47 protein-coding genes and 1 tRNA gene (1 of these 48 only partly in view) are annotated in these 57671 nt (G+C 63.7%); 19 read left to right on the top strand and 29 right to left on the bottom strand.

The window, feature by feature from the left end; all coding sequences use genetic code 11:
- The first annotated feature begins 154 nt into the window (after window positions 1–154).
- On the top strand, window positions 155–1231 hold the full coding sequence (locus tag ACFY68_RS20710; RefSeq protein ID WP_387531104.1) for an autotransporter domain-containing protein: 1077 nt from the start codon (window positions 155–157) through the stop codon (window positions 1229–1231).
- Window positions 1232–1348: 117 nt separating this feature from the next.
- On the opposite strand, the gene glgB is transcribed toward ACFY68_RS20710, so the two are convergent.
- The 3 genes from glgB to ACFY68_RS20695 form a co-directional block, all read right to left on the bottom strand.
- A complete protein-coding gene (gene glgB / locus ACFY68_RS20705) occupies window positions 1349–3559 on the bottom strand; it encodes a 1,4-alpha-glucan branching protein GlgB (protein ID WP_387531101.1) in 2211 nt (736 codons plus the stop codon).
- The gene (gene treS / locus ACFY68_RS20700; protein ID WP_387531098.1) at window positions 3560–6877 is read right to left on the bottom strand and encodes a maltose alpha-D-glucosyltransferase; all 3318 of its coding nucleotides are present in this window, start codon (window positions 6875–6877) and stop codon (window positions 3560–3562) included.
- A 143-nt stretch (window positions 6878–7020) separates the two neighbouring features.
- Complete coding sequence (locus tag ACFY68_RS20695) at window positions 7021–9039, bottom strand: alpha-1,4-glucan--maltose-1-phosphate maltosyltransferase (protein ID WP_387531095.1); 2019 nt, start codon at window positions 9037–9039, stop codon at window positions 7021–7023.
- Window positions 9040–9181: 142 nt separating this feature from the next.
- Between ACFY68_RS20695 and ACFY68_RS20690 the strand changes: the two genes are divergently transcribed.
- Window positions 9182–9343, top strand: coding sequence for a hypothetical protein (locus tag ACFY68_RS20690; protein ID WP_004576087.1), 162 nt, complete (start codon window positions 9182–9184; stop codon window positions 9341–9343).
- A gap of 145 nt (window positions 9344–9488) precedes the next feature.
- Here ACFY68_RS20690 and ACFY68_RS20685 read toward each other — a convergent pair whose 3' ends face one another.
- A complete protein-coding gene (locus tag ACFY68_RS20685) occupies window positions 9489–11171 on the bottom strand; it encodes an AMP-binding protein (protein ID WP_387531092.1) in 1683 nt (560 codons plus the stop codon).
- Window positions 11172–11408: 237 nt separating this feature from the next.
- Here ACFY68_RS20685 and ACFY68_RS20680 point away from each other — a divergent pair, with 237 nt between their 5' ends.
- The 4 genes from ACFY68_RS20680 to ACFY68_RS20665 are packed head-to-tail and all read left to right on the top strand — an operon-like array spanning window position 11409 to window position 16965.
- Complete coding sequence (locus ACFY68_RS20680) at window positions 11409–12572, top strand: isovaleryl-CoA dehydrogenase (protein ID WP_387531089.1); 1164 nt, start codon at window positions 11409–11411, stop codon at window positions 12570–12572.
- Window positions 12573–12590: 18 nt separating this feature from the next.
- Entirely contained in the window at window positions 12591–14198 is a 1608-nt protein-coding gene (locus ACFY68_RS20675; protein ID WP_387531086.1) for a carboxyl transferase domain-containing protein, read from the top strand.
- A 2-nt stretch (window positions 14199–14200) separates the two neighbouring features.
- Window positions 14201–15016, top strand: a complete 816-nt coding sequence (locus ACFY68_RS20670) for a gamma-carboxygeranoyl-CoA hydratase (RefSeq protein WP_387531083.1) — start codon at window positions 14201–14203, stop codon at window positions 15014–15016.
- Entirely contained in the window at window positions 15013–16965 is a 1953-nt protein-coding gene (locus ACFY68_RS20665) for an acetyl/propionyl/methylcrotonyl-CoA carboxylase subunit alpha (RefSeq protein ID WP_387531080.1), read from the top strand. The genes ACFY68_RS20670 and ACFY68_RS20665 overlap by 4 nt, the downstream gene beginning before the upstream one ends.
- A 168-nt stretch (window positions 16966–17133) precedes the next feature.
- Here ACFY68_RS20665 and ACFY68_RS20660 read toward each other — a convergent pair whose 3' ends face one another.
- A complete protein-coding gene (locus tag ACFY68_RS20660) occupies window positions 17134–17799 on the bottom strand; it encodes a S24 family peptidase (RefSeq protein WP_387531077.1) in 666 nt (221 codons plus the stop codon).
- Window positions 17800–17929: 130 nt separating this feature from the next.
- On the opposite strand from ACFY68_RS20660, the gene ACFY68_RS20655 reads away from it, so the two are divergent.
- Both ACFY68_RS20655 and ACFY68_RS20650 read left to right on the top strand, forming a co-directional pair.
- Complete coding sequence (locus ACFY68_RS20655) at window positions 17930–18241, top strand: DUF6124 family protein (protein ID WP_387531074.1); 312 nt, start codon at window positions 17930–17932, stop codon at window positions 18239–18241.
- A gap of 436 nt (window positions 18242–18677) precedes the next feature.
- The gene (locus ACFY68_RS20650) at window positions 18678–19193 is read left to right on the top strand and encodes a DUF4880 domain-containing protein (RefSeq protein ID WP_387531072.1); all 516 of its coding nucleotides are present in this window, start codon (window positions 18678–18680) and stop codon (window positions 19191–19193) included.
- A 90-nt stretch (window positions 19194–19283) separates the two neighbouring features.
- Here the strand turns inward: ACFY68_RS20650 and ACFY68_RS20645 are convergent, their stop codons facing one another.
- Complete coding sequence (locus ACFY68_RS20645) at window positions 19284–20009, bottom strand: MFS transporter (RefSeq protein WP_387531069.1); 726 nt, start codon at window positions 20007–20009, stop codon at window positions 19284–19286.
- Complete coding sequence (locus ACFY68_RS20640; RefSeq protein WP_387531067.1) at window positions 19915–20427, bottom strand: MFS transporter; 513 nt, start codon at window positions 20425–20427, stop codon at window positions 19915–19917. Before ACFY68_RS20640 ends, ACFY68_RS20645 begins: the two co-directional genes overlap by 95 nt.
- 383 nt (window positions 20428–20810) lie before the next feature.
- On the opposite strand from ACFY68_RS20640, the gene ACFY68_RS20635 reads away from it, so the two are divergent.
- Entirely contained in the window at window positions 20811–21959 is a 1149-nt protein-coding gene (locus ACFY68_RS20635) for a M14-type cytosolic carboxypeptidase (RefSeq protein WP_387531065.1), read from the top strand.
- Window positions 21960–22060: 101 nt separating this feature from the next.
- On the opposite strand, the gene ACFY68_RS20630 is transcribed toward ACFY68_RS20635, so the two are convergent.
- From ACFY68_RS20630 to ACFY68_RS20600, 7 genes are read right to left on the bottom strand one after another with little or no spacing between them, the layout of a single operon-like run.
- A complete protein-coding gene (locus tag ACFY68_RS20630; protein ID WP_387531063.1) occupies window positions 22061–23032 on the bottom strand; it encodes a spore coat protein U domain-containing protein in 972 nt (323 codons plus the stop codon).
- Complete coding sequence (locus ACFY68_RS20625; RefSeq protein ID WP_387531060.1) at window positions 23029–25374, bottom strand: fimbria/pilus outer membrane usher protein; 2346 nt, start codon at window positions 25372–25374, stop codon at window positions 23029–23031. Before ACFY68_RS20625 ends, ACFY68_RS20630 begins: the two co-directional genes overlap by 4 nt.
- Before the next feature lie 60 nt (window positions 25375–25434).
- Window positions 25435–26211 carry a molecular chaperone gene (locus tag ACFY68_RS20620; protein WP_387531057.1) on the bottom strand — a complete coding sequence of 259 codons (777 nt, stop codon included), beginning with the start codon at window positions 26209–26211 and terminating at the stop codon, window positions 25435–25437.
- 38 nt (window positions 26212–26249) lie between these two features.
- Window positions 26250–26753, bottom strand: a complete 504-nt coding sequence (locus tag ACFY68_RS20615; protein ID WP_387531054.1) for a spore coat U domain-containing protein — start codon at window positions 26751–26753, stop codon at window positions 26250–26252.
- Window positions 26754–26762: 9 nt separating this feature from the next.
- Window positions 26763–27296, bottom strand: coding sequence for a spore coat protein U domain-containing protein (locus ACFY68_RS20610; protein ID WP_346615481.1), 534 nt, complete (start codon window positions 27294–27296; stop codon window positions 26763–26765).
- 19 nt (window positions 27297–27315) lie between these two features.
- A complete protein-coding gene (locus ACFY68_RS20605; protein ID WP_346615480.1) occupies window positions 27316–27852 on the bottom strand; it encodes a spore coat U domain-containing protein in 537 nt (178 codons plus the stop codon).
- A gap of 30 nt (window positions 27853–27882) precedes the next feature.
- Entirely contained in the window at window positions 27883–28425 is a 543-nt protein-coding gene (locus ACFY68_RS20600; protein ID WP_387531049.1) for a spore coat U domain-containing protein, read from the bottom strand.
- Window positions 28426–28690: 265 nt separating this feature from the next.
- On the opposite strand from ACFY68_RS20600, the gene ACFY68_RS20595 reads away from it, so the two are divergent.
- Genes ACFY68_RS20595 through ACFY68_RS20585 form a run of 3 tightly spaced genes read left to right on the top strand, consistent with a single transcriptional unit; the run spans window position 28691 to window position 33840 of the window.
- Entirely contained in the window at window positions 28691–30961 is a 2271-nt protein-coding gene (locus ACFY68_RS20595; RefSeq protein ID WP_387531046.1) for an ATP-binding protein, read from the top strand.
- 15 nt (window positions 30962–30976) lie between these two features.
- Window positions 30977–31438, top strand: a complete 462-nt coding sequence (locus tag ACFY68_RS20590) for a response regulator (protein ID WP_387531043.1) — start codon at window positions 30977–30979, stop codon at window positions 31436–31438.
- Window positions 31439–31452: 14 nt separating this feature from the next.
- Window positions 31453–33840, top strand: coding sequence for a response regulator (locus ACFY68_RS20585; protein WP_387531040.1), 2388 nt, complete (start codon window positions 31453–31455; stop codon window positions 33838–33840).
- 291 nt (window positions 33841–34131) lie between these two features.
- Here ACFY68_RS20585 and ACFY68_RS20580 read toward each other — a convergent pair.
- Window positions 34132–34206, bottom strand: a tRNA-Gln gene (locus ACFY68_RS20580).
- A 269-nt stretch (window positions 34207–34475) separates the two neighbouring features.
- On the opposite strand from ACFY68_RS20580, the gene ACFY68_RS20575 reads away from it, so the two are divergent.
- Together ACFY68_RS20575 and zapE are read left to right on the top strand one after the other, a co-directional pair.
- Window positions 34476–34718, top strand: a complete 243-nt coding sequence (locus tag ACFY68_RS20575; protein WP_387531037.1) for a hypothetical protein — start codon at window positions 34476–34478, stop codon at window positions 34716–34718.
- A 105-nt stretch (window positions 34719–34823) separates the two neighbouring features.
- Entirely contained in the window at window positions 34824–35909 is a 1086-nt protein-coding gene (zapE, locus tag ACFY68_RS20570; RefSeq protein WP_387531034.1) for a cell division protein ZapE, read from the top strand.
- 93 nt (window positions 35910–36002) lie between these two features.
- Here zapE and ACFY68_RS20565 read toward each other — a convergent pair whose 3' ends face one another.
- Window positions 36003–37892 carry a propionyl-CoA synthetase gene (locus ACFY68_RS20565; RefSeq protein ID WP_387531161.1) on the bottom strand — a complete coding sequence of 630 codons (1890 nt, stop codon included), beginning with the start codon at window positions 37890–37892 and terminating at the stop codon, window positions 36003–36005.
- Between the two features lie 180 nt (window positions 37893–38072).
- Between ACFY68_RS20565 and ACFY68_RS20560 the strand changes: the two genes are divergently transcribed.
- Window positions 38073–38939, top strand: coding sequence for a LysR family transcriptional regulator (locus tag ACFY68_RS20560; protein WP_387531031.1), 867 nt, complete (start codon window positions 38073–38075; stop codon window positions 38937–38939).
- Here the strand turns inward: ACFY68_RS20560 and ACFY68_RS20555 are convergent.
- The 5 genes from ACFY68_RS20555 to ACFY68_RS20535 all read right to left on the bottom strand — a co-directional run bounded on the left by ACFY68_RS20555 (window position 38913) and on the right by ACFY68_RS20535 (window position 42884).
- Complete coding sequence (locus ACFY68_RS20555; protein ID WP_387531028.1) at window positions 38913–40070, bottom strand: HPP family protein; 1158 nt, start codon at window positions 40068–40070, stop codon at window positions 38913–38915. The two genes, ACFY68_RS20560 and ACFY68_RS20555, sit on opposite strands and share 27 nt — an antisense overlap.
- A 206-nt stretch (window positions 40071–40276) precedes the next feature.
- Window positions 40277–41596 (bottom strand): sensor histidine kinase, encoded by a 1320-nt coding sequence (locus ACFY68_RS20550; RefSeq protein WP_387531025.1) that lies wholly within the window; start codon window positions 41594–41596, stop codon window positions 40277–40279.
- Window positions 41593–42261, bottom strand: coding sequence for a response regulator transcription factor (locus tag ACFY68_RS20545; protein ID WP_387531023.1), 669 nt, complete (start codon window positions 42259–42261; stop codon window positions 41593–41595). Before ACFY68_RS20545 ends, ACFY68_RS20550 begins: the two co-directional genes overlap by 4 nt.
- Entirely contained in the window at window positions 42262–42576 is a 315-nt protein-coding gene (locus tag ACFY68_RS20540) for a PepSY domain-containing protein (protein ID WP_387531020.1), read from the bottom strand. It abuts the gene before it with no gap.
- On the bottom strand, window positions 42576–42884 hold the full coding sequence (locus ACFY68_RS20535; RefSeq protein WP_387531017.1) for a PepSY domain-containing protein: 309 nt from the start codon (window positions 42882–42884) through the stop codon (window positions 42576–42578). The genes ACFY68_RS20540 and ACFY68_RS20535 overlap by 1 nt, the downstream gene beginning before the upstream one ends.
- 156 nt (window positions 42885–43040) lie before the next feature.
- On the opposite strand from ACFY68_RS20535, the gene ACFY68_RS20530 reads away from it, so the two are divergent.
- Window positions 43041–44120 carry a patatin-like phospholipase family protein gene (locus tag ACFY68_RS20530; protein WP_387531014.1) on the top strand — a complete coding sequence of 360 codons (1080 nt, stop codon included), beginning with the start codon at window positions 43041–43043 and terminating at the stop codon, window positions 44118–44120.
- Between the two features lie 51 nt (window positions 44121–44171).
- Window positions 44172–44528 (top strand): 6-carboxytetrahydropterin synthase QueD, encoded by a 357-nt coding sequence (gene queD, locus ACFY68_RS20525; protein WP_056800268.1) that lies wholly within the window; start codon window positions 44172–44174, stop codon window positions 44526–44528.
- A gap of 8 nt (window positions 44529–44536) precedes the next feature.
- Here the strand turns inward: queD and ACFY68_RS20520 are convergent, their stop codons facing one another.
- Window positions 44537–45169, bottom strand: coding sequence for a hypothetical protein (locus tag ACFY68_RS20520; RefSeq protein WP_387531010.1), 633 nt, complete (start codon window positions 45167–45169; stop codon window positions 44537–44539).
- A 70-nt stretch (window positions 45170–45239) separates the two neighbouring features.
- On the bottom strand, window positions 45240–45707 hold the full coding sequence (locus ACFY68_RS20515; RefSeq protein WP_387531007.1) for a DUF1289 domain-containing protein: 468 nt from the start codon (window positions 45705–45707) through the stop codon (window positions 45240–45242).
- A 405-nt stretch (window positions 45708–46112) separates the two neighbouring features.
- On the opposite strand from ACFY68_RS20515, the gene acnB reads away from it, so the two are divergent.
- Window positions 46113–48722, top strand: coding sequence for a bifunctional aconitate hydratase 2/2-methylisocitrate dehydratase (gene acnB / locus ACFY68_RS20510; RefSeq protein ID WP_387531158.1), 2610 nt, complete (start codon window positions 46113–46115; stop codon window positions 48720–48722).
- A gap of 143 nt (window positions 48723–48865) precedes the next feature.
- On the opposite strand, the gene prpD is transcribed toward acnB, so the two are convergent.
- The 6 genes from prpD to ACFY68_RS20480 all read right to left on the bottom strand — a co-directional run bounded on the left by prpD (window position 48866) and on the right by ACFY68_RS20480 (window position 57362).
- Complete coding sequence (gene prpD, locus ACFY68_RS20505) at window positions 48866–50350, bottom strand: 2-methylcitrate dehydratase (RefSeq protein WP_387531004.1); 1485 nt, start codon at window positions 50348–50350, stop codon at window positions 48866–48868.
- Between the two features lie 67 nt (window positions 50351–50417).
- Entirely contained in the window at window positions 50418–51608 is a 1191-nt protein-coding gene (gene prpF / locus ACFY68_RS20500; protein WP_387531001.1) for a 2-methylaconitate cis-trans isomerase PrpF, read from the bottom strand.
- Window positions 51609–51767: 159 nt separating this feature from the next.
- The gene (gene acnD, locus ACFY68_RS20495) at window positions 51768–54356 is read right to left on the bottom strand and encodes a Fe/S-dependent 2-methylisocitrate dehydratase AcnD (protein ID WP_387530998.1); all 2589 of its coding nucleotides are present in this window, start codon (window positions 54354–54356) and stop codon (window positions 51768–51770) included.
- 123 nt (window positions 54357–54479) lie between these two features.
- Window positions 54480–55607, bottom strand: a complete 1128-nt coding sequence (gene prpC / locus ACFY68_RS20490; protein ID WP_346615461.1) for a 2-methylcitrate synthase — start codon at window positions 55605–55607, stop codon at window positions 54480–54482.
- A gap of 151 nt (window positions 55608–55758) precedes the next feature.
- Window positions 55759–56649, bottom strand: coding sequence for a methylisocitrate lyase (gene prpB / locus ACFY68_RS20485; RefSeq protein WP_346615460.1), 891 nt, complete (start codon window positions 56647–56649; stop codon window positions 55759–55761).
- The gene (locus ACFY68_RS20480; protein ID WP_387530994.1) at window positions 56646–57362 is read right to left on the bottom strand and encodes a GntR family transcriptional regulator; all 717 of its coding nucleotides are present in this window, start codon (window positions 57360–57362) and stop codon (window positions 56646–56648) included. Before ACFY68_RS20480 ends, prpB begins: the two co-directional genes overlap by 4 nt.
- 294 nt (window positions 57363–57656) lie before the next feature.
- On the opposite strand from ACFY68_RS20480, the gene ACFY68_RS20475 reads away from it, so the two are divergent.
- Window positions 57657–57671, top strand: the 5' portion of a protein-coding gene (locus tag ACFY68_RS20475) for an ATP-dependent zinc protease (RefSeq protein WP_387530991.1). 522 nt of this gene lie beyond the right edge of the window; 15 of the gene's 537 nt are visible here — the first part of the coding sequence; the start codon lies at window positions 57657–57659; the stop codon falls past the right edge of the window.

Raw genomic sequence — 57671 nt, 5'->3', positions numbered from 1 at the left:
AGTAAAACGTAGCGCCGGGCCTCTAGCCCGCGCCTTCGTGCGCGCTTGCGAAAGCTGGCGTGCCGGTTCTGGTCGCCCACTGTTTTTGCCGTACAGCTCGTGACGACAGGCCAGTTACTTGGGCTGTACAACAAAAAAACACAGGAGATCCGCCATGAAAAGAGCCTCGAATCCGTTGCGCTTCGACCGTATTTTCTACGCGGTTTCCACGTCGATGCTTCTGGCAACCCCGGTGGAAACCTTCGCCTTCGAACTGCAGGATGACCCCAGCTCGCCCCTGTTCTTGCAGCAACCGGCGATGCCGCAGCTGTCGCTCGACCCTGTCAGCGCCAGCGGCGTGAGCCTGGGCACGCTGGCTGCGTTCAGCGACAAGATGGGCGATCGCCATGGCCAGGCCGCACCCGACCTGATGGCCAGCCAATGGACGCAATTTTTCCCAGGCACCGCCCGGCCTGGGGCTCAGGCACCCGACCAGCTCGAAGCGCCCAGCCAGCAACTGATGATCGGCCCTGACCTGTTCGTGCGTGAAACCGGCGGCGGCAATGTGCACCGCGCAGGCATCTTCGTCGGCCATAACAACCTGCAAAGCAGCTTGAACGGCAGCCGCCCGCTGCTTGGCGACAAGCAGCGCAACGCCGTCAACCTCAGCGGTGAGAGCCTGGGGGTGTACTGGAGCATGACCCATGAGCAGGGTTGGCACCTGGATGCCGTGGCCATGGGTTCGCGCATCGATGTGCTGGGCCGTGGCGAGAGCGGTCAACGGCTGGACGACAGCGGCCACGCGATGACCTTTTCGGTGGAGGGTGGTTACCCGATCCGCCTGGGTGGCAGCTGGGTGATCGAGCCGCAGGCCCAGTTGATCAACCAACAGTTCTTCCCCGGCAACCAGGTGCAGGAAGAGACGCTGCAGGCGTTCGATAGCCAGCCCACCTGGAGCGGCCGGGTCGGTGCCAAGTTGTCCGGGCGCTACGAGGTGCGAGGGATGCCGATCGAGCCCTATGTGCGGACCAACGTCTGGTATGACTTCAGCAACGCTGACGAGGTGAAGCTGGACCAGGTCGACAAGATTTCCGGCTCGCGGTATTCGACCACGGTGGAACTGGGCTTGGGCCTGGTGGCGCGGGTGACGCCGTCGGTGGCGCTGTTTGTCAGTGCCGATTACAGCAGTGATGTGGATGACAATGATTTGAATGGGTTGATTGGTAGCCTGGGGGTGCGGATGCGGTGGTAGACAGGCACGGCCCTATCGCGGGCAAGCCCGCTCCTACAGGTAAACCATTGGGCCTGAGGGCAGCGGGGTATCTGTAGGAGCGGGCTTGCCCGCGATAGGGCCGGTACAGGCAACCGATCAGGCTGGCTTCATCACCAACACCCCCAGCGGCGGCAGGTTCAAGGCCAGCGACAGCGGCTGCCCATGGCTGGCAATGTCATCGCTCTCCACCGCACCCAGGTTGCCCACGTTCGACCCGGCATACAGCTCGGCATCACTGTTGAGCAACTCTTGCCAACGCTCACCGAACGGCACACCAATGCGATACCCCTCACGCGGCACCGGCGTGAAGTTGGCCACCACCAGCAGCGGCTCGCCGTTGCTGCTCCAGCGCAGCCAGGCAAACACGCTGTTGTGCGCATCATCGCCAATCAGCCACTGGAAGCCCTGCGGCTGGCAGTCCTGCTCGTGCAAGGCCGGCAGGTCGCGGTACAAGCGGTTGAGGTCGCCCACCAGGCGTTGCACGCCTTGGTGCTCGGGGTACTGCAGCAGGTACCAGTCCAGTTGGTGATCATGGTTCCACTCACGCCACTGGCCGAACTCGCAGCCCATGAACAGCAGTTTCTTGCCCGGGTGTGTCCACATGAACGTCAGGTAGGCGCGCAGGTTGGCAAATTTCTGCCAGCGGTCACCCGGCATCTTGTCGATCAATGAATGCTTGCCGTGCACCACTTCGTCGTGGGAAATCGGCAGGATGAAATGCTCGGAATACGCATAGATCAGGCCGAAGCTCATTTCGTTGTGGTGGTGGGCACGGTGCACCGGGTCGTTCTGGATGTAGTGCAGGGTGTCGTGCATCCAGCCCATGTTCCATTTGTAGGCAAAGCCCAGGCCGCCCTGCTGGGTCGGCTGGCTGACGCCCGGCCAGGCCGTGGATTCCTCGGCGATGATCAGCGCGCCCGGTGCTTCGTGGGCGGCCACGCCGTTGAGGTGGCGGATGAAGTCGATGGCCTCGAGGTTCTCGCGCCCGCCGTGGCGGTTTGGCACCCATTCGCCGGCCTTGCGCGAGTAATCGCGGTATAACATCGAGGCCACCGCATCGACGCGCAGGCCGTCGATGTGGAAGTGCTTGAGCCAGTGCAGCGCCGAAGCCAGCATGAAGCCGCGTACCTCGTTGCGGCCCAGGTTGTAGATCAGCGTGTTCCAGTCCTGGTGGAAGCCTTCCAGGGGGTTGTCGTATTCGTACAGGGCCGTGCCGTCAAAGCGTGCCAGGCCATGTTCGTCGGTGGGGAAATGCGCCGGCACCCAGTCGAGGATCACACCGATGCCGCCCTGGTGGCAGGCGTCGATGAACGCGGCGAAATCTTCCGGCGTGCCATAGCGTGAAGTCGGCGCGAACATCGACAACGGCTGGTAACCCCAGGAGCCGCCGAAGGGGTGCTCCATGATCGGCAGCAGCTCGATGTGGGTGAAGTTAAGCTGCTGCACGTAAGGCACCACGCGTTCGGCCAGCTCACGCCAGTTGTAGAAACGCGACACTTCGCCCAGGTCGTCCAGCTCGCACTGCCATGAGCCCGGGTGCAGCTCGTAGATCGACAAGGGTGCGCTGTAGGCATGCCGCTGTGCGCGGTGCTCCATCCAGTCATGGTCTTGCCATTGATGGCTCAATGCACCCGCTACCTTCGACGCCGTGCTGGGCGGCAACTCGGTGGCGCGCGCCAACGGGTCGGCCTTCAGTGGCAGGATGCCGTCCTTGCCCAGCACCTCGTACTTGTAGGTTTCACCCACAGCCAGGCGGGGGATGAACAGCTCCCACACCCCGGCGCCGTGGCGCAGGCGCATCGGGTGGCGGCGGCCGTCCCAGTTGTTGAAGTCGCCCACCACCGACACCCGCCGCGCATTCGGCGCCCACACCGAGAAGCACACGCCATCGACCCCGTCGACCTGGGTTGGCTGCGCGCCAAAGCGCCCAGAGAGGTCGCGGTGGTTGCCCTCGGCAAACAGGTGCAAGTCCATGTCGCCCAGTTGCGGGCCGAAGCTGTAAGGGTCTTCGGTTACCTGCTCGCCACCGGCCCAGCCGATCTGCAGCAGGTACGGCTGTGCATCATCCAGGTGCGCGGTAAACAGGCCCGGCAGGCTACCCTGCTCCATTTCGGCCAGCACACGCCCATCTTGCCGGGCGAGCACGCGCGCATTCAGGGCAGCCGGCAAGAAGGCGCGAACCCAGAAGCCACCCGCACCATCGCCGTGGGGGCCAAGTACTGCGAAAGGATCGGCGTGCTCGGCGCGGGCAAGGGCATCGAGCTCCCGCTGCCGAAGGCCACCGTTGTCACGCGTAGTTGCATTCATTTATGACTCTCCCCAGGTACTGATCAATCCATGCAGGCCATGCAAAGGCACGGCCAGCCAACTCGGCCGGTTTTCGGCTTCATACGTGATTTCGTAGGCGGCCTTCTCCAGGCAGAACAGTTCCAGTGCGGCGCGCTCGCCCTCGGCCTGTTGCCAGGCATGAGGCATGGCGGCGGTGGCCAGGCCGTAGGCTTCGACGAAGGCATGACGCGACTGGTGCAGGTACTGCCGGGCGACCCGCTGACGAGCCTGCCGTGCTGCCTCGGAAAGGTCTACCGCCGAGGCGCTGCGCAGGATCATCGCAGCAGCATAGTCGAAGGAACGCAACACGCCGCTGACATCCTTGTATGGGCTGTGCTTGGCGCGGCGCTCGTCCAGCGGCCGTGAGGGTTCGCCCTCGAAATCGATAAGGTAGGCATCGCCCTGCACCACCAGCACCTGGCCCAGGTGCAGGTCGCCGTGCACGCGCATCAGCAGGCCGCCCTGGGCCTGGCTGGCGAGGTTGGCGATGTGCTGGGTCAGGCCGTCGCGTTGCTGCTGCAGGTCGTCGACCAGGGCCTGGCTGTCGCTGTCCAGGCTGTCGCGATGCTGGGCCAGCAAGTCGAGGGCATGGTTGAGCTCGGCACTGATCTGGCGGGCCCAGCGCTCGCTGTCTTCGCCCTCGCTGGCCCGTGGCTGGAAGGCAGGGTCTTTACTCGGCGCGGCCAGCAGCAGGTGCATCTCGCCCAGGCGCTGGCCCAGCAAGGCGGCAAAACCGTTGAGCTCGGCCAAGGCGTCGGTGTGCGCTTCAGGGTCGTTGCTGGCCGGCTCCATCTCGTCGCGGATGGCCCGCTCCAGGGTGTTCTGGGTCCAGGCCCAGGCATCGCCCTGGTTGCTCAAGTAGCCTTGGGCGATCATCAGCAGGTGCGGGGCATCCGCTTCATCCACGCGGCTGACCCAGGCCAGCAACGGCGATATGTTGGTAAAGCCGCCAGCGGTCAGGTAGGCGCTCATTTCCAGTTCCGGGTGAATACCTGGGTTGACCCGGCGGATCAGCTTGAGCACCACGCGATCACCCACCACCACCGAGCTGTTCGACTGCTCGGCGCTCAGGTAGCGCACTGCGCTGTCCTCATCGAGCCCAAGGCCGGCCAGCTGATCGGTGCATTGGAAGCGCAACTCGCCCTGGCCGTTGCCGCACGGCAATCGCACGCCCTCCTGACAGGCTCGCAACACGGCGCGGATGAATGGCTCGAGCACGAAGGCGTCGGTGATCAGGCCAACCTGGCGGCCACGCCGCACACGGGACAGCGCCAGCTGCTGCGGCAAGGCGGTATTGATCTGCTCTTCGGGGAGGAACCCGAACGGCAACTGGTACTGGTTGGCCACGCCATCGCCAAGCACCTCGATTTCGCTGAGCAGCACGGGCGTCGTGGCCGTGCCGAAGCGCACGCCGTAGCGCAGGCGCACCTGGTCGATGGGCCCTTCCTTGCCGGCGAACCAGCGGCGCTTTGGCAGGTATTGCGGCAGGATCGCGTCTTGCAGAATGTCACTGGAAGGCGCTTCAAGCAGCTCTTCCATGCGTTTGCGCAGCACTAAAGTGGTCAATTCCGGCAACCCCTCGGTAGGTTGAACGTGCCAGCTGGGCATGCGGTCGTGCGCTGCCAGCAGGAACCAGTAGAAGGCGTAGGGCGGCAAGGTCAGCAGGAACGGCAACTGCCCGATCGGTGGGAAGGCGCTGCCGCCGAGCATCTCGACCGGCACCTTGTCGGCATATTGCGACAGTTCCAGTTCCGCCGCCTGGGCGGCGCGGGAGACGTTCGCAACACACAGGATGACTTCATTGTTGCCAGCGTCATCGGTGTATTCGCGGATGTACGCCAGGATGCGCCGGTTGCTCGGCGTCAGCGTGCGCAAGGTGCCGCGGCCAAACGCCTTCTGCTGGTTGCGTACCGCCAGCAGGCGGCGGTTCCAGTTGAGCAGCGAATGCGGGTCGTGGGACTGCGCCTCGACGTTGACCGTCTGGTAGCCGTACAGCGGGTCCATGATCGGCGGCAGCACCAGGCGCTGCGGGTCGGCCTTGGAGAATCCGCCGTTGCGGTCGGGCGACCACTGCATGGGGGTGCGCACACCGTCGCGGTCGCCCAGGTAGATGTTGTCGCCCATGCCCAGTTCGTCACCGTAGTACAGGGTGGGCGTGCCTGGCATCGACAACAGCAGGCTGGTGAGCAGCTCGATACGCCGGCGGTCACGCTGCAGCAGCGGTGCCAGGCGGCGGCGGATGCCGAGGTTGATGCGCGCACGGCGGTCCTCGGCGTAGTAGTTCCACAGGTAGTCACGCTCGCGGTCGGTGACCATTTCCAGGGTCAGCTCATCGTGGTTGCGCAGGAAGATCGCCCACTGGCAATTGGCAGGGATTTCCGGGGTCTGGCGCAGGATATCGGTGATCGGGAAGCGGTCTTCCATGGCCAGGGCCATGTACATGCGCGGCATCAGCGGGAAGTGGAAGGCCATGTGGCATTCGTCGCCATCGCCTTCGCCGAAGTACGGGCGGGTGTCCTCGGGCCACTGATTGGCCTCGGCCAGCAACATGCGGTCGGGGTAATTGGCGTCGATCTCGGCGCGGATCGCCTTGAGCACGCGGTGGGTTTCCGGGAGGTTCTCGTTGTTGGTGCCGTCGCGCTCGATCAGGTAGGGGATGGCATCCAGGCGCAAGCCGTCGACGCCCAGGTCGAGCCAGAAGCGCATCACCCCGATGACGGCCTTGAGTACCTGCGGGTTATCGAAGTTGAGGTCGGGCTGGTGCGAATAGAAGCGGTGCCAGAAGTACTGGCCGGCAACCGGGTCCCAGGTCCAGTTGGACTTCTCGGTGTCGAGGAAGATGATCCGCGTGCCGTCGTATTTCTGATCGTCATCCGACCACACATAGAAGTCGCGGGCCTTGCTGCCGCGCTTGGCCAAGCGGGCGCGCTGGAACCACGGGTGCTGGTCGGAGGTGTGGTTGATGACCAGCTCGGTGATCACCCGCAGGCCGCGCTTGTGGGCTTCGGCAATGAAGCGCCGGGCGTCGGCCATGCTGCCGTAATCGGGGTGCACGGCTTTGTATTCGGCGATGTCATAACCGTCGTCGCGCCGTGGCGAAGGGTAGAACGGCAGCAGCCAGAGGGTGTTGACGCCCAGTTCGGCGATGTAGTCGAGCTTGCTGATCAGGCCTGCGAAATCACCGATGCCGTCGTTGTTGGCATCGAAGAACGACTTGATGTGTAGCTGGTAGATCACCGCGTCCTTGTACCACAGCGGGTCGTCGATGAAGGCTGCCGGGCGTGAACGCTTGGCCATGGGTGACTCCTTTCAATTCTGCAACACCGTGTGATTAGCTGGGGGCGCTGTGCGCCCCATTCGCGGGGCAAGCCCGCTCCCACAGGATTAGCGCTGGCCTTGTGGGAGCGGGCTTGCCCCGCGAATGGGCGCGCAGCGGCCCGCTATCTGGCCTTCTCGATGCGCCAGATGCCAAACGGCTGATGCCAGGGCTCGATGCGCATCCACTGAGTCTTGCCGTGCCAGGTCCAGCGGTGGCCGTTCATCAAGTCTTCGCCCAGGGTGTCGGCATCGTCATCCAGGCCCAGCTCCCACAGCGGCAGCTCGAAATTGGCCTCCTGGGCGTTGTGCGGGTCGAGGCTGATCGCTACCAGAATGTAATTGTCACGCTCGGGGGTGCGCTTGGCGAAGTACAGGATGTTGTCGTTCCAGCAGTTGAAGAATGCCACGCCAAGGTGTGTTTGCAGGGCGCGGTTCTGCCGGCGAATACGGTTGAGCTGGGCGATCTCGGCGATGATGTTGCCGGGCTGGGTGAAGTCGCGCGGGCGGATCTGGTACTTCTCCGAATCCAGGTATTCCTCTTTGCCCGGCAACGGCGCGCTCTCGCAAAGCTCGAAACCGGAATACATGCCCCACAGCCCCGAACCCATGGTCGCCAAAGCGGCACGGATCAAAAAGCCCGCGCGCCCCGAGGTGTGCAGGAAGAACGGGTTGATGTCCGGCGTATTGACGAAGAAGTTGGGGCGGTAGCACTGGCTCCACGGCGGCTGGTTGAGTTCTTCGAAATACTCGCGCAGCTCCTTTTTGGTGTTGCGCCAGGTGAAGTACGTGTAGCTCTGCGCATAGCCGACCTTGCCCAGGCGCGCCATCATCGCAGGCTTGGTGAACGCTTCGGCGAGGAAGAGCACATCGGGGTACTGGCTGCGCACATTGGCGATCAGCCATTGCCAGAACGGCAGCGGCTTGGTGTGCGGGTTGTCGACGCGGAAGGTCTTCACGCCCTCCTCGACCCAGCCCACCACCACATCGCGCAGGGCCAGCCACAACGAAGGCACGGCCTCGGCGGCGTAAAAATCGACGTTGACGATGTCCTGGTATTTTTTCGGTGGGTTCTCGGCATAGCGGATAGTGCCGTCGGGGCGCCAGCTGAACCAGCCGGGGTGCTCTTGCAGCCAAGGGTGGTCCTGGGAGCACTGGATGGCGAAATCCAGGGCGATTTCCAGGCCGTGTTCAGCGGCGGCTGCCACCAGGCGACGGAAGTCTTCACGGGTGCCCAGTTCCGGGTGAATGGCATCGTGGCCGCCTTCGGGGCTGCCAATGGCATAGGGGCTGCCCGGGTCGTTGGGCTCGGCCTGCAAGGCATTGTTACGGCCCTTGCGGTGCTTCTTGCCGATCGGGTGAATGGGCGGGAAGTACAGCACGTCAAAGCCCATGTCGCGGATCATCGGCAGGCGCGCGTGCACATCATTGAAGGTGCCATGGCGCTCGGCACTGTCAGTGATCGAGCGCGGGAACAGCTCGTACCAACTGGCGAACTGCGCGGCCGGGCGGTCGACGTCGAGGGGGAATTCGATGCTGCGCGTAAGGTAACTGCGGTGCTCGGCTTCGCTCATCAGCCGGCTTGCTTCAGGGCCCAGCAGCAATGCCACCTGGTCATCCTGGGAAAGCTCGGGCAGCTGCGCCTGTAACCCCACGATCTGTTCGCGCAAGGCACCTTCGCTGCGTTCTGCGCCTTTGCCCAGGAGCAAGCGGCCTTCTTCCAGCTCCAGTTTCACCTCCACGCCCGCGTGGTACTTGCGCTCCAGGTCATGGCAATAGGTGGCGAACGGGTCGATCCAGGCCTCGATGCTGAACAGGTGCGGGCCCAGCTCGGTCGGGGTGAATTCGGCCAGCCACAGGTCATTGCCGGGCGACTGCATCGGCACGCAATGCCAGCGCCGGCTGTTGGCCTGGCGCCAGTTGAGCATCACGGCCAGGCGGTCATGGCCGTCGCTGTAGACCTTGCTGCTGACCGCCACCGGCTGGCCGCTGATGGCCTTGGCGGCGAAGGTGCCGCCGTCGAGGGCGGGGCTGCAGTCTTCGATCACGATGCGCGGCGCCAGCAGCGCCTGGGCCAGGCTAATGGCCTGGTCGGGGTGATCGTTCGCCATCGGTACGCTTTCGAAGGGCTCGTTACGCGACATCGGTCCTGGCTCCCTGGTGGCATTGGCGGTAAGGGTTCAGAGCCATCGTCTGCACGGGGGGTTCAAAAAAATTGAGCGAACGGCGCAGCCACGAATCAAAGCCTGCACCACTCTCTCATTTACCAACCCGCGAGGTGAGGCAATGAACATTCCCATTCCACCGGAGACACCCGACCCGAACATCGACGACCCCAGCCTGCCGCCGCCCGTGCCGGAAGAAGACCCGGACGAGCTGCCGATCAAGCCGACGGTGCCGCCGACGGTGGGTGACCCGCCCAGCCAGGATCCACCGGTGAAGGCTTAAGGATAGACGAGGCAACTGGTATTTCTGCCAGTACAAGCATCAGTTGGTTATGCTGACGGCCCTTCGCGGGCAAGCCCGCTCCTACAGGCCTACGGCGTACGTGTAGGAGCAGGCTTGCCCGCGAAGGGCCGGCAGATTCAATGCATCAACCGACCGTTTCAATGGCCAGCTCCGCCACACTGATCTCCCTCATCCTGAACTTCTGCACCTTCCCGGTCACCGTCATCGGGAATTCTTCGACGAAGCGGAAATGCCGCGGCACCTTGTAATGCGCGATGCGCGCCTTGCACCAGCCGTGCAGCTCATCGGCCGTGGCGCTGTGCCCTGGGTGCAGCTTGATCCAGGCCACCACCTCCTCACCATATTTGCTGCACGGGACCCCGATCACCTGCGCATCGGCCACAGCCGGATGCGTGTAGAAGAACTCCTCCAGTTCACGCGGGTAGATGTTCTCCCCGCCGCGAATGATCATGTCCTTGTTGCGCCCGACGATGCGCACATGGCCGTGCTCATCCATCACCGCCAGGTCCCCCGAGTGCATCCAGCCAGCCGGGTCGATTGCATCCGCCGTGGCCTGGGGGTTGTTCCAGTAACCGAGCATCACGCTGTAACCCCGGGTGCACAGTTCGCCCATTTCGCCGCGCGCGACGATGCAGCCCTCGGCGTCCACCAGCTTGGTTTCCAGCTGCGGCTGAGTACGCCCGACTGTGGTCACGCGCAGCTCCAGCGCGTCGTCGGGGCCGGTCTGCAACGACACCGGGCTGGTTTCGGTCATGCCATAGGCGATTTGCACCTGGGCCATGTGCAGCTGGTCGATGACCCGGCGCATCACCTCGATCGGGCAGGTGGCACCGGCCATGATGCCGCTGCGCAGGGTGGAAAGGTCCAACTGCTGACGTGCTGGGTGGTCGAGCATGGCGATGAACATGGTCGGCACGCCATACAGAATACTGGCGCGCTCTTCGGCAACGGTACGCAACGTGAGCTCGGCGTCGAAGGCGTCATTGGGGTAGATCATGGTGCTGCCGTGGGTGATGCAGCCGAGGTTGGCCATGACCATGCCGAAGCAGTGGTACAGCGGCACCGGGATCACCATGCGGTCGGCACTGGTCAGGCCCAGGCTCTGGCCAACCATGAAACCGTTGTTGAGGATGTTGTAGTGGCTGAGCGTCGCCCCTTTCGGCGCGCCGGTGGTGCCGGAGGTGTACTGGATGTTCACCGGCTGGTCGAACTGCAGGCTCTGCTGGCGGGCCGCGTAGGCATCGGGTGTGGTTTGCCCCGCCCAGTGGGCAAGCGCCTGCCAGGGCAGGAAGCCGAGCGGCGGCTGGGCAGCGAGGCTGATCACACCGCGCAGTTCGGGCAGGCTTTCACTGGTCAAGCCACCTGCAGCTGCCGTGGCCAACTCCGGCACCAGCGCCTGCACCATGGCGTGGTAATCGGACGTCTTGAACGCATCGGCGCAAACCAGCCAACGGCACCCCGACTGACGCAGCACGTACTCCAGTTCACTAACCCGATAAGCCGGGTTGATGTTGACCAGGATCGCGCCGACCTTGGCGCTGGCCAGTTGCAGGATGCACCACTGGGCGCAGTTGGGCGCCCAAATGCCGACGCGCTCGCCAACGTTCACACCTAACGCCATCAGTGCGCGGGCATGTAGATCGACCTGTTCGGCCAATTGCTGCCAGGTGTAACGCACGCCCTGGTGGCGCACCACCAGCGCTTCGCGGTCGGGGTGGCGGGCCACGGTGCTGTCGAGGGCCTGGCCGATGGTCAGGGTCAGCAAGGGTTGGTCCTGACGACCTCGGGTGTAACTGGGTTGACTCATGGGTGTCCCTTCTTGTGGTTGTTCTGGGCACGGCTGAAGCAAGCGACAAATACTCTGGCGCAGATTTACGTTTACGTAAAGGTGATGAGGTGATTGACAGCGATTCAGGACAGGCTTACGTTAACGTAAAGGTGAAAACGACACCGCTTTTGGCGCTCGGCCCGCTCCCACAGGGGTGGGTGGTGAGCCTTTGAGCTACGGTGTTAGCCAATTTCAAGAACAATAAGGTGCCCGCACATGCATTACCCCTCCCTGAACTTCGCCCTGGGCGAAACCATCGACATGCTCCGTGACCAGGTGCGCACCTTCGTCGCCGCCGAACTGGCGCCGCGCGCCGCGCAGATCGACCATGACAACCTGTTCCCCGCCGACATGTGGCGCAAGTTTGGCGACATGGGCCTGCTGGGCATCACCGTGCCGGAAGAATACGGCGGTGCAGGCCTGGGCTATTTGGCCCACGTGGTGTCGATGGAAGAAATCAGCCGCGCTTCGGCGTCGGTAGCCCTCTCCTACGGCGCGCATTCCAACCTGTGCGTCAACCAGATCAACCGCAACGGTAGCCACGAGCAGAAGCTGAAGTATTTGCCCAAGCTGATCAGCGGCGAGCACATCGGCGCCCTGGCCATGAGCGAGCCCAATGCCGGGTCCGACGTGGTGTCGATGAAGCTGCGCGCCGAAAAGCGCGGCGACCGCTACGTGCTCAACGGCAGCAAGACCTGGATCACCAACGGCCCCGACGCCAACACCTACGTGATCTACGCCAAGACCGACCTGGAAAAGGCCGCGCACGGCATTAGCGCATTCATCGTCGAGCGCGACTGGAAAGGCTTCAGCCGCAGCAACAAGTTCGACAAGCTGGGCATGCGTGGCTCCAACACCTGCGAGCTGTTCTTCGATGACGTCGAAGTGCCGGAAGAAAATATCCTCGGCCAGCTCAACGGTGGCGTACGCGTGCTGATGAGCGGCCTGGACTACGAGCGCGTGGTGCTCTCCGGCGGCCCCACCGGCATCATGCAAAGCTGCATGGACCTGGTCGTACCGTACATTCACGACCGCAAGCAATTCGGCCAGAGCATCGGCGAGTTCCAGCTGATCCAGGGCAAGATCGCCGACATGTACACCCAGCTCAACGCCAGCCGTGCCTACCTGTACGCCGTGGCACAGGCCTGCGACCGTGGCGAGACCACCCGCAAGGACGCCGCCGGGGTGATCCTGTACACCGCCGAACGCGCCACGCAAATGGCCCTTGAAGCGATCCAGATTCTTGGCGGCAACGGCTACATCAACGAGTTCCCGGCTGGCCGCCTGCTGCGCGACGCCAAGCTGTACGAAATCGGCGCCGGCACCAGCGAAATCCGCCGGATGCTGATTGGCCGCGAACTGTTCAACGAAACCCGCTGAGCACAGGGACGGGCGCACATGGCTACCTTGCACACCCAGATCAACCCGCGTTCGGCAGAGTTCGCCGGCAACAGCGCGGCCATGCTCGAACAGGTCCAGGCCCTGCGCGGCCTGCTCGGCCACATCGCACAGGGCGGCGGGCCGAAGGCCCAGGAGCGGCACACCTCGCGCGGCAAACTGCTGCCGCGTGAACGCATCGACCGCCTGCTCGACCCTGGCTCACCCTTCCTTGAGATCGGCCAGTTGGCCGCCCACGAGGTGTACGGCGAAGACGTGCCTGCTGCTGGGGTGATTGCTGGCATCGGCCGCGTCGAAGGCGTGGAATGCATGATCGTGGCCAACGACGCCACGGTCAAAGGCGGCTCGTACTACCCGCTGACGGTGAAGAAACACCTGCGCGCGCAGACCATCGCCCTGCAGAACCGCCTGCCGTGCATTTACCTGGTGGACTCCGGCGGCGCCAACCTGCCACGCCAGGACGAAGTGTTCCCCGACCGCGAGCACTTCGGGCGGATCTTCTTCAACCAGGCCAACATGAGCGCGCTGGGCATCCCGCAGATCGCCGTGGTGATGGGGTCGTGCACTGCAGGGGGCGCCTATGTGCCAGCCATGGCCGACGAAGCGATCATGGTGCGCCAGCAGGCGACCATCTTCCTGGCCGGCCCACCGCTGGTGAAAGCCGCCACCGGTGAAGTGGTGAGCGCCGAAGACCTCGGCGGCGCCGATGTGCACTGCCGCACCAGCGGCGTGGCTGACCATTATGCCGACAACGACGAGCATGCCCTGGCCCTGGCCCGGCGCAGTGTGGCCAACCTCAACTGGCACAAGCTGGGCAAGCTGCAGTGCCTGGCCCCGGTGGCGCCGCTGTATGGCGCCGAGGAGCTGTACGGCGTGGTGCCGGCCGACGCCAAGCAACCCTTCGATGTACGCGAGGTGATCGCGCGCCTGGTCGACGGCTCGGTGTTCGATGAGTTCAAGGCGCTGTTCGGTACCACGCTGGTGTGCGGCTTCGCCCACCTGCACGGCTACCCGGTGGCGATCCTGGCCAACAACGGCATCCTCTTCGCCGAAGCCGCGCAAAAAGGCGCGCACTTCATCGAACTGGCCTGCCAGCGTGGCATCCCGCTGCTGTTCCTGCAGAACATCACCGGCTTCATGGTCGGCAAAAAGTACGAAGAAGGCGGCATCGCCAAGCACGGCGCCAAGCTGGTCACCGCCGTGGCGTGCGCCCAGGTGCCGAAATTCACGGTGATCATCGGCGGCAGCTTCGGTGCCGGCAACTACGGCATGTGCGGCCGCGCTTACGACCCACGCTTCTTGTGGATGTGGCCCAACGCGCGGATTGGCGTGATGGGTGCCGAACAGGCGGCCGGGGTGCTGGCGCAGGTCAAGCGCGAGCAGAGCGAACGCAGCGGCCAGGCCTTCAGCGCCGAGGATGAAGCGCGGCTCAAGCAGCCGATCCTCGACCAGTACGAGCGCCAGGGCCACCCTTATTACTCCAGCGCCCGGCTGTGGGACGACGGTGTCATCGACCCGGCGCAGACCCGTGACGTGCTGGGCCTGGCGTTGTCCGCCGCGTTGAACGCGCCGATCGAACAGAGCCGCTTCGGCATTTTCCGGATGTGACCATGAGCGATTTCAGCACCTTAGAAGTGACCCGCGACCCGCGCGGCTTCGCCACCCTGTGGCTGAGCCGCGAGGACAAGAATAACGCCTTCAACGCCCTGATGATCCGCGAGCTGATCGTCGCCCTCGATCAACTGGCCGACGACGCGAACCTGCGGTTTCTGTTGCTGCGCGGCCGTGGCCGGCATTTCAGTGCCGGCGCCGACCTGGCCTGGATGCAGCAATCGGCGCAGCTGGACTTCAACACCAACCTGGACGACGCCCGTGAGCTGGGCGAGCTGATGTACGCCCTGCACCGGCTCAAGGCGCCGACCTTGGCCGTGGTACAAGGTGCGGCCTTTGGCGGTGCGCTGGGGCTGATCAGCTGCTGCGACATGGCCATCGGCGCCGAGGACGCGCAGCTTTGCCTGTCGGAGGTACGCATTGGCCTGGCCCCGGCGGTGATTAGCCCATTCGTGGTCAAGGCCATCGGTGAGCGGGCCGCGCGCCGCTACGCCCTCACAGCAGAGCGCTTCAGCGGCGTACGTGCCCGTGAATTGGGTTTGCTGGCCGAAGTGTACCCGGCCGCCGAACTGGAGGCGCAGGTCGAGGCCTGGGTCGACAACCTGCTGCAGAACAGCCCGCAAGCGCTGCGCGCCACCAAAGACCTGCTGCGTGAAGTCGACGACGGTGAGCTCAGCCCGGCACTGCGCCGCTACTGCGAAAACACCATCGCCCGTATTCGTGTCAGCGCCGAAGGCCAGGAGGGCCTGCGCGCCTTCCTTGAAAAGCGCCAACCCGCCTGGCAAACCGTACACAAGAAGGAGCCGCGCCCATGAGCCGCCCCACACTGACCACCCTACTGGTCGCCAACCGCGGTGAAATCGCCTGCCGGGTGATGCGTACGGCCAAAGCCATGGGCCTGACCACCGTGGCCGTGCACAGCGCCACCGACCGTGACGCGCGCCACAGCCGTGAAGCGGACATTCGTGTCGACCTGGGCGGCAGCAAGGCCGCCGACAGTTACCTGGTGGTCGACAAACTGCTCGCCGCCGCCAAGGCCAGCGGCGCCCAGGCCATCCACCCGGGTTATGGCTTTCTTTCCGAAAACGCAGGCTTTGCCCGCGCCATCGAGGACGCCGGCCTGATCTTCCTCGGCCCACCGGCCAGCGCCATCGACGCCATGGGTAGCAAATCGGCAGCCAAGGCGCTGATGGAAGCCGCCGGCGTACCGCTGGTGCCGGGTTATCACGGCGAAGCCCAAGACCTGGAAACGTTCCGCGGCGCCGCCGAGCGCATTGGCTACCCGGTGCTGCTCAAGGCCAGCGCCGGTGGCGGTGGCAAGGGCATGAAAGTGGTCGAGGACGAAAGCCAGCTGGCCGACGCCCTCGCCTCGGCCCAGCGCGAGGCGCAGTCGTCGTTCGGCGATGCGCGCATGCTGGTGGAAAAATACGTGCTCAAGCCACGCCACGTGGAAATCCAGGTGTTCGCCGACCAGCACGGCAACTGCCTGTACCTCAACGAACGTGACTGCTCGATCCAGCGTCGGCACCAGAAGGTGGTGGAGGAAGCACCTGCGCCCGGGCTTTCAGCCGAACAACGCCAGGCCATGGGCCAGGCGGCAGTGCGCGCCGCCCAGGCCATCGGCTATGTCGGCGCCGGCACCGTGGAATTTCTGCTCGACGCCCGCGGCGAGTTCTTCTTCATGGAGATGAACACCCGCCTGCAGGTGGAGCACCCGGTCACCGAAGCCATTACCGGCCTGGACCTCGTGGCCTGGCAGATTCGTGTGGCCTGCGGCGAGCCACTGCCGATCAGCCAGGCGCAGGTGCCGCTGATCGGCCATGCCATCGAGGTGCGCTTGTATGCCGAAGACCCGGCCAACGAATTTCTGCCGGCCACGGGCACCCTGGCGCTGTACCGCGAATCGCCGCCCGGCGACGGCCGCCGAGTGGACAGCGGGGTCAGCGAAGGTGACGAGGTGTCGCCGTTCTATGACCCGATGCTCGGCAAGCTGATCGCCTGGGGCGAAAACCGCGAACAGGCGCGCCTGCGCTTGCTGGCGATGCTCGACGAATTCGCCATCGGCGGCCTGAAGACCAATATCGCCTTCCTGCGGCGCATTATCGCCCACCCGGCCTTCGCAGCAGCCGAGCTGGACACAGGCTTTATCCCGCGTCACCAGGAGGTACTGTTGCCGGCGCCGCAACCGTTGCCCGCAGGCTTCTGGCAAGCCGCAGGTGAGGCCTGGTTACAGGGCCAGGCCGCGCAGCAGCGTGACGACGACAGCCGCTCGCCATGGGCCCAGCGCTCTGGCTTGCGCCTGGGCCTGCCGGCGCGCAGCAGCCTGCACTTGCGCAGTGGTGGTGAAAGCCAGGCGGTTGCCCTGGAGCACTACGCCGCCTCGAACTGGCAGCTGGACGGCGACCGCCTGGGCCATGACGATGGTGGCGTGCGCCGGCGTTACCTGGCGGTGCGCCGGGGTGGCACGCTGTTTCTGCGCTGGGACGGCGAAATGCACGCCATCGAGGCGTTCGACCCGATCGCCGAAGCCGAGGCCAGCCACAGCCACCAGGGCGGCCTGGGTGCCCCGATGAACGGCAGCATCGTGCGCGTGCTGGTCGAGCCGGGCCAGGTGGTGCAAGCCGGTACCGCGCTGGTGGTGCTCGAAGCCATGAAGATGGAACACAGCATACGCGCGCCCCATGGCGGGACGGTGAAGGCATTGTTCTGCCAGGAAGGGGACATGGTCAGCGAAGGGACGGTACTGGTCGAATTGGCCGAATGACGTGAACCGGGGCTGCTGTGCAGCCCTTTCGCCGGCAAGCCGGCTCCCACAGGTAGATCGCCGCCTTTGAATTTGGCGAGCAACGGCCTGGATCAAAAGCTTGAATCGCTCACAATCCCTGTGGGAGCCTGCTTGCCGGCGAATGGGCTGCACAGCAGCCCCGGCAATCTAGAAGGTGCCGTGCGCCCGCACGACCACACCCAGAAACTCACACCCGTCTTCACACACCAACGCCGGGTAGCTGCTATTGAGCGCCTTCAGGTAGCGCTCCCCGCCCTCCTCGGCCAGCTCACGCAGAATCGCCGTCTTGCCGGGCTGGCGCGCAATCACCAGCCGCCCAGGCTCTGCGTCCAGCCCTGGGTCAACCAGAATGCGCATCCCCTGTGGCACGCTGCGGCCGCTGGCCGTGCTCATGGCATCGTTTTCCACGGTCAGCCAGAACGCCTTGCCTTGCGCCAGGTATTCGGTCTGCTCGTAAACGGCCGGCTCCGTGGCTTCGCTGGCACCCAGCTGGTCCCAGCCCAGCACCGGGTAACGAAAACACACGATGTATTGCATCAGGTCAACCGCATCGTCTGCGCCGTCCACTTCGTAGCGGGCGCTTTCCTCCCCCAGCTGGCCGAGCACACGCAATTGAAGGCTGACATGGTAGTGCGGCATGCCAAGCTCGACGAACACTCGGTTCATCGAATCGACCTTGGGCTGACGCCGCTTGTTCACCCAATGGCCCACGCTGCCCTGGGAAACCCCAACGCGTTCGGCGAGCTGCTCCTGGGAGATATCGAGCTCCTCCATCCGGTCACGGACGAGGGCAATCCATTTATCCATATTCATCGCTGGCACGATACGGACTGCCTTCTAGCGCTCAATAAACATTCAGTATTATTTATTTCCAAGCACATAAATACATCAGGTATTAATATCAACCAGGACCTTTTCCCTATTGGCATGCGCAGGTATCAGGATGAAACCACCGAAAAACGACGAAACAGAACTCGACAGCGAAGCGGCCCGCCGCGCCCTCGACTATTACCTCAACCCAAACCCCAACCGCCCCAGCGGGCACAACCGGATATGGACCCTTCACGAAGGTGTCACCAGTGAACAGGCCCAGGAGCACGCCATCGCCCTGCTCCGCTGCGCCGCCGCCACCGCCCACGAAACGGCCAGCCATCAGGAAGGCAGCCAACGCGAACTGACCTTTGCGTTGATGCACATGATGGACATGGCCAGGGCGCTGCTGGAGCACAAGGGCGCCGCACAGGCCGGGCTGTAAGCACAAAACGTTAGGGAGAGACGTGATGGCCTGGAACGGCCGAGGCCCCGAATGCCGGGACAAGGAAGCGCACCGGTAAAAGTTTTTTACCGAATAAGAGAAAAATCATTTGACTGGCAAATGATAACGATTATTATTGCACTCAGCTGATCGCGAGATCTGCTGGATAACCTGGAGCTTAGGTCGCTCTCAGATTATCTCCTCATCAGGCTAATCACGGTTTTTGACCCGGCTTTTTGCCGGGTCTTTTTTTTTGGCTCTTCAGGCTAATGAAGATCGTTGATGGCGGCGATGATAGCAAAAGTGTGTCAGGGCGTGAATGCTCATTACAAAACTTTGCGGAATCAGCACTTGAGAATCAATCTCGTTTCTCCTACTCTGGTTCCGCATCACGGACGATGCCCCCATTTCTCCCCTCTCGAGCAAGGAGCTGACCATGAGCCGCCTGCTGCTGCCCCTTGAGCACCCTACGCCTTCAACCGGCCATGCAGCCGAGGATGCCCTGCTGCATGGGCTTAAACGCCTGCCTCGCCGTGTTCAGCAAGTATTCCTGCTCAACCGCCTCGACCAACTGGACTTCGCCACTATTGCCAGCCGCCTCGGCCTGCCTTTATTGAGCATCGAGCGCAATATGAACCAGGCCCTGCAAACGGCAAGCCCCGCTGGCGATCCCTTGGCCAGTATTGCTGGCCAGTGGTATGTGCGGCTGCAAAGCCCCGACGCAACCGCCTGTGAGCGCATCGATTTCCGCCGCTGGCTCGATGCCGACCCAGCCCACCTGCAGGCCTTCCATGACACCGAACTGCGCTGGCGCAGCCTGCTGGCACCGGCACGCGAGCTGGGCCAGGATGGCTGGTACCGGCAAGGGCGCGCGGCGCTTTCGCTGGGTGGGTGCTCGATTGCGGTTGGGTTGGGTGTTGCTGCGCTATTGCTGATGGGTTATTGGGCGTAGGCCTGTCGCAAGGTCCTCAGCGTCGACCAGATCGAGCGCCGCGCGGGCGGCGCTCGATTTGCGCACCACCGCAAAAGGCAAGACAGGCATCTAAGCGCCACCCCCTCGTCGCTCGTTGCTCTTCAAAAAATACAACAGCCACACCCCAACCAAGCTGCTCGCCATGAATACCGACGCCAAGACGCTTGGCAATCCATTTTCAATCGACGCGATCAACGTGCTGACAACGCCTCCAGAAGCGAACAGGAGTACATTGATGGTCGACGTTGCGACCCCTGCGCGTTCACAATGCTTTCTCAATGCATAACTTGTCGCCGATGGGCGGATTATCGCCACCCCGATTGTCCCAATCGCCACAGGCACCATCAGGCTTGATACTGACAACTCCTCGACAAGCTGCCAAACGAACAGTACCAGCCCCGCGAAGCCAATCATGGCCAGGCCAAAGCCTATTTGCGTATACAGAGGTAAAACACCTGTCAACTTCCTAGCCACAAGCCCTCCGATCACATAGGCCGCCCCGTAGCCGACAAACACGACCCCAAACATGAACTCATCCAACCCAAGCACACCGATCAAGAGCAAAGGCGAAACAACAACAAATACAAAGTGACAGCTAAAGGCCAACGAACACAGCGCACAGCCGACAACAAACTCGCGATCAGCCACCAGCTTTCCAAGGTTAACCAGCATGCCACCCCGCACAGGCTGCACAGGCTTGTCAGGTAGCACCAGAAGGGACAGGAGAAGTACCACCACCGCCAAGACACTGAAGATATAGAAGCTTCCCTCCCACCCTAGATAGTGCTGCAACACAGCCCCCCGCCAGGGGTGATAGCGAAATAAGCAAGCCACTCAACGTAAGCATTAGTATACGTAATACATGTTGCTGCTTTTCAGGGAAAATATCTTGCACTAACACCTGACTCAAGACGAAGCTGCCGCACCCAACGGCTTGGATCAGACGAAAAATCATGAAGCCTTCGTAACCCTTGGAAAACAGGCAACCGAGCGAGCCTATTACCGAAACCGCAAGCCCTCCAATCAACAATGGCTTCCTACCGACCACATCCGACAGCGGACCAATGATTGCCTGCGAGATGACTACGCCTATAGCAAAGATACTGACCGAGAAAGCGATGGTCTTGAGGCTGACATCAAAACTTGCTGCAAGGTCAGGAAAGGAAGGCAGGATGACATCTAAAGGAAAGACCCCGAGCAAACTGATCATCATAAGCAACACGACAAGATTATGCCCGAACGAGTCACAAGGCTTAGCCACAGCAGCATTCCAGCCGCGTTGTACCTTCTAGCTTACGAGATACAATTATTATTTTTTTTCATCCCAACCCTTGAAATGATCCGTACTTTTGCGACCTCATCGTAGATTATTTGACAAGAGACACAAGCAGAACCATCGAAGGAAAAGTCAAAGCTACGCGTAGGAATTCTCTTAACAACTATTACATTTAACGATTCTTCCCACATAATATAGTTGCGCTCAACTTGCGAGGCCTTACCACGCAACCAAACAGCAAGCCCCCCGCACAAGAACGTTCTTCCAGGCCATCAAGGGGTGTACAGTACCCCCACAACAAAGCCCAAGGAGCCTCGCCAATGACCGTGACGCTGTCCCCCCTGCAGATCGACTGCGCTTTTGATTCCGGCAACATCCAGGTACTGGATGCCAGCAACCCGGCGCAGGTCCACCTGGCCATCCGCCCGGACACTCACAGCGGCCACTTCCAGTGGTTCCACTTCAAGGTCAGCGGCCTCACACCCGGTCAGGTTCATCGCTTCAGCCTGGACAACGCCAGCGAGTCCTCCTACAAGAACGCTTGGGCCGGCTATAACGCCGTGGCCTCCTACGACCAGCACACCTGGTTCCGCGTGCCCAGCCAGTTCGACGGCAAGGCACTGGCCTTTGAGGTGAAGGCCGAGCAGGAGCAGATCTGGTTCGCCTACTTCGAGCCCTACCCACGCGCGCGCCACAACCAGTTGATCGAACGTGCCCAGCAAATCGAAGGGGTAGAGCTGTTGGCCCATGGCCGCAGCGTGCAAGGCCGCGACATCCCCCTGCTGCGCGCCGGCAACGGTGGCGCGGGCAAGCGCAAGCTGTGGCTGATTGCCCAGCAGCACCCGGGCGAGCATATGGCCGAGTGGTTCATGGAGGGTGTGATCGATCGGCTGCAAGCGAACGATGACGTCGTCAAGCAACTGCTGGCCAAAGCCGACTTGTACCTGATCCCCAACATGAACCCCGATGGCGCATTCCTTGGCCACCTGCGCACCAACTTCAAGGGCAAGGACCTCAACCGAGCCTGGCAGGATGCCAGTGTCGAGCTGAGCCCTGAGGTGTTCTTTGCCCAGGCGCAGATGAAGCAATATGGGGTGGACGCGTTTATCGACGTGCATGGGGATGAGGAAATCCCGCATGTGTTCACGGCGGCCTGCGAAGGTAACCCTGGCTATACGCCGCGGCTGGCCAAGCTGGAGGAGCAGTTCCGCAGTACGTTGTGCAGCGTTACGCCGGACTTCCAGACGAAGTATGGCTACACACGTGATGAGCCAGGGCAGGCCAACACCACGCTGGCGTGCAATGCGGTGGGGATGGCGTATGACTGCTTGTCGCTGACCCTGGAAATGCCGTTCAAGGACCATGACGATGCGCCCAACCCGGTGAGCGGCTGGTCGGGTAAGCGGTCGAAGGCGTTGGCGGGGGCGGTGCTGGAAACCTTGCTGAAGATGGCAGACGATTTGCGCTGACAATTCCTGCCTCTCGCGGGCAAGCCCGCTCCTACAGGTTCACCGCCGTGCTCGCTGTAGAAGCGAGCTTGCCCGCGAAGAGCCGGCCCAGGCGCGCATAGTCAAAACTGCACATCGAGAATCACGTTATCGGTATAAGTCGTGGCCGGCGGTGTGGCCTGGTCGGTATAGACCTTGGCGTTGTAATTGAATACCTGGCTGCCGGTCCCGGTGCCCGCGCCTGGGTTCACATCGGCATCGCTGCTCGACCTTCTCGCACTCGTCAGCGAACCCCAGCGCACCGCACCTGCGCTCTTGAAGATGTCGTAAGCCAGGTAGTTGTTGGCCGCAGATTTCATCCGCCGGCGCCCGCCAGCCGCATTCTGGCCGTCATCCAGCCCCACCGTATAGCTGCTGCCCTTGGTGCACGACAAGCTGATGCCCTGGCTGACCGTACCGAAGCCCGCCACCACCGGGGCACTGCCAAAGTTGATGCTGGGCGTGGTGATCTGGCAGTCGTTACTGACGGTCAGGGTCACCGTGAGGGTCTGGTTTCCTGAACCTCTGTCACGCCCCAGGCAGATATTGCCCAGGCCGATGCCCGAACAGTAATCCCACACCCAGGCGAGGTTCAGCGTCTCGGTGTACACACCCGCCGCGACATTGGCGCCAACCACCGTCTTCAGATACAGCGGCACAGTTTTGGGCGAGTTGCCATTAAGCAGCCCCAACGCGTCGATAAGGCCGTTGCGGGCGAAGTCGAACTGCGTGCCACGGGCGATGGGGTAGCTGGTGGTGTTATTGGCGTAGATCGTATACGGGATGACATCCCCGGTCGGCCCCCGCAGCCCGGTTCCGGCAGACGTGATGGTGAGGTAGAAGTGATCGCTGTTCACCAGCAGTGACAACAGCGAGCCCGTGCATTGCAGCCCGGCATTGGTCGTCGAGGCATTTTGCACGGCGTTGCGCACCAGCGTCGAGTTGACGGTGCCGAACGCTGCAGGGGCGGTCGCCGGCGACGAGCATAACGCCCAGGCCGAGCTTGCCGGCAGCAGCAGCGTGGCCAGCAACAGGCGACATCGCGCCCTGTTCATCGGCACACCAACGGGCCAATCAATGGGATCGAGCCCTCCACCTGCGGCAAATCGAATTCGACCTGGCACTGCCCTCCTCCTTCCAGCTGCACCTGCAGGCGGTTGTGCGGCGACAGGTTCTCCAGGTACACCAACCCATCCCAGCCCACCACCGCCTGGCTCCCGCTTTGCTGGTGAATGACCGTGCTGCCCAGCTTGAGCGGCTGCTGGTTGCCATCGACCAGTTCGAGGCTGGCGGCCAGTACCCGCTTGAGTGGGAATTCCAGCAGGTAGCCGCTGCCACGGCGCACCGCAACCCGCTGCTCCACATTCGGCGCGAGCACGTCGGGCGGCAGGTCCATGGGGTCGATTTCGTATTTGCCGCGGTAATAACCACTGCTGTACGGCACCAGCAAATGGCCGCCTTTGTCGGTGCGGCCGATCTCTTGGTTCTCGTAGCGCACCGGCACATCGGCGTAACCATTGGTGCTGACCACCACGAAGGCATCATCGATGCGGTTGGCGGCGAACACCCCGGCATCCATCCACACCAGCGAGCCGCTGGCGTCGGCCCAGCGGGTCATCTCGCCGCTGTTGCCGTAGACGCCAGCCTGCAGCTGTACCGACTGCAGGCGCCAGGTGACATCGGCCTGGCGGTAGGCGTCGCGGTCGCCACCGGTGGCATAGCCCAGGTTGTAACCCACGCCGCCGCCCACCGGCACTGCACGGCTGTAGTTGACCCGCTGCAGGTCTTCGCCTTCCTTGCTGCGCTCCAGGCTCAGGGCCAGGGTGCCGCTGAAGTCAATGGGGATCACCAATTGCGCCTGCACCGCCCACTGGCTGTCGCCGACCTCACGGTTGGCCGACAGGTAGAGGCTGCTGTTGCCCCACAGCGGCTTGCTCCAGCTCAGGTTGATCAGCCGGGTGCGCGTGCCGTCACCGGCGCGCACATCGAAGTAGCCGGCGCCCAGGCTGCCGAAGCGGTCAAGGTTGAGGCTCAGGGTGACCTGCTCGCTGCGCTGGCTCAGTTGCATGTCGGGGCTGCCTACCCGGCTCAGGTCGGCATAGTCGCCATGGCGTTGCAGGCGCTGGTAACTGAAGCCCATACGCTGGCTGTTGTACTGGTAGCCGAGGGCGACCTGATGGCCTTTTTCACCGTCGAACTGGCTCTGCGCCAAGGCCGCGTTGAGCACACCGAAATTGCCCAGACGCATGTTGCCGCCCAGGCCGCCGAGAACCAGCGACTCGGCGGTTTCGACGTGGCTTTCCAGGGTGAAGAAGTCACTGACGCCATGGCGCAGGCTGGCCGAAGCCACGCCGGGGCCGTAGCTGAAATCGCGCACGGCATAGTCCCGGCGCAGGCTACCGGCAGCCACCGTGAAGTCAGAAAGACCTTTTTGCAGCAGGCTGCTGGTGACATAGAACGGCAACGTGGTGGACACCTGCCGACCCAGGGCGTCGGTGGTCACCACCACCGCCTCGCCCGCACCGTTGATGAACGGCACGTTGGTCAGCGTGTAAGGCCCAGGTTGCAACTCGGTGGTGCTGGACTTGTAGCCGTTGATGAACAGGTCCAGCGAGGTTGGCACGGCCGCCTCGCCAGCGAACGCCGGCAAGGGGTAGGTGACCAGGTCCGGGCGCGCGGCAAAATCGCGCGACAGCTGCAGGCCACCGACACGCACCGAGCTGGTCCAGGGCAAGGCACCGGTAACGAAGTCGCCGGCCTCGTAGGTCAGCAAGCGTTGCTCGTCGGTGAAGCGCCAGGTGGTGTCATAACGCAGGAAGCCCTGGCGGCCGTCGTCGGTTACCGCGCCGTTGAACGACTGGCGCCACTGGCCGGTGGTGGCGAAGGTGCCCCAGCTGTCGAACAGGCGCAGCTCGTTCCAGGCGGCCAGGTAGGTGCCGCCGTCGTCGGTGTCGTTCAGGTACAGGTCATAGTTGAACAGCGCGCCGAAACTGCTGCGCGCATCGCTGGCCGGGTACAGGTTGCGGTCGCCTACCTGCTGGTCCGGCAGCCACGCGGGCGGTACTTGCAGCAGCAACCGCTGGTTCTGGCTATCGTAGTCGGTGTGCAGGCCCGCCACGCCGTCCAGCGCCACTTCACCTTCCGGCGCACCCGGCAGCGCGATGCCGGCCGCACGCAGCACTTCACTGTCGAGGAACAGCCGGCCAGCCCGCTGCTGGACGGGCACCAGCTCAGCCCTGGGCACCTGGTTCACCAACAGGTCGAGGTACAGCGTGGCATCGGCGGTGGCGGCGGCTTCGGTGGGCGGCGGCGGCAGGTCGTCGGCCACAGCCAGGCTGGGGCCCAATACGGCCAACCCCAGGTACCAGCGGCGCGTTGCCCGCGACAGCCATTTCACACACGGATTCCGACCATTGCCGGGTCCTCCCTGGCCCCAGAACATCAATCAGTAACGGGCTCATTGCCCCTGGCGGATCGCTTCGGCAGCCTCCTGGCCGTTCACCCTCCCTTTCAGTACGCCACTGCTGTTGGGTACCACCGGCGCTGGCCAGCGCATGCTGGCGCCGGGCAGCACATAGCCGAGCAGGCCTTCGGCCAAGGGTTTGGCCTGGCTGCCCTGCTGCACCACCACGTCCGTGAGGCGGGCGTGCACCGGGCCGGTGTTGCGCAATTCGACATAGGGTTTGCCCTGCACCGTCACCGGCCGCCAGCTCAACTGCGGCTTGCCGACGCCACTGGCGCTGCGTTTGCCTTCCGGGTCCGGCTTGCCCCACAGGCCTTCGCCGTAGACGAACAGCGGCACCGAATAACGCATCTGCAGGCGAATAGCCGCCGTGGCGCCCTGGTTGGCGTTGTCCGTTGGCAGTGGCGAAGGGATTTCGTCGATGATGATGCGGTAGGCTTGCTCCTGGCCGGCCGGCGAGCTGCCGGTGCGGGTCAGGCGGATCAACTGCTTTTGCCCCGGGGCGATGGTGGCCACCGGCGGGCTGCCGATGATCTCGCGCTGTGCCTGGAATTGTTCTTCATAATTGCCCTGGCGCCAGGCGAACACCCGCACCTGCAGGCTGGCCGGGGCCGAGCCGCGGTTTTCCAGCCACAGCGCACCGGCCTTCTGGTCCGCTTCCAGTACCGGATCGATCGGCCAGATAAGCACTGAAGTCGCCGCCCCCGCTGGCAAGCTCGCCAGCAGCAATAACCCGATCAAACCCTGCGCCCACTTCGCGCCTGCCCGCATGCCGCTCTCCTTGGTCTAATGTCTGGGGCCCGGTTGTCTCACCAGGTCACCGTCACTTGCACTACATCGGTATAGGTGCCTGCGGGAAGCGTCCCGGTCAGTTGGGTACGCCCATAGACGGGCAGCTTGATCGCGGTTGGATCGCTGTAGCTCACCACCGCGCTCTGGCCGATGCCCAGGCTCTGGCTGTAGCCCGCATCCTGATAAAGCTGATAGGCCAGCACCTGGGTGCCGCCGCTGCGTTTGAGGAAGCGCGTGCCGCTGGCGGCGTTCTGCCCGCCATCCAGGCTCATGCTCAGGCTGACCCCCGGCGTGCATTGGAAGGTCACGGTGGTACCCCCCAACGAGGTACTGAGAATGCCGGTCGACAGCGCCGATTGCGTGCCGTAATTGAGCACGCCATAGCTGGTGACACCGCCCACCACCAAGCACCCTGCGGTGATCGTCGCCGAAACCTGGAACGTGCTGCTGGTCGCAGCGTTCACTGGCGTTGCCAGCAACAGCCCAACCCCCGTGACACAGCCGCCAAGCCAACGGCGCATGGCCGCGGCTCAGAACGACAGCTCGACAGCCACCGTGTCGGTGTAGACCCCGGCCGGCAGGCCGGCCTTGCCGCGTGCCTGGCCGTAGAGGTTGACGGTCTGGGCCACGCCGGTGCTGGTCGGCAGGGTGATGGTGCCGTCGATGGCCAGCAGTTGGGTACGCCCGGTGTCGGTATAGAAGTCGTACGGTACGAAGTTGCCGGCGCCGTCGGCCAGCGCCCGGGTGCCACCGCTCGATGCGCCATCATGGGCGCCCGCGCGCACGCGTATCGCTGGCACCGTGCCTGCCGAGCAGAGGATGCTCATGGCGCCGCCACCACCGCCCAGCACCTGGCCGTTGGCCGTGGTGAACAGCGCCTCCTGGGTGCCGAAACTGAGGGTACCGAAGTTCAGCCCGGAGGTACCTGTGGTGCCATTGACCTGGCAGGCCGATATAAGCGTCAGGGTCGAGCTGATGGTCCCGGTCACCGTGGCGGCCTGGGCGTGGGATGCCAACGCCAGGCCAAGGCCAGCGAGGATGCAGTGGGTGAGGTTCGTTCGCATCGGAGTCTCCTTGCGTTGTTTACCAGTCCAGGGTCACTCTCAGGGTGTCGCGGTACAGCCCGGCCGGCAGTGCGCGCGGCTGCGCCACCACCACGCCGTAAATCGGAATCGGGACTTGCTCGGTACTGCTGATGGTGAAGGCGCGGGCCTGGCCGATGCCGTAACGGCTGTTGCCGCCCGGGTCGACCGCCAGTTGGTAAGGGATCAGTTCGCGGCCGTTGCTCAGCCTGCGCACGCCGTCGTTGCCATTGAGGCCGCCATTGATGCGCACGTTGAAAGCCCTGACCTGGGGCGTGCAGCTGATCTGCAAACTGCCCTCGCCGCCGGCTTCGTCCACTCGGCTGCGCAGCGGCTGGTCCCAGTTTGGGCCGCGCTCGCCAAAGTCCATCAACCCGGGGTTACCGAGGGTCGCGGGCGGCTGATCGCCGCTGCTGATCTGGCAGGCAGCGCTGATTACCAGGCGCGCCTGGATGAAGCCGGTAGTGGTGCCATGGGCGGTGCCAGCAGGCAACAGCAGAGGGCCAAGGCTGAGCAGCAGGATCGAAGTGCGGTTCATGGCGTGACGTCCTTGTGCATGGTGGCCTCGCTACCAGGTGACCGTGACTTTGAGCAGGTCGGCGTACTGGCCCGCGCGGGGTACCCAGGCCAGCTTGTCGATGCGGGCGTAGAGCGGGAGTTCGACCGTGCCGCTGTCGGGCACGCGTGCGGCGTGCGGTTCGCCCACGGCCACCGGCTCGCGCCAGGCGGCGTCGCGGTACAGGCGGTAAGGAATGGGCCGGGCCTGGGTGTCTTCACTGGCCAGGAAGCGTAGCTCACCAGCGCCGCCGTGCTGGCCGCCGTCAACGCGCACCTGGTATTGCGTGTCGGGGTTGCATTCCAGCCGTGGCGGGCGCTGGTTCAGCAGCACGCCGCTCAGCGGGGCGCCAGGGCCATCCAGACGTGCGGCAGCGCCCAGGTCGATCCGACCCAGGGCCTGTGCGCCCGCATCGCGCTGCTGATTGATCAGCATGCAGCCCCGCTGCACCTGGACCCGCACCTCGACGAGGAAGTCCGCCGCTACGGCACTGCCGCTCAACAAACTGCCGCTCAACAACAGGCCCAACAGCACGGCCAGAAAGCGTTCCGTCACTTCACGTTCCTTGTTACATGTGTTCTGATTTTGAGCGTAGCAGCCGGGGACGAAGGCGTGATCGCCGGGCGCCATTCTTTGGGAGTAATAACAAAGGCTTAACGGGCTGAAGCAACAACCCTCAAGATTTTTCTCAAGCACACCGAACCCACGCACGTTCAATGCCTCCAATGGCCATAGGCCGGCAAAGCCGTGCACATTCTGGTACGGTGCACAGCGACCAACCGGTCGGCATCACACGCATGCGCGCCATGCATGGACGAACATGACAGGAGCGTATTCATTGACGACCGCAGACATCGCACTCGCCGAAGCCGTGGAACGCTGTGCCCAGGAGCCGATCCAGGTACCGGGCAGCATCCAGCCCCACGGTTTCATGCTGGTGCTCGACGAACAGGACCTGCGCATTCTCCAGGCCAGCGAAAATGTCGAGCGCTGGCTGGGCGTGCCCGCCCAGGCGCTGATGGGTTGTGCCTTCGCCGAGGTGGTCAGCGAGAATTTCGACCTGCGTACCCACCTTGAGCGCCTGCCCAACGACGATGTGTTCCCGTTCCACATCGGCGATGTACGCCTGCGCCATGGCGCGCTCGATACCGACAAGCTGCGCCTGCTCGCCCACCGCCATGACCAGGTGCTGATCGCCGAGTTCGAACCCTTGCGCCAGGCCGCTGGCATCAACGACCAGGGCGACTATTACCCGCTGGTGCGCGGCTTCGTCAGCAGCCTGAACAACGCGAGCAATCTGCAAGAACTCCTGCAGCAGACCGTGCTGCAGATAAAGCGCATCACCGGCTTTGGCCGGGTCAAAGCCTACCGCTTCGATGCCGAAGGCAACGGCGAGGTGCTTGCCGAGGTGGCTGACGACGGCTACCCCCAGTATCTCGGCCTGTGCTTCCCAGCGTCCGACATCCCCCGCCAGGCCCGCGAGCTGTACCGGGTAAACCGCATCCGCGTGATCGAGGATGCCGACTACCAGCCCTCACCGCTGGTACCGGCCGCCAACCCACGTACCGGCAAGCCGCTGGACATGACGTTCGCCGCATTGCGCAGTGTTTCGCCGGTGCACCTGCAGTACATGCGCAACATGGGCACCCTGGCCTCGATGTCACTGTCGATCGTGGTCGACGGCCAGCTGTGGGGGCTGGTCTCGTGCCACCACCAACGGCCCCGCCCGGTCGACCTGCGCACCCGCACCGCGTGCGAGCTGCTGGCCAGCGTGTTGTCGTTGCAGATCGAGTCGCGCGAGTCGCATGCCAATACGCGAAAACTGCTCGACCTGCGCCAGCACATCGTGCGGATGATCTCCTCCATGGCTGACCATGACAGCGTCAGCGACGGCCTGCGGGCGTTGCCCGAGGTACTGTTGGCGTTCGCCGGGGCCAGCGGCGCGGCGGTGATTTCCGCCGAGCGTTGTGACCTGTTCGGCCACACGCCCCCTGAAGCTCAGGTGAACGCCCTGGTGCACTGGCTGGGCCAGCGCGATGGCGAAACGGTGTTCCATAGCGACAATGTGTGCCGTGACATCGACGAGTTGCCGGAACTGGCCGAGCATGCCGGTGGAGTGCTGGCGGTGGCCATTTCGCAGATCCATTCCCACTACCTGCTGTGGTTCCGCCCCGAGCAGGTGCGCACGGTCAACTGGGCCGGCCGCCCCGAAAAGCAGCTCAGCCCGCAGGGCGCGCTCAACCCGCGGCACAGCTTCGAGCATTGGCAGGAACAGCTCAGCGGCTACTGCGAACCCTGGGACCCGCTAACCCTTGAGGGTGTGGTGGAGCTACGCACTGCCGTGCTCGGTATCGTGCTGCGCAAGGCCGAAGAGCTGGCGCAACTGGCCAACGAACTGCGCCGCTCGAACAAGGAGCTCGAAGCGTTTTCCTACAGCGTGTCCCACGACCTGCGCGCGCCGTTGCGGCATATCGCCGGCTACACCGAACTGCTCGGTGAAATCGAAGGCCAAGGCCTGAGCGAACGGGGCAGGCGCTTCCTCACGCACATCTCCGAAGCCGCGCAGTTCGCCGGTAGCCTGGTGGACAACCTGCTCAACTTCTCGCAGATGGGCCGTTCGGCGCTGCGCCTGTCGGATGTCGACCTCAATGCCCTGGTCGAGGCCATCCGCCAGGAGCTGTCACCGGACTACGAGGGCCGCGAGATTGTCTGGGATGTCGCGCCGCTGCCCAAGGTGATCGGCGACCCGGCCTTCATCAACCTGGCGCTGCACAACCTGGTGGCCAACGCCATCAAATACACCCGTGGGCGTGAGCCGGCGCGCATCGAGATCGGCGCGCGGCAACACGCCGATGAAACCGAGGTCTATATTCGCGATAATGGTGTCGGTTTCGACATGGCCTACGCCAACAAGCTGTTTGGCGTGTTCCAGCGCCTGCACCGCATGGAAGACTTCGAGGGCACCGGGATCGGCCTGGCCAGCGTGCGCCGGATCATCGAGCGCCACGACGGCCGGGTGTGGGCCGAAGGCCAGGTCGACCAAGGCGCCAGTTTCCATTTCACCCTACCCCGTCATCCAGAGAACACCTGAGGCACCCGAAAGATCATGCTCAAACCTATCCTGCTGGTCGAAGATAACCCCAGGGACCTGGAGCTTACCCTCCTGGCCCTGGAACGCAGCCAGTTGGCCAATGAGGTCATCGTTTTGCGCGACGGCGCCGACGCCCTCGACTACCTGCTGCGCCGCAATGCCTATGCCGACCGCGACGACGGCAACCCGGCGGTCTTGCTGCTGGACCTGAAGCTGCCCAAGGTCGATGGCCTTGAGGTGCTCAAGGAAGTACGCGCCACGGCGGAACTACGGAGCATCCCGACGGTGATGCTGACCTCCTCGCGCGAGGAACCCGACCTGCTGCGCGCCTATGAGCTTGGGGTCAACGCCTACGTGGTCAAGCCCGTGGAGTTCAAGGAGTTCGTCGCGGCGATCTCCGACCTTGGCATATTCTGGGCGGTGCTCAACGAACCCCCACCCGGCTCCCTGCGCCTGAACCGGCGTGGCAGCAACTGAGGCCCGCCGCGAAGATGCAGCCAACGCCGCTCAAACTACTGATGGTCGAAGACAGCTCGATGGATGCCGAGCTGACCCTGCTGAGCCTTGAGCGCAGCGGGTTGCTGGTGCAATCGCGGCTGGTGTTCGACCACATCGCCGCCGAGCACGCCCTGCGCGAAACCAGCTATGACCTGATCCTCTGTGACTGCGTGCTGCCCGGCTCGTCCGGCACCGAAGTGCTGGCCATCGCTCAGCGCCTGGCGCCCGATACGCCGTTCATCTACCTGTCCGGCATCTACGGTGAAGAGCATGCGGTGGAGATGATCCGCCTGGGTGCCACCGACTATGTGCTGAAGAAAAACCTGCCCCTGCTGCCCAAGGCCGTGCGCCGGGCGCTCACTGAAGTGCACGAGCGCCAGCGCAGGCGCCGTGCCGAGGAAGCGCTGGCAGATGTCGAGGCACGCGCACGCATTGCCATCGATGCCGCCGGCATGGGCACCTGGGACTTCCGGCCGCATGAGGATCTGCTGGTCTGGGACGACCGCTGCAAAACCCTGTTCGGGTTGCCGGTCGACACCGAAATGACCCTGGATGTGTTCTACGCCGGCATTTACCCCGACGACGTGCCGCGGGTACGCGAAGCGGTTCTGCACGCCATGCGCCCAGACAGCGACGGCCTGTACCGGGTCGAATTTCGCATCGCCCAACCCAATGGCCTGGAACCGCGTTGGCTGCTCAGCAGCGGCCAGTGCCAGTTCGTCGATGGCCAGTGCACGCGCTTCTCTGGCGTGCTGCAGGACATCCACACGCAACGCCTGGCCACCCAGGCACTCAAGCAGCTCAACGAAATGCTCGGCGAACGGGTCGAGCGCCGTACCCGCGAGCGTGACCGCGCCTGGGAGCTGTCCCAGGACTTGCTGGCCGTGCTCAACAAGGACCTGACCCCGGTGGCATTGAACCCTGCCTGGGAAGCCAGCCTGGGTTTTTCGCGGGAGCGCCTGAGCCAGACCTCGCTGTTGCACCTGCTGCCCGAAGCCGACCAGGAGTCGCTGCTGACCGAGCTGGCCGCCCTCGCCCATGGCCGCACCAGTGCCCGTTTCGTCGGCCGCATCCAGCATGCCGGTGGCCAGTTGCGCTGGCTGTCCTGGGTGGTGGTGCCGGAAGACACGCTGCTTTATGTGGTCGCGCGCGACATCACCAGCGAGCGCGAAGCGTCCCTGGGCCTGGCTGAAGCCAACGACCGCCTGCGCGAGCAGATCACCGAGCGCGAGCGTATCGAGGCGGCGCTGCAGCAGATGCAGCGGCTGGAAGCGGTCGGCCAGCTAACGGCCGGCGTCGCCCACGACTTCAACAACCTGCTCACGGTCATCCTTACCGGTGCCAGCTTTCTTGAGCGGGACCTGGGCAAGAATGACCTGGATAAAGCACGCACGCGCCTCACGCACATCCGCGAAGCCGGTGAGCGGGGCGCAAAACTGACGTCGCAACTGCTGGCCTTTTCTCGCCGCCAGCGCCTGGAGCCGGTGCCGCTCAACCTCAACCGCACGTTGAGCGGCCTGGAGGAATTGCTGCGCCGCACCCTGGGCGGCAACGTATCGGTGCGCCTGGACCTGGACCACAGCCTGTGGCAAGCGCTGACCGACCCGACCCAGACCGAAATGATCATCCTCAACCTGGCGATCAATGCCCGTGACGCCATGCCTGAAGGTGGCCAACTTACCCTCGCGACCCGCAACACGCGGATAAACGCCCGCCCGCAACGCCCGGAAGACCCCGAGCCTGGCGAGTACGTGATGCTGAGCATCCGCGACACCGGCTGCGGCATGAGCGAGGAAGTGGTGGCCAAGGTGTTCGAACCGTTCTTCACCACCAAGGACATCGGCAAAGGCTCGGGGCTGGGGTTGGCCCAGGTGTTCGGCTTTGCCAAGCAGTCCGGTGGCGGCGTGCGCATCGATACCGAGCCGGGGCATGGTACCCAGGTGGCCGTATACCTGCCGGCGGTGAAGCATGAGGTGGCGGCTGAACCTGTGTTACCGGCTGCCTTGCAGTCGGCCAGCGATAGCGGCCGCGACCGTACGGTGCTGCTGGTGGATGATGACCACCTGGTGCGCGACATGCTCGGCGATGTACTGCGCCAGTACGGTTACCAGGTGCGCCAGGCGCACAACGGCGAACAGGCGCTTGCCTTGCTGGACGAGGAGATCGACCTGTTGCTGACCGACTTTGCCATGCCCGAATTCAACGGCGCCCAGCTGGCCCACGCAGCACGCGAACGGCATCCGCTATTGCCGGTGGTGTTCTTGACCGGGTATGCGGAGTTGCAGGGGCTGGAGTTGCCGGACAGCCTGGTGATGCAGAAGCCGGTGCAAGCTGAAGAGCTGGCGCGGGTGCTGGATGAGCTGTTGAGGGTCGCCAGGTAATGCCTGGTAATTGATGTTGCCTTCACCGGCCCTTCGCGGGTAAACCCGCTCCTACAGAGACAGCGCTGCGCTTGAGGGCGTCGCATACCCTGTGGGGCGGCTTCAGCCGCGAAGCAGGCGCTGCGGTGGATGGCACCGGCTTCGCCGGTGTTCGCGGCTGAAGCCGCTCCTACAGGATCCCCGCCAAATACGAAAGCGGGTTGACCCGCGAAGCGGCCAGCGCAAGCGACGGAAACGACAAAACCCAGCGCCGAGGTAATCTGCACCGGGTTGAAATACGTATTTGAAAAATGGCAGGGGCGGCTGGATTCGAACCAACGCATGGCAGGATCAAAACCTGCTGCCTTACCGCTTGGCGACGCCCCTGTATCGGATGCAGCGTTAGCTGCTCTGACCATTCCAACTGAGTGACAACTGGGTTGTTGTCTTGGAATGCGCGGCACTTTAACAACAATCTTTCGACCTGTGAACCCCCTCAAGCAAAAAAAATGCTTTAAAACAGCAAGTTAGTGTTTGGAGGTGGTGAAAGGCAGCGCCGGGCGACCACCCGTCGGTTTTCCGCCGCTTCGCTTCAACACAATCGCATTCCGCCCTTCCAATCAGATAAGCAATCTGTATTGACCAAGGAGGACGCCATGCCTGTTTCCCACGACCTGTACCAGGACCTGCACTACCCCCGCGAAATCGTCCAGCAGCGGCGCCAGCAGGACAAGACCCTCGACCGCCTGCTCGACGAGTACATCGACATCGACAACCAAGTGCTGGCTGCCGAATCGATTTCGGCGGGCAACTTTCAGGATGACGACCTGCGCCAACTCAAGGAACGCCGCCTGACCGTCAAATACATGATCGAGCGCCAGCTGGAGCGCAAGGCATGACGTATCTGGCCAGGCGATAGATCCGCTGCATTTTTTCCATTAGTCAAACACGCAGAGCTCGGGCAAGCTGCAGCCTGCCATTCCTTCGCCCGAGGAGCTTCGCTTTTGTCTGCCTGGATCCCTTCACCGCTGCGCCAGCTCGGCCAGCGCCTGCGCACCGCTTCACCCACCCAGAGTGAACTGCTTACGTGGTTTGAAGATAAAGCACGAAGCCGCGGCTATCAGCTCAGCGATGGCCAGCGGCGGGTCATTCACAGCATGGCCGAGCAGCTTTCGCGTTTGCCGGGTGGCGAGCCGCGCAGCCTGTACCTGTACGGCTCGGTGGGCCGCGGCAAAAGCTGGCTGCTCGACGGTTTTTTCCAGGCCGTACCCGTCGACGCCAAACGGCGCCTGCACTTTCATGATTTCTTCGCCCGCCTGCACCAGGGCATGCACCGCCACCGGCTGCTGGACGATGCGCTGGGCGCGACCCTGGATGAGCTGCTGGGCGATTGCCAAGTGCTGTGCTTCGATGAATTCCATGTGCATGACATCGGTGATGCCATGCTGCTCACCCGCCTGTTCAACGCCTTGTTCGCACGCGGCATCTTCCTGCTGGTGACCTCCAACTACGCGCCAGAGGGGCTACTGCCAAACCCGCTGTACCACGAGCGCTTCCTGCCGGTGATTCGCCTGATCGAGGGGCGCATGGAGGTGCTCGAGGTAGGCGGTGACACGGACTTTCGCAGTTTGCCGGCCAACCGCGAGCACCAGCGGTTTACCCAGGGGCACTACGCCTGGCCGGGCGATGCGGCGCAGCGCCAGGCGCTGAATGTGCCGAACCCGCAGCCGATCATGCTGGAAGTGAACAAACGCAACGTGCGAGCGCTGAGCAGTGACGGCCGGCAGGTGATGTTCGCGTTCGATGACCTGTGCGAACAGCCCACCGCGGTGGTCGACTACCTGGTGCTTGCCGGGCAGTACGACGCATGGATCATCGATGGGCTGGATGACCTGTCGGAATGCTCACTGGCGGCGCAGCAGCGCTTCGTCAACCTGGTGGATGTGCTGTATGACCAGGACCGGCAGGTGACGGTGATCGGGCGTCGGCCGCTGGAGGACAGCCTGGGTGGGGCGATTGCCGACCTGATGCGTACGCGTAGCCGCTTGGGGCAGTTGCATCAGGTTGGGCCTGACAGCTTCGCTGGCTGAACAGGCCCCATCACGGGCGAGCCCGCCCCCACAAAGGCTGCGCCGCCCCTGTAGGAGCGGGCTTGCCTGCCAAGAGGCCAGCAAGGCCACCCATCAACCCGCCCGAGGCAAATCCGCCAGCACCGCCTCGATTTCCCCCAGCACCGCCGGGTCATCCAGCGTCGATGGCGGCACATACTCCTGCCCATCGGCGATCTTGCGCAGCACCGCGCGCAAGATCTTCCCGGAACGGGTCTTGGGCAGGCGCTTCACCAAGCGCACCCGGTTGAAACACGCCAGGGCGCCTATCTCCTCGCGCACACTGCCCACCAGTTCGACCAGCAGCTGCCCCTCGCTGATGCCCTCGCCATCCTTGAGCACCACCAGCGCCAGCGGCACCTGCCCCTTGATCTCGTCATGCACACCAACCACCGCGCACTCGGCCACTGCAGGGTGGCGCGCCACCAGGTCCTCCATCTCGCCCGTGGACAGGCGATGACCCGACACGTTTATCACATCATCGGTACGGCCCATGATGTAGACGAAACCTTCGTCATCCAGGTAGCCGCCATCGCCCGTATGGTAGTAACCGGGGTAGGTCCGCAGATACGCTTGCAGGTAACGTTCGTGGTCGCCCCACAAGGTCTGGCTACACCCGGGCGGCAGCGGCAGTGCGATGACAATGGCGCCCTGGTGGTTCGGGCCCAGCAAGTGCCCGTCGTCATCCAGCACGCGCACGTGGTAGCCCGGCACCGCACGGTTGCTCGACCCCGGCCGCGCCGCGCTGCCGTCCAGGCCCACGCAAGGCGCGGTGACCGGCCAGCCGGTTTCGGTCTGCCACCAGTGGTCGTGTACCGGTTTGCCAGTGACCCGCTCCAGCCATTCATGGGTGCTGGAGTCGAGTTTCTCCCCGGCCAGGAACAACTGGCGCAACGAGCTGAGGTCATGGTTATGGATCAGTGCGCCGTCCGGGTCTTCCTTGCGGATGGCGCGCATGGCGGTCGGCGCGCAGAACAACGCGTTGACCTTGTATTGTTCAACCACTCGCCAGTAGGCCGAAGCATCCGGCGTGCGGATCGGTTTGCCTTCATAGAACACCGTGGTGCAGCCGCTCATCAGCGGCCCGTAGACGATCAGCGAATGGCCCACCACCCAGCCGACATCGGATATGCCCCACCACACATCGCCGGCCTGCATGCCATAGATGTGGCGCATGGCATAACAGAGCGCCACCGCGTTGCCACCGTTTTCACGGACGATACCCTTGGGTTTGCCCGTGGTGCCGGAGGTATACATGATGTACAGCGGGTCAGCGGCAGCCAGCTCCACGGGGGGCACCGGCTCGGCACCCGTCAGCGCCTCCTGCCAGTCCAGGTCGCGGCCGGGCTGCAACTGGGCGTGGGCCTGGGGCCGCTGCAGCACCAGCACATGCCGGGGCTGGTGGCGGGCCAGTTGCAGGGCGCGATCGACCAGCGGCTTGTACTCGATCACTCGGTCGAACTCCAGGCCGCAGGATGCCGTCAGCAGCAGCGCTGGCCGCGCATCGTCGATACGCAGGGCCAGTTCATTGGCAGCGAAACCGCCAAACACCACCGAGTGCACCGCACCGATTCGCGCACAGGCAAGCATGGCCATGGCGGCCTGGGGCACCATCGGCATGTAGATGATTACCCCATCCCCTTTGCCTACCCCCAACTGGCGCAGCAAGCCGGCCAGGCGCGCCACTTCGTCACGCAGCTGGTAAAAGGTGAACGCCTGCTGCACGCCGGTTACCGGCGAGTCGTAGAGCAACGCCGCCTGCTCGCCACGGCCCAGCTCGATCTGCCGATCAAGGGCCAGGTAGCAACTGTTCAGGCGGCCATCGGCAAACCATTGGTGGGTGCCGTCGGGGTTTTCCTGCAGGGTCAGGGAAGGTTTGCGGTACCAGGCCAGGTGATCGGCCTGCTCGGCCCAGAAGGCGGCAGGGTCGGCAATGGAGTGGGCGTAGCTGTGCTGGTAAGTCATGTTGATGGCAACCCGGTACTTGTTGTTATTGAAGGGCGAATACTGAGTATGGACCGCCACGCCGCGCCCGCCATGGGACTAAAGTCACAACGCATATGCACATTTGCAGGGAGCGCGCAGGCGCCCCATAACAGTGCAAAGGCCGTAGAATAGGCGCCCCTTCAAGCCACAGAGCAGCCCATGGATATCGAGCAGGCCCGAACCTTTCTGGAAATCGTGCGTTGCGGCAGCCTGGTCGCCGCCGCAGAGCGCCTGTTCGTGTCGCAGACGGCAATCACCGCCCGCGTGCAACGCCTCGAGCAACAGCTCGGCTGCCAGCTGTTCGTGCGCAGCCGCAACGGCGCCAGCCTGACCAGCGACGGTGAAGCCTTCGTCAGCTATGCCAACCAGCTGGTACAAACGTGGGAAGCGGCGCGCCGCGACCTGCCGCTGCCTCAAGGCTGCCAGCAGGTGCTGCACGTGGGCGCCGAGGTGAGCCTGGGCAACCCGATGCTGCTCGACTGGGTCAGCGCCCTGCACCGCGAGCTACCCGGCCACGCCATCCGCAGCGAGGTGAGCGACGGTGAATCGCTGCTGCGCAAGGTGCAGATGGGCCTGCTGGACGCCGCGTTGGTGTACCAGCCTACCTACGGCCCGGGCCTGCAGGTGGAGCAGTTGATGGAAGAGAAGTTGATCCGCATACGCCGGGTCGATCAGCCCGAACCGTATATCTACATCGACTGGGGCGAGGCGTTCCGCCGCCAGCACGATGCTGCCCTGCCCGACTGCGCGCGCCCGGCGCTCAGTTTCAACCTCGGGCCGCTGGCCTTGCAGTTCATCCTCGACCAGGGCGGCAGCGGTTATTTCCGTACCCGCGTTGTGCAGGCGTACCTGGACAACGGCGTGTTCGAGCGGGTACCGCAAGCCCCGGAGTTCACCTACCCGACGTTCATGGTGTACCCCCGCGAGCGTGACAGCGAGGCCTTGCAACAGGCCTTCGCAGTGCTGCGCCGGCAGGTGGCTGCCGGCGCCAGCGATTGGTCACAACGCTGGGACCCGCTGATCTGAAACGCGCCCGGCATCGCTGAGCAACTGGCGCTTGAGGCCGGCAATCAGGTCGGTCTGGGTGATCACGCCAACCAGCTGCTCGCCGTCGAGTACCGGCAGGCAGTGCAGGCCTTGTTCGCACAGCAGCGGCAGCAAGCGCTCCAGCGGATGCTGGCTGCCGACACTGACCACTCGCCGGCTCATCACCTGCTCCATGCGTACCGCTTTGCGCCCGAACAGGTGCCGCCAGCTGAACTGGCCACGCTGCATGGCCGGGCCAACCAGGTCGCTGAGGCTGATGATGCCTACCAGCTTGCCCGCTTGCAGCACTGGCAAGGTTTTAAGGTGATGGCTGGCGAGCATCTTCCAGGCTTGTTCCAGGGTGGTGTCCGGCGAGGCGAACTGCACATCGCGGGACATCACCGAGGCTGCGGTGATGCCACCCAGGCTGCGCTGCAAGGCGTGCTGCTCGGTGGCCAGGATGATGCGCTCCAGCTCATCGCGGGTGACGTCGACGTACTCGCCGATCTCTTCCAGTGCCTGGTCCAGGTCTGCACCACTCACCCCGACCCGCTCGCTGGGCAACGGGTCATGGGTGTGATGCAGGTCTTTGCGCGGCGCCGCGCCCTTGGGGTAACGCACACCGGTCAGGCGGTTGTACACGACTGCCACCGCCACCAGGATCAACGCGTTGAGCAGCACTGGCTCAAGCAGGTGATCGCCCAGGGCCGTGAGCCCCGAGTCGGCCAGCACAGCGCTCACCGCCACGCCGCCACCCGGCGGGTGCAGGCAGCGCAACAGGCACATCACCAAGATCGAAATGCCCAGCGCCGCGGCGGCGACCCACAGCTGCGGGCCGAAGCCCTCGCGCATGGCCAGGCCCACAGCGCCGGCCAGGGCATAGCTGCCCAACACCGGCCACGGCTGAGCCAGCGGCCCGGAATGCACGGCGAACACCAGCACCGCCGATGCCGCCAGCGGGCCCAGCAGGTGCAGGGCAATGCCGGGGCCATAGACCATGCTGGTCAACCAACCGGCGAGGAACAGGCCAAGCAGTGCGCCGAGGCCAGCACGCAACCATTGTTTGGGGGGGATATTCAGGGGCGCCGGCAACAGCCGCTGCAGACGACTTTCGGAACGCAAGGCAGACATTGGAATAATCGTGTTCGTGTTTTTTTGATTAAAAAGAAAGCCCAGCCGGATTGGCCTGGGCCCTTAGGGGGGTTCCGTCCGTGGAGAGATGGAAACCGCAGGGTTTCGTGAGGAGATTGTGCCGGTAGGCGGTAGGCTTGGGCCAATTCAAAAAAATGCGGCTGAACTGCAATATTTTTGCAGTGCTGATACGCACGCTTGCCGAATCAACGCGGCTTGCGCGGCAGTTCGATGCTCACCCGCAAACCGCCCAGCGGGCTTTCCAGCAAGGCCAGGCGGCCGCCCCAGGCATCGACGATATCCCGCACGATACCCAACCCCAGGCCATGCCCCTCGACCTGCTCATCCAGACGCGACCCCCGCTCCAGCACCTGCAAGCGCTGGCTTTCAGGAATGCCTGGGCCATCGTCGTCGACCCACAACCGGTACCCGTCGGCAGTAGACACGATACCCAGCCGCACCTCGCTGTCCGCCCACTTGCAGGCGTTGTCCAGCAGGTTGCCGAGCAGCTCCAGCACGTCCTCGCGGTCCCACGGCAGCAGCAAGCCCGAAGGCACATCACGTTCGAGCAACAGGCCTTCGCCATGAATCATGCCCAAGGTGGCCAGCAACCCGGGCAACTCGGCATCACAGTCGAATTGCGCCCCAGGCAGCGCATCGCCGGCAAGCCGCGCCCGGTTCAACTCACGGGCCAGGCGTTGCTGGATCTGCTCCAGCTGCTCACGCAGTTGCGCACGCACCTCGGGCAAGTCCTTGAGACGCTCGCTGGACGCCAGGCTCAGCAGCACCGCCAGCGGCGTCTTCAGCGCATGGCCAAGGTTGCCCAACGCATTGCGCGAGCGGCGCAGGCTGTCTTCGGTATGGCTGAGCAAGTGGTTGATCTGCCCCACCAGCGGCGCCAGTTCATTGGGCACCTCGGCATCGAGTTGCGAGCGCTGGCCTTGCTGCAGCTGGGCGATCTGCTGGCGCGCACGCTCCAGCGGGCGCAGCGAGCGGGTGACGGTAATGCGCTGCAGCACCAGCACCAGGATCAACGCCACCAACCCCATGCCCAGGCCGATCTGCTGCAGGCGCCGGAAGCCCTCGCGCACAGGCGAATAGTCCTGGGCCACGCTGATCGAGATGTCCTGCCCCAAGCGCCGATAGTCAGCGCGCAAGGCAAGCAACTGCTGCCCTTCCGGGCCGAGTTCGTGGCTGTCGGAAAGCCCCGGCGCAGACGGCTTAGGCATATCCAGGTCCCACAGCGAGCGCGAACGCCAGGTGCCTTGGTCGAAATCGATGCGGAAGTAATAGCCGGAGAATGGCCGTTGATAGGCCGCGGAAATGCGCCGCTCATCCAGCTGCAAGCCAGACGGCCCACGCACCAGCGCCACCAGCAGGTTCTCGCTTTCCTTGCGCAGGCCGTTTTCCAGGTAGCGCTGCAAGCCGGCCTCGAACAGCCACAAAGTGAGCTGGGCGAGCACCACGCCCACTACCACCAGCACAGCCACCAGGCCCAGGCTCAGGCGCGCCTGGATCGACTTCACTCGGTGCTCCCGGCGTAGATGTAGCCTTGCCCGCGGCGGGTTTCGATGACGCTGCGGCCGAGCTTGCGGCGCAGGTGGTTGACGTGCACTTCAAGCACATTTGAGTCGCGCTCGGTTTCGCCGTCGTACAGGTGCTCGGCCAGGTGGCTTTTGGACAGGATCTGCTGCGGGTGCAGCATGAAATAACGCAACAGGCGAAACTCGGCGGCAGTCAGCTGAATGTCTACCCCCTCGCGGCTCACGCACTGACGGCTTTCATCCAGGTGCAGGCCGGCAGCTTCGAGCCTGGGCTGGTTGGCCAAGCCCCGAGCGCGGCGCAGCAAGGCCTGGATGCGCAGTTGCAGCTCCTCCGGGTGGAACGGCTTGCTCAGGTAATCATCGGCACCGGCCTTGAGGCCCTCGATGCGCTCGGCCCAAGAGCCGCGTGCGGTGAGGATCAGCACCGGCGTGGCCAGGCCGCCTGCACGCCACTGCGCCAGCACTTCCAGCCCCGGCAACCCAGGCAGGCCGAGGTCAAGGATGATCAGGTCGTAGGGCTCACTCTGGCCCTGGTACACCGCATCACGGCCATCGGCCAACCAGTCCACGGCATAGCCCTGGCGCTGCAGGCCGGCGATCAACTCGTCAGCCAGGGGTACGTTGTCCTCGACAAGCAACAGGCGCATTCAGTCGTCTTCCTCGTCTTTGAGCAGGGCGCCGGTACTGGCGTCGAGCTTGATCTCGCGCACCACCCCTTGCGGGGTCAACAGCTCGACTTCGTATTCGTAGCGATCATCGTCTTCTTCCAGCTCTGCCTCCAGCAGACGCGCCCCGGGGTGGCGCCCCAGGGCGGTCTCGAGCAGTTGTTCGAGCGGCAGGATGATGCCCTTCTGGCGCAGCTTCAGGGCTTCATCCTGGTCCAGGTCGCGGGCCGCGGCCAGGGAGCAGACGGCCAGCAGCGATAATGCCAGGTAACGCGCCGGCCGGGATAAGTGGATCATCAGCGGTCCTGTTCGTCCTTCAGTACTTCACCGGTCTTGGCATCCAGATCGACGTCCCACTCAGCGTTCTGCTGGTCACGCAGCTCGACCTTGTAGATGTAGCGGCCGTACTCGTTTTCCAGCTCTGAATCGGTGACGGTGGCGCCTGGGTGCTTGGCTACGGCGGCGGCCTTGAGCTCATCCAGCGACTTGATGGTCTTGGCGTTGACCAGCTTGACCACTTCGTCAGGCTGGACGTCTTTGGCCAGGGCAACGTTGGCACCCAAAGCAAGCGCAGCGGCAGTGAACAGGGCAGTCAAAGTTTTCATGGGGTCTCTCCATCGAGATGTGTAATTTGTCTACGGGGTTAAGATTATCCACCGGTCCTTAACTCAACCTGAAAACAACTGGCGCCATGATAGCGCAGGTAAACTGCGTTGCCTGCTTCGCCGGCAAGCCCGCGCCTACAACCCTCCGAGAGCCCCATGAGCGCTATCCATATCAAATTTCCCGCCCTGACCTTCAAGGCCGGCCAGCGTGCCCTGCAGCAAATCCGTGAACGCGGCCTGCAGGCAGCTGATGTGGGTGTGCTGCCGGGTGCGGCAGGTGGGCCGAAGCCCTTGGGCATCCAGGGCCTGGACCTTGCACTGTTCGGTGACTGGCTGCCTTCGGCGCCACGCCAGCGGGCCTTGATCGGGGCCTCGATCGGCTCATGGCGCTTCGCCAGCGCCTGCCTTGAAGACCCGGTCGAAGGCCTGCGGCGCCTGGGCGAGCTATATACCGAACAGGATTTCGCCAAGGGCGTCACGCCCGCCGAAATCAGCCGCAGCTGCCAACGCATGCTCGACGACCTGCTGCAGGGCCGCGACGGGCAGATCCTCGCCAACCCGCACTATCGCCTGAATATTCTGGTGGTCAAAAGCCATGGCCAACTGGCCCACGACCATCGCGGCCGCCTGGGCATGGGCCTGGGTTCGGTGATCGCCAGCAACCTGCTGGGCCGCGCGCGCCTGGCCCGGCATTTCGAACGCATCATCCTGCACGACGCGCGCGCTGCGCCGCCGCTCGAGGCACTCACCGACTTCCCATCACGTTGCTTGCCATTGGCCCTGGGCAACCTGCGCCATGCCCTGCTGGCGTCCGGCTCGATCCCGATGGTGATGGAAGGCGTGCGTGACATTCCAGGCGTTGGCAGCGGCACTTACCGCGACGGCGGCTTGCTCGACTACCACCTCGACTTGCCCTACCGCGGCGACGACCTGGTGCTCTACCCGCATTTCACCGACAAGGTGGTGCCCGGCTGGTTTGACAAGGCCCTGCCCTGGCGCAGGGGCGACGCCACGCGCCTGCAGAACGTGCTGCTGCTGACGCCGTCGCCGCAGTACCTGGCCGCCCTGCCCTTCGGCAAGCTGCCCGACCGCAACGACTTCAAGCGCTTCATGGGCGATGCCGCCAGCCGCAAGCGCTACTGGTACAAAGCCATTGCCGAGAGCCAGCGCTTGGGCGACGAGTTGCTGGAGCTGATCGCCACCGGGCGGTTGCATGAACGCCTGCAAGCCTTGTAACGGCCATGCTGGTAGACTGCGCGCATTACTGATTCACGCAGAGTTAGAAAAGTGGAAATCTTCAAGGAATTTACATTCGAATCGGCCCACCGCCTGCCCCACGTCCCGGCTGGCCACAAATGTGGCCGCCTGCACGGCCACTCGTTCAAGGTCGGCCTGCACCTGACCGGCCCGCTCGACCCGCACACCGGCTGGATACGTGACTTCTCCGAAATCAAGGCGATCTTCAAGCCGATCTATGAGCAGCTGGACCATAACTACCTGAACGATATCCCTGGCCTGGAAAACCCTACCAGCGAAGTGATCGCCAAGTGGATCTGGGACCAGGTCAAGCCGCTGCTGCCGGAGCTGTCGAAGGTGCGTATTCATGAAACCTGCACCAGCGGCTGCGAATACAGCGGCGATTGATTAGCTCATCATTCCGGGCTTTTAGGTGAATAGGGCCGCTTGAGAATCAACAGGCTTACCCGACCCGGCCGACCGCGGGCGCCCGTGTAAAGATATGGGCGCCCGCTTTGCAGGCGCAGCGTGACCGGATTGTCGTCATTATCGCTCAGCTCGAGATTGGAGATGCGCTCGCCTTCAACGAAGTCGTGCAGATCGCGCCCCTTGATCTGCCACAGGTCTTCGCCGATGTAGATCACCCACTCCGGCACTTTGAAAACGCCACTGTACATGCCCATGTAGCCCACCAGATCGGTGTCCAGGTACCAGGACAGAGGCATAGGCTGCGCTTCCAGGTTGGGGCTGATCGGCCTGACCTGGAAGTAGTACTTGCCATTTTTTTCATAAGCGCCGAACCAGAAAGTGTCAAACAGCAGACCCGGCGCTCGGGCCTTGAGGGGTGACCATGGAATCAGCGAACCGTCCTTGCTCTCTGCCCGCAGGTAACCGTCCTCACCATCCTCGCTGTCGAACCTGACCCAGATCGGCTTCAGCAAATGAGTGGATTGATTCCAGTCGAAAGGGTGGATATAGGCGCCATCGACATGCCACCACCATTTACCGATGAAAGAGAGTTTTGGCTCGTAGCCGTAGTAAATTGCCATGTTCGCACACCCGCTCCGCATTGAAAGCCGCAGCTTGGGCCAGCCAGCCCTTAGTGGGCAGGGGCAAGGATTACCGCAGTGTGTCCAGCAAAAAGGCAGGGGCTATATAGCGCTGGTAATGCGCCTCGGACAACAGGAAGAATTCGCGGTCGATGGCATCGCGCAACTGCGGCAGGTCCCAGTCGCGGAATTCAGGCATCAAGGCCATCCCATAGGCCTCCAGGTCGCGAATCATCCGCGCCCCGCGGGCAATCAGCTGATACGCCCAGCAGTATTCGGACTGCTGCTCGACAAAACGGATCGAACGCTGCTGCAGCTGCTGGCGCAGCAAGCCTTTGTCGAACACTTCCAGCTTGGCCATCATCACCTGCGCCAGAAGCTGCTCCAGGCGCAGCCACACAGCGCGCTTCTGCGCCTCGTCATAGCCATTCCAGTGGATCACTTCATGGTGGAAACGCTTGCAGCCACGGCATACCGTGTCTCCATACACCGTGGAGCAAAGGCCGACGCAAGGGGTCTTGATGGATTGGTTGGACATGGAAAAACAACGGCTTGGCGGCGGAACACAGGCCCATGTTAGCCCTTTGTCTAACCACGGTCACTCGTTAAAGTCATGTTCGCCGCCTTACCTTCCGCGACAATTTGCCGTAGAATCATCCCGCCTTTTCAAGGCAACAATGTCCGTTGGAAGCTGTTTTCAAAGCGTCACGAGCACAGTTAATCCGGTAGAACGGCGTTGGCCCGGGCCATGCACCCTCGCATGCCCGCGCCAGCCCTCATCAGCTCCCCGTTCTGCAGGCGTAAAACTTTGAAAGCAGCTTCTGTAAGGATTCTCTGCGACCCTGGCTGGGCGGCCCAAGAAGCCGTCATTGCGCATGGGTGCAGAGAATGCTGGATGAGCGTCCCGGACTCCCTTTAGGGACCACTGATGAGGGTAATAACTGTGCTTGAAGCCTACCGCAAACACATCGAAGAGCGTGCCGCCCTGGGTATCGTGCCCCAGCCGCTGAACGCCGAACAAACTGCAGGCCTGGTCGAGCTGCTGAAAAACCCGCCAGCCGGCGAAGAAGCCTTCCTCGTAGACCTGATCACCAACCGCGTACCACCAGGGGTCGACGAAGCTGCCTACGTAAAGGCCGCTTTCCTCTCCGCCGTGGCCAAGGGCGAAGCCAAGTCCCCGCTGATCGACCGCAAGCTCGCCACCGAGCTGCTGGGCACCATGCAGGGCGGCTACAACATCGAAACGCTGGTCGCGCTGCTGGATGACGCCGAACTGGGCGCCGTCGCGGCCGAAAAGCTCAAGCACACCCTGCTGATGTTCGATGCCTTCCACGACGTGGCCGAAAAAGCCAAGGCGGGCAACGTCCACGCCAAGGCCGTGCTGGAATCCTGGGCTGCTGGCGAGTGGTTCACCTCGCGCCCTGCCATCGCCGACAAGTACACCCTGACCGTGTTCAAGGTGCCTGGCGAAACCAACACCGACGACCTGTCCCCTGCGCCAGACGCCTGGTCGCGCCCTGACATCCCGCTGCACGCCCTGGCCATGCTGAAAATGGCCCGCGACGGCATCGAACCAGAGCAACCAGGCTCGGTCGGCCCACTGAAGCAGATCGAAGCGGTAAGGGCCAAAGGCTTCCCGGTCGCCTACGTCGGTGACGTGGTCGGTACCGGTTCGTCGCGTAAATCCGCCACCAACTCGGTGCTGTGGTTCTTCGGCGACGACATCCCGTACGTGCCGAACAAGCGCGCCGGCGGTTTCTGCTTCGGCCCCAAGATCGCCCCGATCTTCTACAACACCATGGAAGACGCCGGCGCCCTGCCGATCGAATTCGACTGCACCAACCTGGCCATGGGCGACGTCATCGACGTGTACCCGTACAAAGGTGAAGTGCGCCGCCATGGCAGCGATGAGCTGGTCACCCACTTCGAACTGAAAACCGAAGTGCTGCTGGACGAAGTCCGCGCTGGTGGTCGTATCCCGCTGATCGTTGGCCGTGGCCTGACCGAAAAAGCCCGCGCCGAGCTGGGCCTGGGCCCTGTCGATCTGTTCAAGAAACCGGAGCAGCCTGCCGCTTCGACCAAGGGCTTCACCCTGGCGCAGAAGATGGTCGGCCGTGCATGCGGCCTGCCTGAAGGCCAAGGCGTGCGCCCAGGTGCCTACTGCGAGCCGAAGATGACCACCGTCGGCTCCCAGGACACCACTGGCCCGATGACCCGCGACGAGCTGAAAGACCTGGCGTGCCTGGGCTTCTCTGCAGACCTGGTGATGCAGTCGTTCTGCCACACCGCAGCCTATCCGAAGCCGATCGACGTCACCACCCACCACACCCTGCCAGACTTCATCCGCACCCGTGGCGGCGTGTCGCTGCGCCCAGGCGACGGCATCATCCACAGCTGGCTGAACCGCATGCTGATGCCGGACACCGTCGGTACCGGTGGTGACTCGCACACCCGCTTCCCGATCGGCATCTCGTTCCCGGCCGGTTCCGGCCTGGTGGCCTTCGCTGCCGCCACCGGCGTCATGCCGCTGGACATGCCAGAGTCGATCCTGGTGCGCTTCAAGGGCAAACTGCAACCGGGCATCACCTTGCGTGACCTGGTACATGCCATCCCTTACTACGCCATCCAGAAGGGCCTGCTGACCGTCGAGAAGAAGGGCAAGAAAAACGCCTTCTCCGGCCGCATCCTGGAAATCGAAGGCCTGGACGAACTGACCGTCGAGCAAGCATTCGAGCTGTCCGACGCCTCGGCCGAGCGTTCCGCTGCCGGCTGCACCATCAAGCTGCCGGAAAAGGCCATCGCCGAGTACCTGCAGTCCAACATCACCCTGCTGCGCTGGATGATCGGCGAAGGCTACGGCGACCCACGTACCCTGGAGCGTCGCGCCCAGGCCATGGAAGCCTGGCTGGCCAACCCTGAGCTGCTGTCGGCCGACGCCGATGCCGAGTACGCTGAAATCATCGAAATCGACCTGGCCGACGTCAAGGAGCCTGTGCTCTGCGCGCCGAACGACCCGGACGATGCCCGCCTGCTGTCTTCGGTACAGGGCGAGAAGATCGACGAAGTGTTCATCGGTTCGTGCATGACCAACATCGGCCACTTCCGCGCGGCTGGCAAGCTGCTGGAGAAGGTCAAGGGTGGCATCCCTACCCGTCTGTGGCTGGCTCCGCCAACCAAGATGGACGCTCACCAGCTGACCGAAGAAGGCTACTACGGCATCTACGGCAAGGCCGGTGCGCGCATGGAAATGCCAGGCTGCTCGCTGTGCATGGGTAACCAGGCACGTGTGCAGACCGGTTCGACCGTGGTTTCCACTTCGACCCGTAACTTCCCGAACCGCCTGGGCGACGCGACCAACGTGTACCTGGCATCGGCCGAGCTGGCTGCTGTCGCTTCGATCATCGGCAAGCTGCCGACCGTCGAAGAGTACATGCAGTACGCCAAAGACATCGACAGCATGGCTGCCGACGTCTACCGCTACCTGAGCTTCGACCAGATCGCCGAGTTCCGCGAGGCTGCGGCCAACGCCAAGATCCCGGTTGTTCAAGCGTAAGTAGCCGTAAGCTGTGAAAAAACCCCGGCAGAGATGCTGGGGTTTTTTTATTACTCTTTCAGGCGTCTTCGCGGGGCAAGCCCGCTCCCACAGCCGTGTCGTGGGAGCGGGCTTGCCCCGCGAAGACGCCGGCCAACGCAACCTCAAATCACAAACAAGTCCACAAACCGGTGCACCGCCGTAGACTCGAGTTTCTGCTGGTCCGTGCACAGTTCGAAGATCTGCTGACAGCGCTGCCGCGCAAACCGCGTCGCCAGGTTCTCCCTGAACTTCGCCTCCAATAGCGGGATGCCCTCCCCGCGCCGGCGCCGGTGCCCAACCGGGTACTCCACCACCACCTGCTCGGTGCTGCTGCCATCCTTGAAAAACACCTGCAAACCATTGGCGATGGAGCGCTTGTCCGCCTCCAAATATTCACGGGTGAACCGCAGGTCCTCGACCACTTCCATTTTTTCGCGCAAGCGGTCGATGCTCGGGTGGGCCGCGTGAAAAGCGTCCTCGTAATGCTCTGCCACCAGGTAACCGAAAATCAGTGGCACCGCCACCATGTATTGCAGGCAATGGTCGCGATCGGCGGCGTTGGCCAACGCACCGACCTTGGAGATGATGCGGATCGCCGACTCCTGGGTGGTGATGATGATGCGGTCGACTTCATGCAGGCGATTGCGCACCTGCGGGTGCAGGCTGACCGCAGCCTCGCAGGCAGTCTGGGCGTGGAACTCCGCCGCGAAGCTGACCTTGAACAACACGTTTTCCATCACGTAGCTGGCCAAGGGTTGCGGCAGCTTTAGTGTTTGTTGGGCCGAGGGCTTAAGCGCCAGGTCCTTGTTGGTGTGGCTGAAGGACACGTCGTAAAACCCCCACTGCGGCGCCGTCAGCACGCCAGGCACCCCCATCTCGCCCCGCAGCGCGATATCGGCCAGGCGCACTCCCCGGCTCGAAGCATCACCTGCAGCCCAGGACTTGCGCGAGCCGGCATTCGGCGCATGGCGGTAGGTGCGCAGCGCCTGGCCATCGACGAAGGCATGGGACAAGGCCGAGAGCAGTTGTTCGCGGTTGGCGCCCATCAGCTTGGCGCACACCGCGGTAGACGCCACCTTGACCAGCACTACGTGGTCGAGGCCCACACGGTTGAATGAATTTTCCAGCGCCAGCACGCCCTGAATCTCATGCGCCATGACCATGGCTTCGAGCACTTCGCGCATCAGCAGCGGGGCTTCACCGTTTGCCACGTGCTTTTGCGAAAGGTGATCGGCCACCGCCAGGATGCCGCCCAGGTTATCCGAAGGGTGGGCCCACTCGGCGGCCAGCCAGGTGTCGTTGTAATCCAGCCAGCGTACCGTGCAGCCAATGTCCCAGGCAGCCTTGACCGGGTCCAGGCGGTAGCTGGTGCCAGGCACGCGGGCACCATTGGGCACCACGGTGCCTTCCACCAGCGGCCCAAGGTGCTTGGTGCATTCAGGGAAGCGCAGGGCCAGCAGGCCGCAGCCCAGGGTGTCCATCAGGCAGTTGCGCGCAGTGTCCAGCGCTTCGGGCGACTCCACCCGGTAGCTGAGCACATAGTCGGCAAGGGTTTGCAGCACCTGGTCGTAGTCAGGGCGCTCGTTCAGGTCTACGTTGGCGCTCATATGCAGCTCCTGTGAATTCAGGGCCGCAAGCGGCCCCACTCATCCAAAGCCAAGCGCCAGTGGTGCCTCAGAAGCTATCGCCAGGCACCCTCACCCAGCCTTCCATCAGCACGCGAGCACTACGGCTCATGATTGCCTTGGTCACCGTCCATTCACCCTTAACCTGGCGAGCCTCGGCGCCAACCCGCAGCGTGCCGGAGGGATGACCAAAGCGCACGGCACTGCGCTCGCCCCCGCCTGCAGCGAGGTTGACCAGTGTGCCAGGGATGGCAGCAGCGGTACCGATGGCCACAGCGGCGGTGCCCATCATCGCGTGGTGCAGCTTGCCCATGGACAATGCGCGCACCAGCAGGTCGATGTCAGCCACCGCAACCGCCTTGCCACTGGACGCAGTGTAGGTGCTTGGCGGCGCAACGAAAGCCACCTTCGGCGTGTGCTGACGCCCGGCAGCCTGGTCGACATGCTCGATCAGGCCCATGCGCACGGCGCCGTAGGCACGGATGGTCTCGAAGCGCGTCAGCGCCTGGGCATCACCGTTGATGGCGTCCTGCAGTTCGGTGCCGGTGTAACCGATATCGGCGGCATTGACGAAAATGGTCGGGATACCGGCATTGATCAGGGTGGCCTTGAACGTGCCGATGCCAGGCACCTCCAGGTCATCCACCAGGTTACCGGTGGGGAACATCGCCCCGCCGCCACCGTCTTCGTCGGCGGCTGGGTCAAGGAACTCAAGCTGCACTTCAGCCGCCGGGAACGTCACACCGTCGAGCTCGAAGTCGCCGGTTTCCTGCACCTCACCTTCGGTGATCGGCACGTGGGCGATGATGGTCTTGCCGATGTTGGCCTGCCAGATGCGCACGGTGGCCACGCCATTGCGCGGAATGCGCGCCGGGTCGACCAGGCCGCTGCTGATGGCGAACGAGCCAACGGCAGCGGACAGGTTGCCGCAGTTGCCACTCCAGTCGACAAAGGCCTTGTCGATGGCGACCTGGCCGAACAGGTAGTCAACGTCGTGTTCGGGCTTGCTGCTGGGCGAGAGGATCACAGCTTTGCTGGTGCTGGAGGTGGCGCCACCCATGCCGTCGATCTGCTTGGCGTAGGGGTCGGGGCTGCCGATGACGCGCAGCAGCAGTGCATCGCGGGCCGGGCCGGGGGCCTGGGCCTGTTCGGGGAGATCCTGCAGGCGGAAAAACACGCCTTTGCTGGTGCCGCCGCGGATGTAGGTGGCGGGGATCTTGATTTGGGGTGCGTGTGCCATTGCTGTGCTGTCCTGTTAGAAAGTGCAATATGCCTTGGGGCCGCTGCGCGGCCCATCGCCGGCAAGCCAGCTCCTACACCTGCAGCGTCGTTTCGAAGCTTGCGCCGCACCTGTAGGAGCCGGCTTGCCGGCGATGGGCTGCGAAGCAGCCCTAACCACTCAGGCCGATGCTTCGAGGAAGTCCTGGGCAAAGCGCTGAAGCACCCCACCCGCCTCGTAGATCGACACTTCCTCGGCGGTATCCAGCCGGCAGGTCACCGGCACCTCGACCCGCTCACCATTACGGCGGGTCACCACCAACGTCAGCGTTGCACGTGGCTTGCGCTCACCGAGCACGTCATAGGTTTCGCTGCCATCCAGGCCCAGGGTCTTGCGATCGGTACCCGCCTGGAACTCCAGCGGCAGCACGCCCATGCCCACCAGGTTGGTGCGGTGAATGCGCTCGAAGCCCTCGGCCACGATCGCCTCGACACCCGCCAGGCGCACGCCCTTGGCCGCCCAGTCGCGGGATGAACCCTGACCGTAGTCGGCACCGGCAACGATGATCAGCGGCTGCTTGCGCTGCATGTAGGTTTCGATGGCTTCCCACATGCGGGTTACCTTGCCTTCCGGCTCGATGCGCGCCAGCGAGCCCTGCTTCACGCTGCCGTCGTCCTTGCGCACCATTTCGTTGAACAGCTTGGGGTTGGCGAAGGTGGCACGCTGCGCGGTCAGGTGGTCACCGCGGTGGGTGGCGTAGGAGTTGAAGTCTTCTTCCGGCAGGCCCATTTTCGCCAGGTATTCGCCAGCGGCGCTGTCGAGCATGATGGCGTTGGAGGGCGACAGGTGGTCGGTGGTGATGTTGTCCGGCAGCACCGCCAGCGGGCGCATGCCGCGCAGGCTGCGCTCACCGGCCAAGGCCCCCTCCCAGTAAGGTGGGCGGCGGATGTAGGTGCTCATCGGGCGCCAGTCGTACAGCGGTGCGACTTTCGGGCCACGGTCTTCTTCGATGGCGAACATCGGGATGTAGACCTTGCGGAACTGCTCCGGCTTGACCGCGGCGCGCACCACCGCGTCGATCTCTTCATCGCTCGGCCAGATGTCCTTCAGGCGGATTTCCTTGCCATCGACCACGCCCAGCACATCCTTCTCGATGTCGAAGCGGATGGTGCCGGCGATGGCATAGGCCACCACCAGCGGCGGCGATGCGAGGAACGCCTGCTTGGCGTACGGGTGGATGCGCCCGTCAAAGTTGCGATTGCCCGATAGCACGGCGGTCGCGTACAGGTCGCGGTCGATGATCTCCTGCTGGATCACCGGGTCCAGCGCACCGGACATGCCGTTGCAGGTGGTGCAGGCGAACGCGACGATGCCGAAGCCCAGTTGCTCCAGCTCTTTTTCCAGGCCGGCTTCTTCAAGGTACAGCTGCACAGCCTTGGAGCCCGGCGCCAGCGACGACTTGACCCACGGTTTGCGGGCCAGGCCGAGCTTGTTGGCGTTGCGCGCCAGCAGGCCGGCGGCAATCACGTTGCGCGGGTTGCTGGTGTTGGTGCAGCTGGTAATGGCGGCGATGATCACCGCGCCGTCCGGCATCTGCCCCGGCACGTCTTCCCATGCGCCGGCAATGCCCTTGGCCGCCAAGTCGCTGGTCGCCACCCGGGCGTGTGGGTTGGACGGCCCGGCCATGTTGCGCACCACGCTCGACAGGTCGAAGTGCAGCACCCGCTCGTACTCGGCGTTGGCCAGGGCGTCAGCCCACAGGCCGGTGGCCTTGGCGTAGGTTTCCACCAGGTTGACCTGCCGTTCTTCACGGCCGGTCAGCTTGAGGTAGTCGATGGTCTGCTGGTCGATGGCGAACATCGCCGCAGTGGCGCCATATTCCGGCGCCATGTTGGAGATGGTCGCGCGGTCGCCGAGGGTCAGGGCACGCGCGCCTTCGCCGTAGAATTCGAGGTAGGCACCCACCACCTTCTGCTTGCGCAGGAACTCGGTCAGGGCCAGCACCAGGTCGGTGGCGGTGATGTTAGGCGCCAGCTTGCCGCCCAGCTCGACGCCGACGATTTCCGGCAGGCGCATCCACGAGGCGCGGCCCAGCATGACGTTTTCAGCTTCAAGGCCGCCTACGCCAATGGCGATTACACCCAGGGCGTCGACGTGCGGGGTGTGGCTGTCGGTGCCGACACAGGTGTCGGGGTAGGCAACGCCACGGTCGCTGTGGATCACCGGCGACATTTTCTCCAGGTTGATCTGGTGCATGATGCCGTTGCCGGGCTGGATCACGTCGACGTTCTTGAACGCTTTCTTGGTCCAGTTGATGAAGTGGAAGCGGTCCTCATTGCGACGGTCTTCGATGGCGCGGTTCTTGTCGAACGCCTGCGGATCGAAACCACCGCACTCAACGGCCAGCGAATGGTCGACGATCAACTGCACCGGCACCACCGGGTTGACTGCGGCCGGGTCACCGCCTTTGTCGGCGATGGCATCACGCAGGCCGGCAAGGTCCACCAGGGCGGTCTGGCCGAGGATGTCGTGGCACACCACGCGGGCCGGGAACCAGGGGAAGTCGAGGTCGCGCTTGCGCTCGATCAGCTGGCCCAGCGAGGCATCGAGGGTTGCCGGGTCGCAGCGGCGCACCAGGTTTTCGGCCAGCACGCGGGAGGTGTACGGCAGGCTGTCGTAGGCGCCGGGTTTGATTGCCTCGACCGCGGCGCGGGCGTCGAAATAGTCCAGGGCGGTGCCTGGCAGGGCTTTGCGGTATGCGGTGTTCATATAGTTATCGGGCTCGGTCACGGTAATCGGTGGCAGTTCGGGCCATTGGGGGCGCTAAGCCCCCCTTCCCGACACAAGGCCGCTCCCACATGGGTACGGCCCTGGATCGCGAAGGCCTCCAACTTAGCGCTGCTCGATTGGCACGAACTGGCGCTGTTCGACGCCGACATACTCGGCGCTCGGGCGGATGATGCGGTTGTTGGCGCGCTGCTCGAACACATGCGCCGCCCAGCCGGTCAGGCGCGAGCAGACGAAGATCGGGGTAAACAGCTTGGTCGGGATGCCCATGAAGTGGTACGCCGAGGCATGGTAGAAATCGGCGTTGGGGAACAGGCGCTTCTGCTCCCACATGGTCTTGTCGATGGCCTCGGAAACCGGGTACAGCACCTTGTCACCCACCTCGTCGGCCAGCTGCTTCGACCAGCCCTTGATCACCTCGTTGCGCGGGTCGGACTCTTTGTAGATGGCATGGCCAAAGCCCATGATCTTGTCCTTGCGCTCAAGCATGCGCAGCAGCTCGGCGGTAGCCTCCTGCGGGGACTGGAAGCGCTCGATCAGCTCCATCGCCGCCTCGTTGGCGCCGCCGTGCAGTGGGCCGCGCAGCGAACCGATGGCGGCCGTGACACAGGAGTACAGGTCGGACAGGGTCGAGGCGCAAACGCGGGCAGTGAAAGTCGAAGCGTTGAACTCGTGCTCGGCGTAGAGGATCAAGGATACGTTCATCACCTTGACGTGCAGTTCACTTGGCTTCTTGCCGTGCAGCAGATGCAGGAAGTGGCCGCCAAGGGTGTCTTCGTCGCTGGTGCAGTCGATGCGCACACCGTGGTGGGTGAAGCGGTACCAGTAGCACATCACCGCCGGGAACAGGGCGAGCAGGCGGTCGGTCTTGTCGCGTTGGGCCTCGAAGGTCAGCTCCGGCTCCAGGGTACCCAGCACCGAGCAGCCGGTGCGCATCACGTCCATCGGGTGGGCGTCGCGCGGTATGCGCTCAAGCACTTCCTTCAGGGCCTGGGGCAGGTCGCGCAGGCCTTTGAGCTTGTGCTTGTAGTCAGCCAGCTCGGCCTGGGTCGGCAGCTCGCCGTACAGCAGCAGGTAGGCGACCTCTTCAAATTCGGCTGCAGCCGCCAGGTCGCGCACGTCATAACCCCGGTAAGTCAGGCCGGCACCGGCCTGGCCGACGGTCGACAGTGCGGTCTGGCCGGCCACCTGGCCACGCAGGCCTGCGCCACTGAGTACTTTTGCTTCGGCCATGGTGTTTCTCCTTTCTTGAATTTGTTATGGATATCTTTCTGGCTAATTCGGGGTGCCTGTACCAGCCCTGTCGCCGCAAGCCGGCTCCCACACTCAAGCTTGGCGCTGTAGCTGTGGGAGCCGGCTTGCCGGCGATGAGGCCAGCATTGGCTCAACCTTTTTTCTGCGCAAACAGCGCATCGAGGCTCTGTTCGAACGCGTGGTAACCAATGGCATCGTAGAGCTCCATGCGGGTCTGCATGGTGTCGATCACGTTCTTCTGCGTGCCGTCGCGGCGCAGCGCGGTGTAGACATTCTCGGCTGCCTTGTTCATGGCGCGGAAGGCCGACAGTGGGTACAGCACCAGCGACACATCGACCGCCGCGAGCTCTTCGGTGGTGTACAGCGGCGTGGCACCGAATTCGGTGATGTTGGCCAGGATAGGCGCCTTCACCCGGTCGGCGAAGGTCTTGTACATCGAGAGTTCAGTGATGGCTTCCGGGAAAATCATGTCGGCACCGGCCTCGATGCAGGCGGCGGCGCGGTCCAGCGCGGCATTCAGGCCTTCGACGGCCAGGGCATCGGTACGCGCCATGATCACGAAGCTGTCATCGGTACGGGCATCCACCGCCGCCTTGATCCGGTCGACCATCTCCTGCTGGCTGACAATCTCCTTGTTTGGCCGGTGGCCACAACGCTTGGCGCCTACCTGGTCTTCGATGTGGATGGCGGCAGCGCCGAACTTGCACATGGAGCGCACGGTACGCGCAACGTTGAAGGCCGAGGCGCCAAAGCCGGTGTCGACGTCCACCAGCAGCGGCAGGTCGCAGACGTCGGTGATGCGGCGCACGTCGGTCAGTACGTCATCAAGGCCGGTGATGCCCAGGTCCGGCAGGCCCAGGGAGCCTGCCGCGACACCGCCCCCAGACAGGTAGATGGCCTTGAAGCCGGCGCGCTTGGCCAGCAGCGCATGGTTGGCGTTGATCGCACCAACCACTTGCAGGGGGTGTTCGGCGGCAACGGCGTCGCGGAAACGCTGACCGGGGGTGCTCTTCACAGTCATTTCTCACCTCGTGGGCTATTGTTGTTGGCGTCCAGATAGTGACGCTCGATATTGCGCTTGGACGCGCCGATGTGGCGGCGCATCAGGAGTTCGGCCAGCTCGCCGTCACGATCAGCGATGGCATCGAGAATACGGTGGTGCTCGGCAAACGCCTGGCGCGGGCGGTTGGGCGTGGCGGAGAACTGTATGCGGTACATGCGCACCAGCTGGTAGAGCTCGCCGCAGAGCATCTTGACCAGGGTCTGGTTGCCGCTGCCCTGGATAATCCGGTAATGGAAGTCGTAGTCGCCCTCTTGCTGGTAATAGCCCAGCCCGGCCTGGAACGCGGCGTCGCGCTCGTGGGTATCGAGCACCCGGCGCAGCTCGTCGATGTCGCCCTGGCTCATGCGCTCGGCGGCCAGGCGGCACGCCATGCCTTCCAGTGATTCGCGAATTTCGTACAGCTCGATCAGCTCGGCATGGTTCAGCGACACCACGCGGGCCCCCACATGCGGCACCCGTACCAGCAGGCGCTGGCCCTCCAGGCGGTGGATGGCCTCGCGCAGCGGGCCGCGGCTGATGCCATAAGTGCGCGCCAGTTCCGGCTCGGAGATCTTGCTGCCTGGGGCGATCTCACCCTTGACGATGGCCGCCTGGATACGCCGGAAGACATTCTCGGACAAGGTTTCCGTTTCGTCTGCCATAGCAGGGCTGGGGTTGCTGAGGTCCAGCATATTGTCGACACCTTGCTAATCACATGAGCAGAAACTAGCGAATACCGCGCTTCCCGTCAAAGACAAAATGAACATTGTCGACAATCGTCTAAGAACGAACTAACCCGCTGCGCGCGCTGTCTGATCGCGATGCGCTGGCGTCAAGACATCGGCGTGATAGAATGCCGCGCCTCCAACGGAGTATGGATAGCGTATCTGTCATTTATTCATGTTGTTGACAGATGAACCGAGGAAGCTTGCGCAGTACCTGCCAGTCGCCTTGCCCCGAATCTTGCACAGCACCGCGCCAGGACTATGAGACTCACACCC

Origin of the sequence: Pseudomonas sp. NPDC012596 (genome assembly GCF_042902325.1) — a bacterium.
Classification (GTDB): Bacteria; Pseudomonadota; Gammaproteobacteria; order Pseudomonadales; family Pseudomonadaceae; genus Aquipseudomonas.
This window is presented reverse-complemented; position numbering and strand designations above follow the sequence as displayed.

Excerpts from the sequence above, each read along its gene's own strand:
- ACFY68_RS20710 (WP_387531104.1), top strand. The coding sequence starts at position 155 with ATGAAAAGAGCCTCGAATCCGTTGCGCTTCGACCGTATTTTCTACGCG.
- glgB (WP_387531101.1), bottom strand. The coding sequence starts at position 3,559 with ATGAATGCAACTACGCGTGACAACGGTGGCCTTCGGCAGCGGGAGCTC.
- treS (WP_387531098.1), bottom strand. The coding sequence starts at position 6,877 with ATGGCCAAGCGTTCACGCCCGGCAGCCTTCATCGACGACCCGCTGTGG.
- ACFY68_RS20695 (WP_387531095.1), bottom strand. The coding sequence starts at position 9,039 with ATGTCGCGTAACGAGCCCTTCGAAAGCGTACCGATGGCGAACGATCAC.
- ACFY68_RS20690 (WP_004576087.1), top strand. The coding sequence starts at position 9,182 with ATGAACATTCCCATTCCACCGGAGACACCCGACCCGAACATCGACGAC.
- ACFY68_RS20685 (WP_387531092.1), bottom strand. The coding sequence starts at position 11,171 with ATGAGTCAACCCAGTTACACCCGAGGTCGTCAGGACCAACCCTTGCTG.
- ACFY68_RS20680 (WP_387531089.1), top strand. The coding sequence starts at position 11,409 with ATGCATTACCCCTCCCTGAACTTCGCCCTGGGCGAAACCATCGACATG.
- ACFY68_RS20675 (WP_387531086.1), top strand. The coding sequence starts at position 12,591 with ATGGCTACCTTGCACACCCAGATCAACCCGCGTTCGGCAGAGTTCGCC.
- ACFY68_RS20670 (WP_387531083.1), top strand. The coding sequence starts at position 14,201 with ATGAGCGATTTCAGCACCTTAGAAGTGACCCGCGACCCGCGCGGCTTC.
- ACFY68_RS20665 (WP_387531080.1), top strand. The coding sequence starts at position 15,013 with ATGAGCCGCCCCACACTGACCACCCTACTGGTCGCCAACCGCGGTGAA.
- ACFY68_RS20660 (WP_387531077.1), bottom strand. The coding sequence starts at position 17,799 with ATGAATATGGATAAATGGATTGCCCTCGTCCGTGACCGGATGGAGGAG.
- ACFY68_RS20655 (WP_387531074.1), top strand. The coding sequence starts at position 17,930 with ATGAAACCACCGAAAAACGACGAAACAGAACTCGACAGCGAAGCGGCC.
- ACFY68_RS20650 (WP_387531072.1), top strand. The coding sequence starts at position 18,678 with ATGAGCCGCCTGCTGCTGCCCCTTGAGCACCCTACGCCTTCAACCGGC.
- ACFY68_RS20640 (WP_387531067.1), bottom strand. The coding sequence starts at position 20,427 with ATGATGATCAGTTTGCTCGGGGTCTTTCCTTTAGATGTCATCCTGCCT.
- ACFY68_RS20635 (WP_387531065.1), top strand. The coding sequence starts at position 20,811 with ATGACCGTGACGCTGTCCCCCCTGCAGATCGACTGCGCTTTTGATTCC.
- ACFY68_RS20630 (WP_387531063.1), bottom strand. The coding sequence starts at position 23,032 with ATGAACAGGGCGCGATGTCGCCTGTTGCTGGCCACGCTGCTGCTGCCG.
- ACFY68_RS20620 (WP_387531057.1), bottom strand. The coding sequence starts at position 26,211 with ATGCGGGCAGGCGCGAAGTGGGCGCAGGGTTTGATCGGGTTATTGCTG.
- ACFY68_RS20615 (WP_387531054.1), bottom strand. The coding sequence starts at position 26,753 with ATGCGCCGTTGGCTTGGCGGCTGTGTCACGGGGGTTGGGCTGTTGCTG.
- ACFY68_RS20610 (WP_346615481.1), bottom strand. The coding sequence starts at position 27,296 with ATGCGAACGAACCTCACCCACTGCATCCTCGCTGGCCTTGGCCTGGCG.
- ACFY68_RS20605 (WP_346615480.1), bottom strand. The coding sequence starts at position 27,852 with ATGAACCGCACTTCGATCCTGCTGCTCAGCCTTGGCCCTCTGCTGTTG.
- ACFY68_RS20595 (WP_387531046.1), top strand. The coding sequence starts at position 28,691 with ATGACAGGAGCGTATTCATTGACGACCGCAGACATCGCACTCGCCGAA.
- ACFY68_RS20590 (WP_387531043.1), top strand. The coding sequence starts at position 30,977 with ATGCTCAAACCTATCCTGCTGGTCGAAGATAACCCCAGGGACCTGGAG.
- ACFY68_RS20585 (WP_387531040.1), top strand. The coding sequence starts at position 31,453 with ATGCAGCCAACGCCGCTCAAACTACTGATGGTCGAAGACAGCTCGATG.
- ACFY68_RS20575 (WP_387531037.1), top strand. The coding sequence starts at position 34,476 with ATGCCTGTTTCCCACGACCTGTACCAGGACCTGCACTACCCCCGCGAA.
- ACFY68_RS20565 (WP_387531161.1), bottom strand. The coding sequence starts at position 37,892 with ATGACTTACCAGCACAGCTACGCCCACTCCATTGCCGACCCTGCCGCC.
- ACFY68_RS20560 (WP_387531031.1), top strand. The coding sequence starts at position 38,073 with ATGGATATCGAGCAGGCCCGAACCTTTCTGGAAATCGTGCGTTGCGGC.
- ACFY68_RS20555 (WP_387531028.1), bottom strand. The coding sequence starts at position 40,070 with ATGTCTGCCTTGCGTTCCGAAAGTCGTCTGCAGCGGCTGTTGCCGGCG.
- ACFY68_RS20545 (WP_387531023.1), bottom strand. The coding sequence starts at position 42,261 with ATGCGCCTGTTGCTTGTCGAGGACAACGTACCCCTGGCTGACGAGTTG.
- ACFY68_RS20540 (WP_387531020.1), bottom strand. The coding sequence starts at position 42,576 with ATGATCCACTTATCCCGGCCGGCGCGTTACCTGGCATTATCGCTGCTG.
- ACFY68_RS20535 (WP_387531017.1), bottom strand. The coding sequence starts at position 42,884 with ATGAAAACTTTGACTGCCCTGTTCACTGCCGCTGCGCTTGCTTTGGGT.
- ACFY68_RS20530 (WP_387531014.1), top strand. The coding sequence starts at position 43,041 with ATGAGCGCTATCCATATCAAATTTCCCGCCCTGACCTTCAAGGCCGGC.
- ACFY68_RS20520 (WP_387531010.1), bottom strand. The coding sequence starts at position 45,169 with ATGGCAATTTACTACGGCTACGAGCCAAAACTCTCTTTCATCGGTAAA.
- ACFY68_RS20515 (WP_387531007.1), bottom strand. The coding sequence starts at position 45,707 with ATGTCCAACCAATCCATCAAGACCCCTTGCGTCGGCCTTTGCTCCACG.
- prpD (WP_387531004.1), bottom strand. The coding sequence starts at position 50,350 with ATGAGCGCCAACGTAGACCTGAACGAGCGCCCTGACTACGACCAGGTG.
- prpF (WP_387531001.1), bottom strand. The coding sequence starts at position 51,608 with ATGGCACACGCACCCCAAATCAAGATCCCCGCCACCTACATCCGCGGC.
- acnD (WP_387530998.1), bottom strand. The coding sequence starts at position 54,356 with ATGAACACCGCATACCGCAAAGCCCTGCCAGGCACCGCCCTGGACTAT.
- prpC (WP_346615461.1), bottom strand. The coding sequence starts at position 55,607 with ATGGCCGAAGCAAAAGTACTCAGTGGCGCAGGCCTGCGTGGCCAGGTG.
- prpB (WP_346615460.1), bottom strand. The coding sequence starts at position 56,649 with ATGACTGTGAAGAGCACCCCCGGTCAGCGTTTCCGCGACGCCGTTGCC.
- ACFY68_RS20480 (WP_387530994.1), bottom strand. The coding sequence starts at position 57,362 with ATGCTGGACCTCAGCAACCCCAGCCCTGCTATGGCAGACGAAACGGAA.